At 51.3% G+C, this 44,470-nt stretch carries 41 protein-coding genes, 1 rRNA gene and 1 riboswitch; of the genes, 9 read left to right on the forward strand and 33 right to left on the reverse strand.

From position 1 onward, the window contains the following. Positions 1-1,669: PrsW family glutamic-type intramembrane protease (locus tag ACFQ03_RS21090; RefSeq protein ID WP_379290807.1), on the reverse strand; the 1,669-nt coding region annotated here is incomplete at its 3' end. 310 nt (positions 1,670-1,979) lie between these two features. Here ACFQ03_RS21090 and ACFQ03_RS21095 point away from each other — a divergent pair. The 3 genes from ACFQ03_RS21095 to ACFQ03_RS21105 all read left to right on the forward strand — a co-directional run bounded on the left by ACFQ03_RS21095 (position 1,980) and on the right by ACFQ03_RS21105 (position 4,430). After that, positions 1,980-2,951 carry a helix-turn-helix transcriptional regulator gene (locus ACFQ03_RS21095; RefSeq protein WP_379290809.1) on the forward strand — a complete coding sequence of 324 codons (972 nt, stop codon included), beginning with the start codon at positions 1,980-1,982 and terminating at the stop codon, positions 2,949-2,951. Positions 2,952-3,133: 182 nt separating this feature from the next. After that, positions 3,134-3,397 (forward strand): zinc ribbon domain-containing protein, encoded by a 264-nt coding sequence (locus tag ACFQ03_RS21100; protein WP_144939450.1) that lies wholly within the window; start codon positions 3,134-3,136, stop codon positions 3,395-3,397. Positions 3,398-3,656: 259 nt separating this feature from the next. Beyond that, complete coding sequence (locus tag ACFQ03_RS21105; RefSeq protein ID WP_379290812.1) at positions 3,657-4,430, forward strand: IclR family transcriptional regulator; 774 nt, start codon at positions 3,657-3,659, stop codon at positions 4,428-4,430. A 117-nt stretch (positions 4,431-4,547) separates the two neighbouring features. On the opposite strand, the gene ACFQ03_RS21110 is transcribed toward ACFQ03_RS21105, so the two are convergent. The 3 genes from ACFQ03_RS21110 to ACFQ03_RS21120 form a co-directional block, all read right to left on the reverse strand. Continuing rightward, positions 4,548-5,345: a creatininase family protein gene (locus ACFQ03_RS21110; protein ID WP_379290814.1), complete on the reverse strand. Its 798-nt coding sequence runs from the start codon at positions 5,343-5,345 to the stop codon at positions 4,548-4,550. 184 nt (positions 5,346-5,529) lie between these two features. After that, a complete protein-coding gene (locus ACFQ03_RS21115; RefSeq protein WP_379290851.1) occupies positions 5,530-6,273 on the reverse strand; it encodes an SDR family NAD(P)-dependent oxidoreductase in 744 nt (247 codons plus the stop codon). A gap of 85 nt (positions 6,274-6,358) precedes the next feature. Beyond that, the gene (locus tag ACFQ03_RS21120; RefSeq protein ID WP_379290816.1) at positions 6,359-7,471 is read right to left on the reverse strand and encodes a hypothetical protein; all 1,113 of its coding nucleotides are present in this window, start codon (positions 7,469-7,471) and stop codon (positions 6,359-6,361) included. A gap of 334 nt (positions 7,472-7,805) precedes the next feature. Between ACFQ03_RS21120 and ACFQ03_RS21125 the strand changes: the two genes are divergently transcribed. From ACFQ03_RS21125 to ACFQ03_RS21135, 3 genes are all read left to right on the forward strand, one after another. Continuing rightward, positions 7,806-8,387, forward strand: a complete 582-nt coding sequence (locus tag ACFQ03_RS21125; protein WP_144939485.1) for a TetR/AcrR family transcriptional regulator — start codon at positions 7,806-7,808, stop codon at positions 8,385-8,387. A 72-nt stretch (positions 8,388-8,459) separates the two neighbouring features. After that, a complete protein-coding gene (locus ACFQ03_RS21130) occupies positions 8,460-8,807 on the forward strand; it encodes a DMT family transporter (RefSeq protein ID WP_144939448.1) in 348 nt (115 codons plus the stop codon). Further along, on the forward strand, positions 8,807-9,121 hold the full coding sequence (locus tag ACFQ03_RS21135) for a DMT family transporter (protein WP_144939446.1): 315 nt from the start codon (positions 8,807-8,809) through the stop codon (positions 9,119-9,121). The genes ACFQ03_RS21130 and ACFQ03_RS21135 overlap by 1 nt, the downstream gene beginning before the upstream one ends. A gap of 59 nt (positions 9,122-9,180) precedes the next feature. Here the strand turns inward: ACFQ03_RS21135 and ACFQ03_RS21140 are convergent, their stop codons facing one another. Further along, positions 9,181-9,402, reverse strand: a complete 222-nt coding sequence (locus tag ACFQ03_RS21140; RefSeq protein ID WP_379290819.1) for a DUF1128 domain-containing protein — start codon at positions 9,400-9,402, stop codon at positions 9,181-9,183. Between the two features lie 160 nt (positions 9,403-9,562). On the opposite strand from ACFQ03_RS21140, the gene ACFQ03_RS21145 reads away from it, so the two are divergent. Then, complete coding sequence (locus ACFQ03_RS21145) at positions 9,563-9,970, forward strand: secondary thiamine-phosphate synthase enzyme YjbQ (RefSeq protein WP_144939442.1); 408 nt, start codon at positions 9,563-9,565, stop codon at positions 9,968-9,970. Positions 9,971-10,094: 124 nt separating this feature from the next. Here ACFQ03_RS21145 and ACFQ03_RS21150 read toward each other — a convergent pair whose 3' ends face one another. The 3 genes from ACFQ03_RS21150 to ACFQ03_RS21160 all read right to left on the reverse strand — a co-directional run bounded on the left by ACFQ03_RS21150 (position 10,095) and on the right by ACFQ03_RS21160 (position 13,438). Next, positions 10,095-10,457, reverse strand: a complete 363-nt coding sequence (locus ACFQ03_RS21150) for a DUF4383 domain-containing protein (RefSeq protein WP_260982155.1) — start codon at positions 10,455-10,457, stop codon at positions 10,095-10,097. Between the two features lie 781 nt (positions 10,458-11,238). Then, positions 11,239-11,880 carry a YigZ family protein gene (locus ACFQ03_RS21155; RefSeq protein ID WP_379290822.1) on the reverse strand — a complete coding sequence of 214 codons (642 nt, stop codon included), beginning with the start codon at positions 11,878-11,880 and terminating at the stop codon, positions 11,239-11,241. 202 nt (positions 11,881-12,082) lie between these two features. Further along, entirely contained in the window at positions 12,083-13,438 is a 1,356-nt protein-coding gene (locus ACFQ03_RS21160) for a glucose-6-phosphate isomerase (protein ID WP_379290824.1), read from the reverse strand. Between the two features lie 249 nt (positions 13,439-13,687). Here ACFQ03_RS21160 and ACFQ03_RS21165 point away from each other — a divergent pair, with 249 nt between their 5' ends. Then, a complete protein-coding gene (locus ACFQ03_RS21165) occupies positions 13,688-14,581 on the forward strand; it encodes an NAD(P)-dependent oxidoreductase (protein ID WP_379290826.1) in 894 nt (297 codons plus the stop codon). A 78-nt stretch (positions 14,582-14,659) separates the two neighbouring features. Here the strand turns inward: ACFQ03_RS21165 and tkt are convergent, their stop codons facing one another. The 8 genes from tkt to ACFQ03_RS21205 form a co-directional block, all read right to left on the reverse strand. Then, positions 14,660-16,666: a transketolase gene (gene tkt / locus ACFQ03_RS21170; RefSeq protein WP_379290828.1), complete on the reverse strand. Its 2,007-nt coding sequence runs from the start codon at positions 16,664-16,666 to the stop codon at positions 14,660-14,662. Positions 16,667-17,177: 511 nt separating this feature from the next. Further along, positions 17,178-17,945 carry a glycerophosphodiester phosphodiesterase family protein gene (locus tag ACFQ03_RS21175; RefSeq protein WP_379290830.1) on the reverse strand — a complete coding sequence of 256 codons (768 nt, stop codon included), beginning with the start codon at positions 17,943-17,945 and terminating at the stop codon, positions 17,178-17,180. Positions 17,946-17,984: 39 nt separating this feature from the next. Then, a complete protein-coding gene (locus ACFQ03_RS21180) occupies positions 17,985-19,295 on the reverse strand; it encodes an ABC transporter substrate-binding protein (RefSeq protein ID WP_379290832.1) in 1,311 nt (436 codons plus the stop codon). A gap of 26 nt (positions 19,296-19,321) precedes the next feature. Further along, positions 19,322-20,152 carry a carbohydrate ABC transporter permease gene (locus ACFQ03_RS21185; protein ID WP_144939426.1) on the reverse strand — a complete coding sequence of 277 codons (831 nt, stop codon included), beginning with the start codon at positions 20,150-20,152 and terminating at the stop codon, positions 19,322-19,324. A gap of 33 nt (positions 20,153-20,185) precedes the next feature. After that, entirely contained in the window at positions 20,186-21,064 is an 879-nt protein-coding gene (locus ACFQ03_RS21190) for a carbohydrate ABC transporter permease (protein ID WP_144939424.1), read from the reverse strand. Further along, complete coding sequence (locus ACFQ03_RS21195) at positions 21,057-22,109, reverse strand: ABC transporter ATP-binding protein (RefSeq protein ID WP_144939422.1); 1,053 nt, start codon at positions 22,107-22,109, stop codon at positions 21,057-21,059. Before ACFQ03_RS21195 ends, ACFQ03_RS21190 begins: the two co-directional genes overlap by 8 nt. 937 nt (positions 22,110-23,046) lie before the next feature. Then, the gene (gene purU / locus ACFQ03_RS21200) at positions 23,047-23,952 is read right to left on the reverse strand and encodes a formyltetrahydrofolate deformylase (protein WP_144939420.1); all 906 of its coding nucleotides are present in this window, start codon (positions 23,950-23,952) and stop codon (positions 23,047-23,049) included. A gap of 83 nt (positions 23,953-24,035) precedes the next feature. Next, positions 24,036-25,166: a deoxyribonuclease IV gene (locus ACFQ03_RS21205; RefSeq protein WP_379290836.1), complete on the reverse strand. Its 1,131-nt coding sequence runs from the start codon at positions 25,164-25,166 to the stop codon at positions 24,036-24,038. 146 nt (positions 25,167-25,312) lie between these two features. Here ACFQ03_RS21205 and ACFQ03_RS21210 point away from each other — a divergent pair, with 146 nt between their 5' ends. Continuing rightward, positions 25,313-25,738, forward strand: a complete 426-nt coding sequence (locus tag ACFQ03_RS21210) for a DUF2621 family protein (protein WP_144939416.1) — start codon at positions 25,313-25,315, stop codon at positions 25,736-25,738. Between the two features lie 237 nt (positions 25,739-25,975). On the opposite strand, the gene ACFQ03_RS21215 is transcribed toward ACFQ03_RS21210, so the two are convergent. From ACFQ03_RS21215 to rrf, 17 genes are all read right to left on the reverse strand, one after another. After that, the gene (locus ACFQ03_RS21215) at positions 25,976-26,443 is read right to left on the reverse strand and encodes a hypothetical protein (protein ID WP_144939414.1); all 468 of its coding nucleotides are present in this window, start codon (positions 26,441-26,443) and stop codon (positions 25,976-25,978) included. Beyond that, entirely contained in the window at positions 26,430-26,804 is a 375-nt protein-coding gene (locus ACFQ03_RS21220; protein ID WP_144939412.1) for a hypothetical protein, read from the reverse strand. Before ACFQ03_RS21220 ends, ACFQ03_RS21215 begins: the two co-directional genes overlap by 14 nt. 1,473 nt (positions 26,805-28,277) lie before the next feature. Further along, complete coding sequence (gene purD / locus ACFQ03_RS21225; protein WP_144941388.1) at positions 28,278-29,537, reverse strand: phosphoribosylamine--glycine ligase; 1,260 nt, start codon at positions 29,535-29,537, stop codon at positions 28,278-28,280. Between the two features lie 68 nt (positions 29,538-29,605). Continuing rightward, positions 29,606-31,147, reverse strand: coding sequence for a bifunctional phosphoribosylaminoimidazolecarboxamide formyltransferase/IMP cyclohydrolase (gene purH / locus ACFQ03_RS21230; RefSeq protein WP_144941386.1), 1,542 nt, complete (start codon positions 31,145-31,147; stop codon positions 29,606-29,608). A 495-nt stretch (positions 31,148-31,642) separates the two neighbouring features. Continuing rightward, the gene (gene purN / locus ACFQ03_RS21235) at positions 31,643-32,257 is read right to left on the reverse strand and encodes a phosphoribosylglycinamide formyltransferase (RefSeq protein ID WP_150960624.1); all 615 of its coding nucleotides are present in this window, start codon (positions 32,255-32,257) and stop codon (positions 31,643-31,645) included. Continuing rightward, entirely contained in the window at positions 32,254-33,294 is a 1,041-nt protein-coding gene (gene purM, locus ACFQ03_RS21240; RefSeq protein WP_144941392.1) for a phosphoribosylformylglycinamidine cyclo-ligase, read from the reverse strand. The genes purN and purM overlap by 4 nt, the downstream gene beginning before the upstream one ends. A gap of 279 nt (positions 33,295-33,573) precedes the next feature. Then, positions 33,574-35,043, reverse strand: a complete 1,470-nt coding sequence (gene purF, locus ACFQ03_RS21245; protein ID WP_144941382.1) for an amidophosphoribosyltransferase — start codon at positions 35,041-35,043, stop codon at positions 33,574-33,576. Continuing rightward, a complete protein-coding gene (gene purL, locus ACFQ03_RS21250; protein WP_144941380.1) occupies positions 35,025-37,271 on the reverse strand; it encodes a phosphoribosylformylglycinamidine synthase subunit PurL in 2,247 nt (748 codons plus the stop codon). The genes purF and purL overlap by 19 nt, the downstream gene beginning before the upstream one ends. Beyond that, positions 37,249-37,941, reverse strand: coding sequence for a phosphoribosylformylglycinamidine synthase subunit PurQ (gene purQ, locus ACFQ03_RS21255; RefSeq protein ID WP_379290840.1), 693 nt, complete (start codon positions 37,939-37,941; stop codon positions 37,249-37,251). Before purQ ends, purL begins: the two co-directional genes overlap by 23 nt. Positions 37,942-37,998: 57 nt before the next feature. Continuing rightward, the gene (gene purS, locus ACFQ03_RS21260; protein WP_144941376.1) at positions 37,999-38,241 is read right to left on the reverse strand and encodes a phosphoribosylformylglycinamidine synthase subunit PurS; all 243 of its coding nucleotides are present in this window, start codon (positions 38,239-38,241) and stop codon (positions 37,999-38,001) included. A gap of 46 nt (positions 38,242-38,287) precedes the next feature. Further along, complete coding sequence (locus ACFQ03_RS21265) at positions 38,288-39,172, reverse strand: phosphoribosylaminoimidazolesuccinocarboxamide synthase (RefSeq protein WP_144941374.1); 885 nt, start codon at positions 39,170-39,172, stop codon at positions 38,288-38,290. Positions 39,173-39,238: 66 nt separating this feature from the next. After that, the gene (gene purB, locus ACFQ03_RS21270; RefSeq protein ID WP_144941372.1) at positions 39,239-40,534 is read right to left on the reverse strand and encodes an adenylosuccinate lyase; all 1,296 of its coding nucleotides are present in this window, start codon (positions 40,532-40,534) and stop codon (positions 39,239-39,241) included. A 40-nt stretch (positions 40,535-40,574) separates the two neighbouring features. After that, positions 40,575-41,765 (reverse strand): 5-(carboxyamino)imidazole ribonucleotide synthase, encoded by a 1,191-nt coding sequence (gene purK, locus ACFQ03_RS21275; RefSeq protein WP_379290843.1) that lies wholly within the window; start codon positions 41,763-41,765, stop codon positions 40,575-40,577. After that, on the reverse strand, positions 41,762-42,247 hold the full coding sequence (gene purE, locus ACFQ03_RS21280) for a 5-(carboxyamino)imidazole ribonucleotide mutase (RefSeq protein ID WP_379290845.1): 486 nt from the start codon (positions 42,245-42,247) through the stop codon (positions 41,762-41,764). Before purE ends, purK begins: the two co-directional genes overlap by 4 nt. Before the next feature lie 343 nt (positions 42,248-42,590). Continuing rightward, positions 42,591-42,692: riboswitch (purine riboswitch) on the reverse strand. A 127-nt stretch (positions 42,693-42,819) separates the two neighbouring features. Beyond that, positions 42,820-43,287 carry a hypothetical protein gene (locus tag ACFQ03_RS21285; protein WP_379290847.1) on the reverse strand — a complete coding sequence of 156 codons (468 nt, stop codon included), beginning with the start codon at positions 43,285-43,287 and terminating at the stop codon, positions 42,820-42,822. A gap of 74 nt (positions 43,288-43,361) precedes the next feature. Beyond that, on the reverse strand, positions 43,362-44,264 hold the full coding sequence (locus ACFQ03_RS21290; RefSeq protein WP_379290849.1) for a metallophosphoesterase: 903 nt from the start codon (positions 44,262-44,264) through the stop codon (positions 43,362-43,364). A gap of 128 nt (positions 44,265-44,392) precedes the next feature. Then, positions 44,393-44,470 (reverse strand): 5S ribosomal RNA (rrf, locus tag ACFQ03_RS25910); the annotation flags it as partial.

Genomic DNA, 44,470 nt, shown 5'->3' on the forward strand with positions numbered 1-44,470 from the left:
GCGTATCGTGGCTGCGACCGGCGCCGGGGCCTTGATGGCCGGCATTCGGCGCAAGTGGGTCCTTCGCTTTCTTACCCGCCCCGGTATTCATGACATTGTCGGCGAATCTCTGCAATCGCGCTTGTAGCCATGGGCCAAGCCGGCCAATCGGGATCCGGTTTATAACAAGCTCAGTCCCCAGGGCTATGGCAACGGAAGGTGAGAGCATCCGCTTCGGGTCGCGAATATTCGCCGCTATCTCCTGCCCGCTTCCCGCAACACTGCTAACGGTCAGTGCCATTCCTACCGCAGGCCAGAACTCGACGAAAAGCAGTGCAGTCGCGAAAGCGATCAGCACCACCGCCCCTTGCTCATACCATTCGAGCCGGTCCCACCATCTCTGGAGGTCATCGAACAGACAAGCGAAGCAAGCGTTCTCCGAGCCTGTCGCCCCGAGCGCAGCATCTTTCAAAAACAGAAGGATCGCAAGCAGCCCCGAAGCGACGATTAACGGTTTGTAAAACTTGTATACCGTCTTCCGCAACGACGGCAGAAGCTCTTTCGCTTCGGACCTTCCATACAGCAGGGTAAACCCGAGCTCCTTCCTCTCCCTGTAAAAATGCATCAATACCCCTGCTCTGCCTCTCTCGGTAAAGAGCGCCTTGCCCATTCTCCAAAGCTCGGATAGAGGGTTCAGCACCTTTTCACCCGCCAATAGCGGAAGCTGCTTGACCATCTTGTTCAGCATCCAGTAGTCAAGAATAATGGCGGCCGCCAGCATTAACAGAAACAAAGGTTTAGTCGAAAACCCGCTGCCCAGCAAGCCATGAAACTTCCGCAGCCATTCCGGCATGCCGTATTGGCCGTTGAACATGGCATGGTCCAACGTTCCCCATGCAAAGAAAAACACCGGAATAAAGTGACTATAATGCCCGATTCGTTGAAAAAATCTTACCGCAAACCCGATGGATAACGCAATCATAGACGTATGTACAGCATGACTGACCGTCATGTTCAAGGGGAAATAACTTTCTTTCAAATAACCTGGAAACAAATCGAACAAATTCCAGTGAAGCGTCTGCCCTCCCAGCCACGAATAACCGTATTCAAAAAGGCCCCCTGTCGTCAGCCTGCGGGTTGCTTCCTCCATAAACTGAAATCCCGCCCCCGAAGCCGCCCCAATCAGGGCATAATCACTTAAGCTTAGTGATGAAGCCCGCCGTGACAGAAACAGATAGACCGCCAAGGGAATTAGCTTGAATAACTCCTCGGCAATAGGGGTGAGGATAGCCTGGCTCCAAAATTGCATGGTGGTCACTCCCCCGAGCCAGTCAGTCAGCTCCGTTACAACCAGAGCCGTAAAGGGAGTAACGAAATAAGCTCCGCTCAGGAAAAAAATCATATATTTTTTCCAAGAGATGGTTTTCCCCCGACACAATACCCAGAATTGAATCACGACATAGAACGACCATAAGAACTGAACGGCCATCTTACGGGAATCCGGGAACAAAATCAGGCTCAACACCAGAACGGCGAGCGCCATCCAGCAATAAAGGACGTAGACCTTCCCCAGAACGGGATACTTCTCCATCAGCTTTTGGCCCCATCCGTAGACGGCTTCCAAAGCCGCCCTAATCCCCAGGCGCGCCTTCCTCCACCAGCTCAAAGTGCTTAACGCATCATTCGCCATAAATGCATCTCCCCCATTCTGCTTTTTTTCTTCCAACCGATATGGACAGATATATGTATGTGTTAGTTCAACCGGAAACCGGCTAATTAATCATGCACCGAGGATAGCCCATAGGATAGCACCCCCGCTGTTTAATGTCTTCCTACATTCGCCGCAATTTTCAGCGGCATCTGCTTCGTACTTTTATAAGGAGATAGTCCGTTTGTCCCGGCCCACTTGCTCCGCCTTGCGGCTCCCTTTACAGGGACGACTTTGCTATACTATGGATACTTGCAATCACCGGGAGAACAGCCCGACGGGAGGGTTATCCATGAGATTAGACCGGCTTCTGGCCATTACGATGATTCTTATGAATCGCAAGAAAATTCCGGCCAAGGAATTGGCTCAAATGTTCGAGGTATCCCCGAGAACGATTTATCGGGATATCGAGGCCATTAATCTGGCAGGCATACCTATCGTCAGTTACCCCGGCCTTAATGGCGGAATAGGTATTGTGGAAAGCTTTAAGCTGGATAAGAACGTCTGGACACAGGACGAGTTGGCCTCCATCACGGTTGCTCTACAAAGCGTTTCTTCTTCGTATAGAGACGACCAAGCCGCCCGGGCACTGGAGAAAATCAAAACGATGATTCGCGATAACGAATTCGAAAGCTTTGAATCGAAAACCTCCCATTTGTTTATCGATTACAGCCCTTGGGACAAAGATCCGGGATATAAAGAAAGAACCTCTGCTCTCCAGGAGGCCGCCCTTACCTCCAAAGTCATCCGATTTACTTACCGAAGCGCAAACGGAGAAGTCTCCCGACGGGAAGCGGAGCCGCATACTCTTGTTTTCAAGGGGCAGAAATGGTATCTGTACGCCTATTGCCGCACCAGAGATAATTTCCGCCTCTTCAAAGTTATACGGATGAAAGACATAGAGGTTCTCACCGAAACATTTCGACGCCGGAACATCCAGCCCGATCAGCTGCCCTGGGAGAAGGAATGGCACGACCCCGCCAATAAAATCCGGCTTATTCTAAAGTTCCAGCCTGAGCTTAGAGGCTTGGCCGAGGAATGGTTCGATCCGTGGTCGCTCCAAGAGACTGAAGAAGGGGCTTTCGTCGTGGAAGCCGACTATCCCGAGAGTGACTGGCTGTACGGCTTCATCCTCGGCTTCGGGGACAAAGTGGAGGTGATCGCCCCGGACAAGATTCGCCGGCGAATCCGGGAAACAGCCGCAGGCATAGTGAGTGTATATGAGCATTCCAACATATCATCCAGGACGATCTCCAAACGTTGACATAACGTTGTCATCATTGCCGGTTAAACTGGAGCTATAGGATCGGTTGCAATAATTGGAGTCCGTCTTTAGTCCGATTCTTGAACGCACGGAACTTCGGGGCTCTTTCCCGGGAGCAGAGCCCCTTGGACCGGCATGAAATCCTGTTTTAAACCTAACAACGTTATAAGGAGGAATTAAGAATGAAAGCCAGTTACTGCCAAAGCTGCGGAATGCCCATGGAGGAACAACAAAGGGCCAGGGAAATGGACGGGACCGTCAATGAAGAATTCTGTCTCTATTGCTATGAGAACGGAGAGTTCAAGCAACCGGAACTAACGATGGAGCAAATGATCGAAATCTGCGTCCCTTATATGAAAGAAACCGGCATGCCGGAGCAGCAGGCACGCGCCATTCTGCAGGAGCAATTGCCCACCCTGTCGAGATGGAAAGCCGCCGGGGCGTAGGACGCTGGGAAGCTGCAGAAATGGCATCTAAGGCTTTTTTTCGTCATCCTGACGGCTGTACATCTTATATCGGCACAAAGCAAGGCCGCATCCTATCGATTTGGGGTGCGGCCTCATTCTATGTCATCCGAACAGACAAGTATAATGAAAGCTTCGTATATAGAAGAACCATCGGATATCGACATTCGCTTCGGAATACAGTAAAATCTAAACAGTTTCATATTTATGAATTATTTTCGAAGAAAAGGTGTTATCCAATATGAGTTCGCAAACGCCCAAGGTCAAATCTGCGGATCGAGTGCTCGATATATTTGAACTTTTTACAGGCGATAAGGAAACCTATAATCTCACGGAAATATCCAAATCTCTGAACATGCCGCCAAGCAGCACCTATTTGATCCTGCAAAATATGCTGAGCAGGGGCTATCTGGAGACCGACCGTTCCGGTAAACAATTCCGAATCGGCTATAAGCTCTTCACGATTCGTTCCGGCTATATGCGCAATTCCAGCTTAACTGGCGAATTCAGCCAAATCGCGGACAAAATTATCGACGATCTGAATGAGACAACAAGCTTGGCCATTAGAGCGGGCAATAATCTTCTTTACATCGGGGAAAAGGTGAGCAAGCACGCCCTTCGCTTCACCCCGAGTATCGGAACCCACCTGCCTCTGCATGCAACAGCTTCAGGGAAAGTGCTTCTAGCGGATCTGTCGATGGAAGAGCTTCGCGAGCTTTATCCGAATGATGAACTGGAGAAAGTAACCGACAAGACGATCTCCACTTTCTCCGATCTGCTCAAGGAACTCGAGAAAGTCCGCCAGCAAGGCTTCGGCTACAACATGGGAGAAACCGTTGACGGTGTGCACTGCGTCGCCGGCGCCGTGCGTGATGCGGATGGCCGCACCGTTGCATCCGTCAGCATATCGGTCCCCGTTGTCCGTATTACAGGGGAAATATGGGGGGGAGTGCACGATTGGATTAAACGTTCCTGTGAAGAATTGAGTAACAAAGTATATTGTCAGCTTAGATGAATAAATCCCCGATTATCCGCAGACTGCACATAATCGGGGCAATTTTTGCTGCGTGTAGAAGCCGCCAGGAGTCTGCGGCTATCTATTATAAATTCCGGCTGTTTCATCGAACAGATTCTATGAAGGCTTTATGCTTTGCTCTCCCTGTTCCATCGAACGATAAGTCTTGATCAGCCAATCCGCTACGCCGGCGCAAATCGCGTTTATATAGCGAAGCCCCCGTTCTGCGGTTGCCAGATGCGGGGTATCGGTATAGCCATCCATTCCGGTTAGCTCTTGATGCCGGCCGATGAACGTACCCGGCGGTCCGGAATGAATCCATGCGCGTGGCGAATGATCGGCCGAAACGGCCTCATGGATCGAATCAACCAATTGCTCCCGCAAGGCCAGAACAATAGCGGTTTCGAAACCGCCGGCATGTCCCGGAACCATACCGACCTCTTTGGCATTCTCCGCTTCCAGTGCCTCACGCGAGACATTCCAATAGGAGGCTGAAGCCGTCCAGATCGGATGCTTCACGGCCAGATCGTTTGCCGTCTGATGCATAATTTGCTCATTGCCCCCGTGAGCATTCAGAAACGCAATTTTGCGGAAGCCCCCGCGTACGAGGCTTTCCCCTATGTCGCGAAGCATGTGCAAATAAGTAGCGGATGAGAAAGACAACGTTCCGCCGAAACGCAGATGATGATCTGAACAGCCGATAGATAGCAGCGGACAGAGCAGCAGCGGCACTTCCCGGGCGGCAGATGCCACTGCCTGAATGGCCACATATTCGCCAATCAGACAGTCCGTGGATACAGGCAGATGCGGGCCGTGCTGCTCCGTCGCGGCCAGCGCTACGACAGCCATGTATCCTTCCCGGGCCATCCTATTTATTTCTTCCCTCGTATGCTCCTGATAAAGAAATGACTTCACAATCCATCCCCTGCCTTCCATTTATTTCTCCATGCAGCCGGGCGTTTTTATCATTTTTCATCGTCCCCTTGGATCTGGTTTCCATCCCTTTGTACGTAATGGCCCTACGCTCATTCGCTAAACAGCAACGTTCCAAAGCATCCGACCATCGTACTTAAACGAACGGGCAAACCATGCTCGGCATTCAATGAAAACCTCCGTCTACTTGATAGAGCGAACCGGTCACGTAGGAAGAAGCGTCCGACAACAGGAAGGCGGCCACTTCATTGATCTCCTCCGCTTCCGCTGAACGGCCGAGCCATGTGCAACGCCGGATGGCCGCCTTCTCCTGTTCAGATTCCAGAGCCAATAATTCCTTGGAACGGAAATTTCCGGGCATGATCACGTTGGCTCGAATGCCGTATTGTGCGTAGTCTGCCGCGATTACCCGCGTTAACTGGTTAACGCCTGCCTTGGCCGCCCCGTAAGCGGTACAGCCCTGCGAAACGACCTGCCCCAAGATCGAGGACGTGTTGACAATCGAGCCCCCTCCGGATCGAATAAGCAGAGGCAGAGCATATTTATTCAGCAGGAACGTGCTCGTGAGCGTGCCTCTTATGCCGTATTCCCACTCCTCCAGGGACATTTCGAGAATCGGCTTCCAGCCATTAGAATAGACGTTGTGATAAGTGCCGTCCAGCCTCCCGAAGCGGCGCTCAACATCCTCGACAAGCGCCCTTACTTCCGATTCGTCGCACATGTCCGCCTGCCTATACACCAAACGGTGTTCGCCGTATTGCTCCAACCACCGTTCTTTTTCGGAAAATTGATCCGGGGGCAGGCAGTCGCAGCCATATACGAACGCCCCCCGTTCCAGGAACATTGCAACCGCCGAACGTCCCAGCATGCCTAAGCATCCGGTAATGAGCACGACTTTATTCTGCAGCATGTTCAATGAAATCACCTTCTTCTATATGAAATTTAGCATCAAGCTATCGCTGTATCTTCGGACATGACTGCACTGCAACCAGACATTATAATCGGTATGTAATGCCGAGGCACGGGGTTTCCAGCTTCCTGCCTTCAAATAAAGAGTCCATCGCGAAACTGATCATTCCGGTCGTGAGAAGGATGCGCTCCGGAGGAAACGGCTCTTTGCCACTTATGATGAAATTTTCGATCATCCGGGTCAGTCTTTCAAAATGTGCGAAAGGCCTCTCCAAATCACTGTCGCACAGCGCCGCCGTCACCCGGCCCTGCCCGTTGCGGAACGCAAAGCTCCACTGCTCGACGAGCCGCTTGAACTGAATAATATAGCCTTTAGTGCCGTCCATATAGTCTACAATGAACAAGGCCGGCTCAGGCTCCAATTCTCTTGGATGCGCATCGGGCACTCCGGGAATCGCTTTCAATGCTTGCAGAAGAAGGTCCTCCGGCCATTCTCCCCGATCCATCGCGCTCCACGTTTCATCGCCGGAGCCGCCAAGCAGCCGAATCGACCGGACGCCGGTTTCCCCTCCCTCTCTTCGTTCGGCCAGAGACTGCATCACCTCCATCGCATGGATGCCATAAGCTTCAAGTCCGCCCGAACTGATAACGAGAATTTCCCGCAAAGACCGCAGGTTCTGTTCATTGAACGTTGGAATGTGGTCGCAATGAGGAATCGACGAGCCTCCCATAAACGGAATCTTCCGCGCTTTCAGCTGGCTGAACATCCATACGGCGTCATTATAGTTATAGGCGAGATGCTTATCGGAAAAAATCGGCACCGCCAGACCGAGATAATCCAGCGTAACAAGCGTCTCCTCAAGAAAACGCCGCCGCGGATACATCATTTGCCCCCGTTCGTTCATCGGATAATCCCCGTGTTCCCCGATAATGACCACCCCATCGATCGGTTCCTGGCAATGTCCCGCACGGACGGCCTCCGCGATCGTCGGATAAATCGGGATTCCGCAGCGGGCTGCGACCTCTCTGCTCATATCGTTCACCGGCACCTGGTCCGTATATAGAGAAACGACTTCAACACTCGGCTGGTAGCCCATATCACCAAGCAGCCGTCCGACGATTACCTCGGCATGAGAATTATGCCGGTATTCCGTGACGATTGCCGCTATTTTCTTCGGTCTGTTGGTGCTGGCGTTCACCTTCGCCCCCCCTTAATCGGTAAAAAATGTTAATATCGATAAGTGAATTCTATCTTCGATATCGATTATAGTCAATAATTTTTCACAAATGTGCAAGTCTTTCTTATACGAGAATAATTAAGTCGATTAATGGCGGATCATGCGTGGAGCACTCTTCTAAATTATGAATTTTGTTGTATGCTCGAAACTGTCATCAGAACGGATCGATCTGCAAAAAGGTACTTTAATTATATTCCGTTAGTCATTAATGAACTTTATATTTTTTCGTATTGACAATCGGGCGGAGCTGTGAGAGAATTCAACCTAACGACCGGTAGGAAGGGAGAGGTTGGCTGTGACTTCGGAACGGATTAAAGAAGCGGCTCTCACTCATTTTGCGAAGGACGGTTACGAAGGGGCGTCGCTAACCAGCATTGCCGCAGATGTGGGGATCAAGAAACCTTCCATTTATGCACATTACAAAGGGAAGGACGATCTTTTTTTAAGCGTCATTGAGGATGTGGCACGCGATGAATTTTTGTTTGTCGTGAATTTTATCGAGTCCTCGGCTGAGGCATCCTTGGGAGATCGGCTGTATTCGCTGCTTGTCCAATATCAGGAGCGATTCGAGCATAACGATAAGTCCCGGTTTTGGCTGAGAACGATCTTCTTCCCCCCCACTCATCTGTATGAGGAAGTAATGGTGTATGTCTACACTTATTTAGATAATCTGGAAGGATTAATGATCCCTATATTTGAAAAAGCTATCCTCGACAGAAACATCCAACCGGTCGGAGCCGAACGGGCCGCTGTCGCTTTCATCGGATTGATGGATAGCGTCCTTGTGGAAATGCTGTATGGCGGCCGCGAAAGATTTGCCAAACGGCTGAATGCTTCCTGGTTTATCTATTGGAAGGCCCTGAATCCCGGGCAGTGACGGTTTAAAGATTTACATTTTTCGTTACCGCCGGATCTGCTGCAACATCACATCATAAGGAGGGAACGGTCCATGAATCGAAATTGGGCTTATGTGCTTATCGCCGGGCTATTCGAAGTCGGCTGGGTAGTCGGTCTTAAGCACGCCAACACTTGGCTGGAATGGGCCGGTACAGCTATAGCTATTATTGTCAGTTTTGGATTATTAATTCTGGCAAGCAAGAGATTGCCCGTCGGAACGGTTTATGCCGTATTTACCGGACTGGGGACTTCAGGAACGGTGTTAATGGAATTTCTCGTATTCGGGGAACCGTTCAAATGGGCGAAAGTTCTGCTCATTCTGCTGTTGTTAACGGGCATTATCGGATTGAAATTAATTACTAAAGAAACGGATGATGCTGAAGAGGGGGCGAAAGTCTGATGAGTTGGCTGTTTCTCATTCTGGCCGGAAGCTTCGAGGTTGTTGGGGTCACCGGAATTAACAAGGTGAATCGCAACCGCAACTGGCAATCGTTTCTTTATTTGATCGGGGGCTTTACTCTCAGCTTCCTGTTCTTGTCGCTCGCGATGAACAGCATTCCCATGGGCACCGCTTATGCGGTCTGGACCGGAATTGGCACGGTAGGCAGCGCCTTGGTCGGAATGTTTATATACGGAGAGTCCAAGAGCGTTCTGCGCATCGTGTTTATCGCAATGGTTCTATCCGCAGCGATCGGGCTGAAGCTGATTTCTTAATAATAAAATCGCAAGGCTCCCTCCAATCGGAAGGGAGCCTTTGGTTTGGTTTCGATGGATCAGTTTTCCTTGCGCAGCTTCCCCAATTCCATAACAATGGCATCCATCTCGCTGACGCTGAAATTGTTCTTGCTCATCACCAGATCATGAATATCGACCAAATCTTCATATTTATTGTAGTCAAAATGGCTGGCCTTAATAGCCGAGCCCGTGGCCACCCTAAGCTTCGATTTAATCGCTTCCAGCATTTGTTCGACCTCGCTGGCTACTTTGTCGCTCATATTCCGCAGTCATCCTTTCCCTTTCGGTATGGTTTCATTGTACCACGCCCAAGCTTAAAAATCGCTACTGAAGTCATTTTTCCAAACCGGGAGATCGTTAATGGCCCGTCATGTTCTGGTATACTGAAAATAAAATTGCCGCGAGGAGGACTTTTCCACGATGATTCATTCCTTTACCATTCAATCCAGACAACGTGACGAGATGCTGGAGATTACAGACCGCATTGAACGCCTGATTCGCGATTCCGGTATTCGGCAAGGGCTTGCCGTCGTTTATTGTCCGCATACGACAGCCGGCATTACCATTAACGAAAATGCGGACCCGGATGTCAAGCATGATGTGCTGCTTCGCCTGGACGAGGTTTATCCCTGGAACCATCCCGGGTATCGTCATATAGAAGGGAATACGGCATCCCATCTTAAGGCTATGACGGTCGGTTCTTCCCAAACCGTCATTATCGACCAGGGAAAACTGCTTCTCGGGCGGTGGCAGGGGATTTATTTTTGCGATTTTGACGGCCCCCGAAGCCGCACCTGCTATGTCAAATTAATGCCGGACCAGGGATAACGCTAGGGCTCCTGGCGAAAAGGCGGCAAATCTGACGCGAAACAATAGAACCCCGCTCTCCGGTTAAGGGAAGGAAAGCGGGGTCACTGCTGTACTGCTGCTGATTTCTGCAAGCACCATGCCGTTAGATCGCTTTTTTCATGCCGGATTTCGGCTCGGCGAGAACAAATCCGACGTAGGTGCCTGCCGCACCGACGAGGAGATGGTAAATGCTTTCGGCCATCTGCAGGTCCATCACTCCAAACAGACTGGGAGAGAAAACTCCCAAAGAGCCGATGATCAAATAAACGATTCCGACAATTTTGGCGTACAGAGCGGCATGGGATTCCTTCTTCGCCGCCCACAGCCCCCAAGCTCCGATCAGGAGATGAATCGCATTATGTACTGCATCGAAGTGGATAAAATTCAGCAATTCTTTGATGAAAAATCCGAAAATCCCCAACAGCAAGAAGACGATCCCGGACCATTTGGCGAATCCTCTTATCACCGACAACTCCTCCTTTGGATTGGTATTTGGCTATCGGTACAAACCTCGACACAGTACAGTTTATGAACAGGCCCGGCCTAAAAATGACTATATCTGCTAAAAATATGGACAAAAAACGGCAAGAAGCCGATTGAATCCGTTGGCAGAAAGCGTCAAACAGCGTTACAAAATGACCAGCAGAAACGCAGATCTTTTGAAGGAATATAGGCGAAATCCGCAAATGACAAGCAATAGTGCAGGTAAGATTGTTAGTGATTTGGCGATGGAGCGGCTAATTTTCTTATGGAAGAGTAAACCTAACTATTTGCGCATCTTATCTTCCTTGTGATAGATTTACCGGATTCGCCAAAGCACCCGCCCATCACGAACATGGACGTGTTGCAAAAGACGAACAAAAGTACATTAAAATCCGGCCTTTATCTCCAAAAAGGGCAAAAGACGCTCAATTGTGCAGGTCTTTTTGGACAAAATGGCGCAATTTCACAAAATCCGCTTCAAAGACGTGCAGTTTTGCTTTAGATTCAGACGTATCGCGGCTTTTTCGTAAAAAGACCTGCAGTTTTGCTCTAGTTTCAGGCACGGACGCAGCCTTTCGCGAAAAGACCTGCAGTTGCAAAGCCTGCAGTTTCGCTTTAGATTCAGGCGAGACGTGGCCTTTCGCGAAAAGACCTGCAGTTTCGCTTTAGATTCAGGCATCGCACGGATCTTTCACATAAAGACCTGCCCTGATTTACACTATCCGGCGCCAGAGTTCCGCTATCGGTTATCGGGCATCATCCGGTTAATCAGGCAGTTCATCATATTCGCGGTATAATGCTTCCCCTTTGCTAATCGCAGCCTGACCTTGGGTCAGATCCGTCATCCAGTCTACGAAAGAATCCGTCTGCTCCAGAAGGGGAAGGCACAGAAGAGAAACCTTATCGGTAAAATTCGATTCCCCGCGGACAATGCCTTTCATGTGAAGTTCGTTCTCCACTTTCCCCAGCCAATGATAGTCTATCTCCACATACACTTCCTGGTGCAGCACTTTATATACCGGTCCGCCGGCCTCGATCGCCGCCACCGCTCCGTCCGTGTATGCGCGGATCAGTCCCCCGGCCCCCAGCATGATTCCGCCGAAGTAGCGGGTCACCACGATGGCGACATTTTTCAGCCCCTGATTTTTGATCACTTCAAGAATAGGCTTTCCGGCCGTTCCGCTAGGCTCCCCATCATCGGATTGCTTCTGATATTCGTCCCGCTCTCCGACTACATATGCCCAGCAATTATGCGTGGCCGACCAATGCTCCTTACGGATGGCCTCTACGAATTGCAGAGCCTCCTCCTCGCTTTGCACCGGTTTGGCGTGGCCGATAAAGCGCGATTTTTTGATCACAATTTCCTTAGCGCCATATTGTTTAACGGTCTTGTATTGAGCAAGCATCAGCCCTGATCCCTCCGTTTCCTCAACTCTTCCTCCGAAAGCTAACGGTATCCCGGCTCCGAGGATTCCTCCCCTGTCCCCGCGCCTTTCTCATAGATCATATAGACAAAAGAGCGACCCATCCCCTGAGTGGAATGAATCGCCCTTCAAGGTCTCCCTATTGGCGAAACCTGTTAAACACCGGATGACTGGGAACCTTTAATTAGCCGTTCAAACGGGCCTCCAGCTCCGCTTTCTCTTTCTCATAGCCCGGTTTGCCGAGCAGAGCGAACATGTTCTTCTTGTAAGCCTCCACGCCCGGCTGGTCGAACGGATTGACGCCGAGCAGGTAGCCGCTGATTCCGCAAGCCTTCTCGAAGAAGTACACCATGTAGCCGAACGTATATGGCGACATATCCGGCAGCGTGACAATCAGATTGGGAACTTGTCCATCGGTATGAGCAAGCATCGTTCCTTCGAAGGCCTTCTTGTTGACGAAATCCATCGTCTTTCCGCTTAGGAAGTTCAGGCCGTCCAGATCGTCCTTGTCTGTGCCGATCACGATCTCTTCCGGTACTTTAGCCACTTGAATGACAGTTTCAAACAAATTGCGCGTCCCTTCCTGTACGAATTGTCCCATCGAATGCAGGTCGGTCGAGAAGTCGACGGAGGCCGGGTAAATTCCTTTGTAATCCTTACCCTCACTCTCGCCGAACAATTGCTTCCACCATTCGGAAACAAAGTGGAGGGACGGCTCGTAATTGACGAGCAGCTCGATGCCTTTACCTTTGCGGGCCAATATGTTGCGAACGGCAGCGTACTGGTAGCTTTCATTCTCGCTCAAGTCCGGATTGGAGTAAGCCTCCCGGGCATCGGCAGCGCCTTGCATCATGGCATCGATGTCGATTCCGGCTACCGCAATCGGCAGCAAGCCTACGGCAGTCAGTACGGAGTAACGGCCGCCTACATCGTCGGGAATGACGAACGATTCATAGCCTTCCTCGTCCGCCAGCTTCTTCAATGCGCCGCGGGCCTTGTCCGTTGTGGCATAGATCCGCTTGCGGGCTTCTTCCTTGCCGTATTTCTTCTCCAACAGCTCGCGGAAAATCCGGAAGGCTATAGCCGGCTCCGTCGTCGTTCCGGATTTGGAAATGACGTTGACGGAAATGTCCTTGCCTTCGAGAAGCTGGAGAAGATGAGTGACATAGGTGGAGCTGATGTTGTTGCCTACGAAGTAAACCTCTGGTGTCTTCCGCTTATCCTTCGGCAGCAGATTATAGAAGGAGTGAGACAGCATCTCGATCGCCGCACGCGCACCGAGATAGGAGCCCCCGATTCCGATAACGACGAGCGCATCGGAGTCCGATTGGATTTGCTTGGCCGCTTTATGTATGCGAGCATATTCTTCTTTATCATAATTAACGGGAAGGTCGATCCAGCCCAAATAATCCGAGCCGGCACCGGTTCCCTGATGCAGTTGGTCATGGGCCAAACGAACGGATGCCGCTATATTATCCAACTCATGTCTGCCGAAGAAAGGCAGTGCTTTGCTGTAGTCAAAATGAAGTTTCGAACTCATGGTTATCCTCCTTGTAGTTAGCTCTAAAGCGGATGTATTCATATGCTAAGAATACTGGCTGATGCAAGGAAATGCAAGTTGACGGGCGACGAGGCTATCGGTAAGCTATCCCACATGCATACTGACCTCCGAAAGCCTGCCTGTCAGATACAGTATCTTAAATATCGCTGCAATCCTGCTCTTATAGTTTTCGCAAGACGCCTCTAATGCTAAAATAAAGGCAAATATGCGGAAGAGGTGAACCGGATCATGAAATCAATCGGATTTATCGGCCTGGGAACCATGGGATTTCCTATGGCCTCGAATTTATTGAAGCAAGGCTATCCCCTTACTGTATATAATCGCACGCCTTCCAAAGCGGAGAAGCTGCTGGAAGCGGGGGCCAAGTGGGCCGCCACACCTGCCGAAGCCGCTCGCTCGGCCGATGTTCTCTTCACCAATGTAAGCAACGATCAAGTCCTGTTGAAATTGACCTTCGATGAGGAAGGAATTATGCAGGGCGCCCATCCCGGTCTGACCGTGATTGACTGCAGCACCGTTGCCCCGGAAACAAGCCGCCGGATAGAAGCGGAAATGTCTGCGCGCGGGGGCGATTTCCTCGATGCGCCGGTAACCGGCAGCAAGCCGGCCGCAATCGATGGAACTTTGGTATTTATGGTAGGCGGGAAGGAAGAGGTGTTCCGGGAGCATGCCGATCTGTTCGAAACCTTGGGCAGCAAGGCTGTATACATGGGGCCATCCGGTTCCGGCTCTTATACGAAGCTTGCCCACAATACCATCGTCGGCATCAATGCGCTGGCATTGGCTGAAGGAATGGCACTGGCCGCCAAAGCCAATCTGGACCCCGAGAAATTCCTCGGCATCGTCACGTCGGGCGCTGCCAACAGCAGACAAGCCGAGCTGAAAGGGACGAAGATTATAGACCGCAATTTCGACGTACAGTTCTCCCTGCAGCTCATGCTTAAGGATCTGCTGCTGGCCGCCGATCAAACCTCCAAATTTCAACTGCCCCTTCCCCTGCTCCATTCCGCCTCTACGTTATACCAGATGGCCCTGAGCAAAGGACTGGGCGATCAAGACTTGTGCTCGGTCATTCAATGCTATGAGGAATGGATAGGCCGCAGGATCGAAAAAGACAGGTAGAGGAGACAGCCGCTCCTCCCGAAACTTTCCTTCACATATGGATTAACAGGCAGCCGGTTTAACGGCTGCCTGTTCGGTTTATTTCAATAAAGCTTTAACTTTAGCCGCTACGTTGTCAGGCGTAAAGCCGTATTCCTTCATAATGATGCCGGCTGGAGCCGAAGCGCCGAATTGGTCGATGCATAGCGTATCTCCCTGGTCGCCAATATACTTGTGCCAGCCAAGGGAAGAAGCCATCTCGACAGCTAGGCGGGCTTTGACATCCGGGAGCAGGACGGAATCTTTATACTCCTGGGATTGCTTCTCGAAGAGCTCCCAGCTTGGCATGCTTACGACGCGCACGCCGATTCCTTGTTCGGCCAACTGCTTGCGGGCTTCCATAGCCAGGCTGACCTCCGAACCGGTAGCCAGCAGGATCGCCTGAGGATTGCCGTCCGGTGCATCCGCCAATACGTAAGCTCCTTTGGACAAATGGTCCTTGGCCAGTTCCGCAGTTCCTTCCAGGTTAGGCACTCCTTGACGGGTAAGAACAAGAGCCACCGGGCCTTCTTGGTTCGCAACCGCATAACGCCAAGCCTGGCTTGTTTCGTTGGCATCCGCCGGACGAAGCACAGTGATTCCCGGCATACAGCGAAGTGCGGCAAGCTGTTCGATAGGCTCATGGGTAGGCCCGTCTTCCCCTACTCCGATACTGTCGTGGGTGAACACGTAGATAACCGGAAGCTTCATCAGTGCAGCCAGACGAATGGCCGGGCGCAAATAATCCGAGAAGACGAAGAACGTTCCGCCGTAAGGCCGGACTCCGCCATGAAGCGCCATTCCGTTAACGGCCGCCCCCATTCCGAACTCGCGAACGCCGTAATAAATATTGCGGCCGCCGTTGTCTGCGGCAGTCATGTTCCCGCTGCATGCGATATGCGTAAATGTCGAACTCTCCAGATCCGCAGAGCCTCCGATCAGCGCAGGCACGTTCTTGGCGATAGCATTCAAGGCGTTCTCCGAAGCTTTGCGGGTGGCAATAGCCTTGTCTTCAGGGGAATACACCGGCAGATCGGCATCCCAGCCTTCCGGCAATTCTCCCTTAACCGCCTGCTCGAATTGAGCCGCCAGCTCCGGATAAGCTTTCTTGTATTCCGCTACCAGCTCGTTCCAAGCTTCTTCCTTCTTGATTCCTTGCTGCTTCATCTCCTCGAAGTGGGCCCGCACTACATCCGGGACGAAGAAATCCTCTTCCTCATGCCATTCATAGACCTTCTTGGTCAACTGCACTTCGTCCTTGCCCAAGAAAGTACCGTGAGCGGCCGAAGTACCGCCTTTGTTAGGACTTCCGAAGCCAATGACCGTCTTCACTTCAATAAGGGTCGGACGATAGTCTGCACGCGCTGCCGCGATCGCCTCATGAATTTCCTCCAGGTTATTGCCGTCCTCAACTCTGAGCACCTGCCAGCCATACCCTTCGAAACGCTGCAGCACATTCTCGGAGAAGGACAGATTCAATTCTCCATCGAGAGAAATATTGTTGGAATCGTACAGAACAATCAATTTGCCCAATTGCAGATGTCCGGCCAACGAAGCGGCTTCGCTGCTGATGCCCTCCATCAAATCCCCGTCTCCGCAAATGACGTAAGTATAATGATCCACAATGCTAAAGTTATCCCGGTTATAGACAGCCGCCATATGCTCCTCAGCCATCGCCATTCCGACTGCCATGGCGATTCCCTGTCCCAGAGGGCCGGTCGTAGCCTCTACTCCGGGAGTATGTCCGTATTCCGGATGCCCCGGAGTCTTGCTTCCCCATTGACGGAAATTCTTCAGATCGTCAATGGACAGATCGTATCCGAACAGATGCAAGAGGCTATATAGCAGCATGGAGCCATGTCCCGCAGACAGCACGAACCGGTCACGGTTGAACCATTCCGGATTGGCGGGATTGTGATTCATAAATTTCGACCACAGCTTGTAAGCCATAGGTGCAGCCCCCATGGGCATACCAGGGTGGCCGGATTGAGCCTTCTCCACCGCATCGATGGAGAGTGTACGAATCGTATTAATCGCTAGTTGTTCCAATTGACTCTTAGTCGTCATAAGTAATCCCCCTACATTGTTATTGCCAGCACTGTCTCCACGACCACCTGTCATCGCCAGTCCGGGTAGGACTGCGGGATTGACTATCACGTAATCGCTGGAAACAGGCTCTTCCCATTCCTTGCTAGTTACAATGACTTTCTTTCCGACAGCGGCTAATCTCTTGAATAAGGTTTCAGAGCCTTACCGCCGTTCAGAGGTGTCGGTTTAATTTTCTCTCTTATCTGTTATCTCCGGTTGATCCGGTTTTCATCGACAATCAGGGATGGCCGATGATCGATTGTCCATTCCCCTTATTGTACCATTCCCTCTTCAACTGTGCCATATTAGCCGAGTAAAATTATCCCTAACTTTCGGCAGGATGCTGTCAGGAAGCGGGTATAACCAAGCGCTTGGAAGGTGACTAGACTAAGTAAATATCATGCTCCGTTATACGGGAAAATCGGCCGGGCATCTTGCCAGGACCGGCCGATTAAAAACGGTATGAGCGCTGAGTATGGTTTTGCTCGCTTTACTGATGAGTTCCCATCTGGCTGCGTATGCGCAGAGCCGGCAGCGGATCGTTGCAGGTCATTAGAGTGGCTCCACAGCCCAATGCGTAATACACTTGCTTGTCGTCGTCAGGACAGTAACACCAGGCCAGCAGGCCCATGGCTTGGAACTCCTCCACTGTCTTCGGGGATAACAGCTCCATACTGATCCCTACCGCCCACATTTTACTGAAGGTTCCGCCCGGCCCCGGGCGGAAATTGAACATCAGTTGTTCCGGGAAGCCCTGCGTTCTCAATTGATAAGTGTCATAGATGTGGGCGATCACATCGGCATCGAAGCAGGTGAATACGCAGCGGGGAAGATACCCGTATTCTTCAAGCATGGCGATTGCCCGGTCAGCCGCCTCTTTAGCGTTGGGACCGCGTTTGATTTCAACGTTCAAGAGGGTCTGCGGATATGCCTGAAGCAGCTCGCACAGCTCTTGCAGAGTCGGAATTTTCAACCCTTCAAATTCGTCTCCGAACCAGCTTCCCGCATCCAGCTCCTTAAGCTCAGCCAGGGAAAAGTCGCTTACCCTCCCGGTGCCGTTCGTCGTCCGGTCGACCGTTTCGTCATGGATCACGACAATTTCCTGATCCCTGGTCAACCGCAGGTCGAACTCCAGCATATCCACTCCTAATCGGATCGCCTGCTCGAAGGCAAGAAGCGTGTTTTCCGGATAAGCCGATTTGTATCCCCGATGCCCAGACACAACGACGGAATTATGATTTTCAACACTTTCTATCATGTATAGTTCCTCTCTTCTCCATTCGGAACGGGATCCGTGCTAGTTGCCGAGAATCCGTTCCGTCTCTTTTTTAAAGGTTGCAAGCGTAGATTCTATATCTTTATTGTCGTACATGATCGCCTGTATGGCGGAGAAAAACTCCTGCTCGACCTGCGGCCAGGCTACGTCTTTATTCGTGTCAATGGCATGCTCAAGCTGTTCGAAGGCCACTTTGCGGTTCGGATTTTCCGCCCAGAGATCCTTGATCTGCTGAGACTCTACCATAGACTTGGTGAAGGGCAGATAGCCGGAATCCAGAATAAACTGCAGGGAACCCTGAGGGTCGGTCATCAGCCAGTGGATGAACTCCCATGCGGCGTCTTTATTTTTGGAAGAGGACAGCATCGCAATGTTAGCCCCGCCCGTAGGAGTCGCATACACTTCGTCCTTCGGCAGGAAGGCCGTCACATAATCGAACTTCGCATTGCTCGAGAAGGTGCCGATCACACCGGTGGACTGGAACATCATCCCGACCTTGCCGTTGACGAACATCTGATTGACGATGTTGCCGGAATCCTGGGCCGGAGGATAATAAAGGGCGCCTGCATTCTGCAGCTCTTTAAGAAACTTGAATACTTTGACCCCTTCCGCTTCAAATCCGGTGGATGTATTGTCATCGTTGAAGAATTTGCCCTTGGCCTGAGTAATCATCGCCATAGGATACCATGTGTCATAAGGCATCGTCAGGCCGTAACGTTCATTCTCACCGCCTCCTTTAATCACCAGGGCTTCAGCGACCGTTTTCAGCTCCTCCCAGGTGCCGGGCACCTCCAGTCCAAGTTCGTCGAGCATCGTTTTGTTCACATGCAGAATCGGGGTGGATCGGTTTAACGGCAGGGAAACGAGCTGATCGTTAAAGACGGAGTGCCCCATCAAACCGGCGACAAAATCATCCTGGCTCATGCCGGACTTCTCCAGGTACGGCTTCAAGTCTTCCAGCACATCGGAGTCCGCGAACATCTGAACGTAAGCGCGCTCCAGCATGCTGATATCCGGGCCGGTCTTGGCGGCGACGGACTGCTGAAGCTTGGTTACCGTCTCCACATAAGAGCCTTGGTACGTGCCGACCACTTCAATCTTGTCCTGGGATTGGTTGAAGCGGTCGATGGCCGCACTTATGTACTCGCCATTTTTCCCTCCCAGGGAATGCCAGAACTGAACGGTGGTCTTACCCCCGGGAGATTCCGTCTTCGCTTCCGGACTGGGCCCGGATCCTCCATTGTTTTCCCCTGCGGAACCCCCGCCGCAGCCGGCCAGCATAACGGATGACATTGCAGCGGTCAATAAAATAGCGGATAATTTCTTCTTCATTAGAAAATCCCCCTCTTCTCGATTTCTTACTTAATCCCGGAATAAGCAAAGGCCCGGACGATTTGTTTGGAAGCGAACAGATAGACGATCAAGATCGGGACCACCAGCACCACGTTACCGGCCATAATAATATGCCAGTTGCTTATTCCCTCCGTCTCTCTAAGCATGGAGATTCCTATCGTCAGAGGACGGACAGCCGAGGAATCCGTCATCACCAGCGGCCAGAAGTAATCGTTCCAATGGCTGACGAAGCTGAATAGCGCGATAGTGGCCAATGCGGGAATCGACATCGGTATCATAATTTTCCAAATGATTTTAAACTCGCTGGCATTGTCCAGCCTGGCGGACTCGATAAGCTCCTGCGGAATCTGCATGAAATACTGGCGCAGCAGGAAAATGCCGAAAGCATTGGACATAAACGGAATGATTTGCGGCCATAACGTATTGATGATCCCCCAGTCGGCCAGCATCAGATACACGGGGATAAAGGTGACCTGCCCCGGAATCATGAACGCCAGAAGAACGAGCCCGAACAGAAGCTTCTTGCTCTTGAACTCATATTTGGCGAAAGCATAGGCGGCAGGAATCATTACGATGAATTGAATAACGATAATCGAGAACGTGATAACGACCGAGTTTTTAAAGTAAGTAAGGAACGGACCGGCGCTCATCGCATCAGCAAAGTTCTTCCACTGAGGCCAAGCCGGAATCCAGGTGGGCGGAAACGCCATTGTCTCCTCAAACGTCTGCAACGAAGTTGAAATCATCCAAAGAAACGGAAACACAAATATGATCAAAACGATCGCTTTCAATACAAAATTGAGTACTCGCCGGATCAGATGGAGATCAAAGGTCATTGTTCACGCACCTCCTTGTTTGGCATCTTGATCTCATTGATAATGCACCCTCTTGGCCAGCAGCCGGAAATAGACAAAGGTTAGAATCGAAATGAGCACCATCAGGATCACTCCGGTTGCGGAAGCGTATCCGATATTGGTTGTTCTAAATTTATAAATGTAATAGACCAGCGTTGTCGTAGCGTTGTTGGGACCGCCGCCGGTCATGATTCTTACGGTGTCGAATACTTTGAAGGAACCGATTGTCATAATGATCAAAATAAAAAACAGCTGCGGTGATATCAAAGGCAAAGTAATTTTGTAAAAAACTTTATATCTGCTGGCATTGTCCAGCGCGGCCGCCTCATAAATGCTCGGAGAAATACTCTGGAGAGCCGCCAAAATGATTAAGGTGAAGTAACCGATATTGTGCCATACGGAAACGATCATGATGGAGATCATTGCTGTTCCCGAGCTCTGCAGCCATTGGGAAGGCGGGAGACCGACCGCTTTTAAAATAAAGTTAAGCAAGCCGTGACTGGGCTCCATCATCCACATCCAGACCAGGGCAATGGAGACGATGGAAATAATGTGCGGAGTAAAGATCCCGGCTTGCACCAGAGCGTTGAAACGGGTCTTCTTGTTCAGCCATACGGCTATCAGCAGAGACAGAATCATGGTGAAGAAGACGACTCCCAAGGTATAGACGAAAGTATTCCCGACGGATATATAGAAGTCTTCACGGCCCATGATTTGTTTGAAATTATCCAAACCGACGAACACGCTTTTATCTTTGTTGAGCAGATTATATTTATAGAAGCTTAAGTAGATTAAATAAACGACCGGGTACAGAACGAACAGGAATATGCCTGCCATGGCGGGTAGAATCAACAAATACGGGCGGAGCGTCTCCCAGAGTTTGCGTTTATCCATGGCTTAACCCTCTCAGCGCTCTCATATAATCGGTGTAGCGGACATGATCATCATGAATCCGTTTTTCGTCTGCTCCGAATAAATAAATTTTGGAAGCATCCACTCCCAGATGAATTTTCTGGTCAACGGTGAACAGGTCCTCGGTGCATTTCACCATATAGGAATGTTCCTCCGCCCTGACTTGATAGATCGTTTCCGAACCCAGCATTTCCCTCGTTGCAATAACCCCGTTAATGGAAAAATGAAAGTCCCCGGGCTGCTCGGACAATACCGCACTTTCCGGACGAAAGGCGAACTTGACCCCATCGATGCCCAGATCGCCTACATTCATTGGGGGTGAGCCGATAAACTGGGCGACGAATAAATTGCTGGGCTCGCGGTAGATAACATCCGGCGGCGCCTCTTGCTGAATTTCCCCCTGATTCATCAGAACGATAGTGTCCGCCATGGACATAGCCTCCACCTGATCGTGGGTAACGAAGACGAAGGTGGAACCCAGCTTCTTATGCATCTCGATCAGCTCCAGACGCATCTGCACCCGCAGCTTGGCATCCAGATTGGAGAGTGGTTCATCCATCAGGAACACGGAAGGCTTCTTGACCATGGCGCGGGCTAGAGCTACGCGCTGGCGCTGCCCGCCTGATAAGGTGGACGGCTTGCGGTCAAGATAATTCTGCAATCCGACCGTCGCGCTGATGCTCTCCACCAAGCGCGTCCTTTCTTCCTTGCCGACTTTATTATTTTTTAAACCAAACTCGATATTTTCCCGTACGGACATCGTCGGATAGATCGCATAGTTTTGAAATACCATCGCCACCCCTCGCTTGCCGGGGGCTATGCTGGTGACATCCTTGCCGTCGATGAGCACTTTTCCGGATGTCTGGGGGTCAAGTCCGGCAATCATTCTAAGCAGAGTCGTTTTCCCGCAGCCTGACGGGCCGACCAGGACAGTGAATTTCCCGTCTTCGATTGTTAAATTCAGATTGTCGATGATGACATGCTTATCAAACGATTTCGTAACCTGCACAAATTCAATAGATGCCAAGAGCCATCTTCCTTTCCAAATCAACCTCTCTTAGTACTTCTCTGTTCGTTCTTATCCGTTAACCTACTGCCGGCTTCAACCCGCTCCTAACAATAACCATTCAAATTTAATGCATCACTGCATTGACAGCGCTTTCCACAAAACCATGCAACGATCTATCCATCACCTCCTCCAAAAAGTCTGCGTATATCTCCTTAACGATTACGATCAAATATAAAAAGACAACGAGAGAGTTTGGTAAATCTAAAAGTGCATATACGCTCATTTATACGCAGAAAGTCGTTTTAAATCATTCATGCTATAAAAATCTTTCGAAAAACCTTGCTGCTACTGAGCATGATTGTAACATCACCGGTTATCTCTTCTATATTTCTCCAAGGGAAAAGCCAGTGGTTACCAAATTCTCAGTCCGATTTAAGCTTTATAGAACATTTACAAGCAAATTATTACTTAAATATGGCTACATACGGTTCATTTTTGCTTGTTTTGTTCATAAGTTAACGCAGAAAATGATTTATGTCAATAAGAAATTGATATTCCTTCCGTTAAAAATCTGTAAACCGAGTGATATTACGGGTTTTCATAATCATTTTCAAAAGAAATACAGCGCTTTCAGTAAATGCTCAAAAAAACATTAATGCAGTAGCTCGCTTATCATTTTCTGTTGATTTTAAATAATTGCTATGATTTGGCAGCGGTCACCCTTTCGTAATTTACCTTTTACTTTTAAATAGTCATGTTTTATTTTAATATATTATCGTTTATTGTCAATAATTATCGATTGGTGTTTCGGTTTATGAGGGGAAATGCCGGTTTTCGAAAGTAAAAGAAGAAGCTATTCCTCAAGTGTTCCTTCCCTATTTGCGGGTACAAAAAAAGAACAGAGCCCCCGGTTTCCCAAGGCCTTCTGTTCTTCTCATTTGATATTTACAAAATATTAATTAAAGACTACCGTCTTGTTCTGATGAACCAAAATCCGATCCTCGACGTGCCATGAAACGGCCCGCGCCAGCACGATCCTCTCAATGTGGCGGCCTATGCGCTTCAAACTTTCCACATCATCCCGATGGCTTACCCGTTGGACATCCTGCTCGATAATAGGACCTCCGTCCAATTCCTCGGTTACATAATGTGCGGTAGCTCCAATAATTTTGACCCCCCGTTCATAAGCCTGGGCATAAGGCTTTCCTCCGACGAAAGCCGGGAGGAAGGAATGGTGGATATTGATTACTCTATTCGGATATTGCTCAATGAACACTGGAGACAAAATCTGCATGTAGCGCGCCAGAACGATCGTATCCGCTTGATCGCCGATCACCTCGAGCTGCTTTCGTTCCGCTTCCGGTTTGGTATCCGCGGTGACCGGAATATGATGATACGGGATGTCGAACGATTCGACCAATTCCCTCATATCCGGGTGATTGCTGATCACCATCGCTATTTCCGCATCCAGATCCCCGGCCTGCCATTGCCACAGCAGCTCCAGAAGACAATGGTCTTCCTTGGAGACGAAGATGGCCAATCTCTTCTTCCTGCTTGCGCAATGAATGCTCCAGTTCATCTGGAACTTCTCGGCCACGACCTCCTGGAAATCCACTTCCAGAGGCTCAAGTCTGCGCTCCAGATCGTTCAAGTCAAATTCAATGCGGATGAAAAACATGCCGCCTGCAGGGTCCATCGTATATTGATCCGACTGAACGATATTGGCGCCATGCTCATGCAAAAAACGGGAAACCGCAGCGACGATTCCCGGCTGATCCGGACAGGAAATCAGCATTCTCGCACGATTCTCATTCTGTTGGGTTAATTTCTTACGCTGCGCGTTAGTGACTACTCGATTCATCTTCTATCCTCCACATTCTTGTTGCACTGTTCCTTAGCTAACGGGAATGAATAGATTCAATTCCCGTCAGAATACAAGCTTATTCAAGCCAGCTGCAATACGCTCTTGGCGGCAAACCAGCCCGTCAGCCGATGATTGATCTGCTCCTCATTCAGCTCGGGGAACAGATTTTCGGCGACTACCATATCGTATAAACGCTCCATGGGCTCTCTTTTATCCTCTTTTTTCGCTTTGGCATCATTCTTCAGAAGATCCCATACTCCCAACACATATTTGCGGGAGTCCAGGTCTTGCTTGGTGAAGAAATGGTTGAGCCTGTCCACATCCTCAAGATACTCCGATCCCAGGCGTTCTTCCGCATTTCCGCGAAGAATGGCAATCTCGGCCTCATACATCGGCCGCTCTCCTTGATCCGTCTTGCCCCCGATCCAAGGAGTTTCGAGAATCATCGGCAGATGCTTCAGCTTCTCATGATTGACAACCGAGCTGATCGTTTCGAACCCAAGGTATCCCGATCCGACAGGAGCATGGCGGTCCTTGCCCGCTCCCCGCGGATTCTTGCTGTCGTTCAGATGGACGACGGCTAGCCTGTCCAATCCGATCACCCGATCGAACTCCTTCAGCACTCCGTCCAAATCATTGACTATATCATATCCGGCATCATGAATATGGCAGGTGTCCAGACAGATCGTCAATTGATCATTGTCCTCCACTTTATCGATAATGGCCGCCAGCTCCTCGAACGAACGACCGACTTCCGTACCCTTGCCGGCCATCGTCTCCAGAGCTATTTTAACCTTCGTATCTTTAACCCCTTTAAGAACCTCGTTAAGCCCTTCGGCAATTCTAGCAATTCCGTATTCGGCATCTTTATCGGTATAGGCTCCGGGATGGAGCACTATATTACGAACGCCCAAATAGTGAGTCCTCTTAATCTCCTCCTGGAGAAACCGGACCGCCAGCTCATAAGTGCTCTCCTTGTAGGAGCCCAAATTGATAATATAGGGTGCATGAACGACAATTTCCGGGATGCCGTGCTGTTTCATCACTTCCAAGCCTTCGGAAACATACATTTCCTCAATTGGCTTTCTTCTCGTATTCTGAGGTGCCCCGGTGTAAATCATAAACGAGCTGGACCCGTATGATACGGCTTCTTCCGCCGCACACAAAAGCCCTTTAGGCGAACAGGAAACGTGTGAACCTATTTTTAACATCGGCCTCTCCCTCACTCATTATAAAAATGAATCCTTCCTGCTATTTTACTAATAAACTCGAAATAAATCCAGAAATGCGGTATAATTTCCTTATAATCACTAACTAATCCAAGAACGAACAAGGCTGTATAACGAGGTGAAGATGTGTGCTCTTCCAATGGACACTTATTATTTGGGGATTTGCTCTCCTTGCGTTCATGAGCGTCGGCGGTTTTTTTATGTTCCGCAAATTTATGAAGGTGCTGCCCAAGAACGACGGAATGTCTAAACTGGACTGGCAGAATCATTATGTTGAGGCCTCCCGCCATCTATGGACGGAAGAGAGCAAGGCTTTTCTGGATAAGCTCGTCCAACCGGTGCCAAGCCCATTCAGAGACATAGCCAGACACTCCATTGCCGCGAAGATCGGGCAGGTCGCGCTGGAAAGCGGAGCGAATGAAGTCACCCGCGAGCATTGTATAGAAGGATATATTCTCGCTACGCCAAGAAGGGATTACAAAGCGCTTGTTACCTTCCTGGAGAAGCAGAACATCGATTATACCCCCTTCCGCCATTTGCTGCACGGCAAATGATCGCGAAGGTGATTCCAAAAATAAATATAGGGCCGGAACTCTTGATGGTTCCCGGCCCTTGTTTTTTAGTTAGTTCTGCTGGTGGGGAATAGAAGACTACCCGCTAAAGAAAATGCACCCCCGTTTCAATAACACGAAGGTCCCGTAGCTGCGCTTGCTATAAATGAATCCGCCGATCGAAACCTCTATCATTTGCGAACGTCTTCCAATCGGAAGGCTCAATGAACGATGCCGCTTTTACAAGGAACTCGGGATGACCCGGATCTCTTGGTATAGAGCGGGAAGCTTGAGATAGCTGCGATTGAATGTAAATATACGCCGAATCCGATAGGTAAGCAGGACGACCGCCGTGGTCGCTTCATGCAGGGAATAGCGGAGCTCCGGACATTGAATCAGAAATTGCTTCGCCTCCTTCTCAATCTGCGGGTTGCCCGAGATAAGCAGCAATCTTCCGGATTGAACGGAACGGTCAATGATATCAAGAAAATATTCGGCATGGGAATACCCGTAGTTATCACGCAGCCATTCGTGCAGATCAAAGATATTTTGGCTGGTCGTTACGAAGGGGCGATCCATGTCCTCCATATCCATAATGAAAGATCTCGCTTTCCCATAGTGGGGATGGTCCGGATTCATATATGCCGCCAGGGCGCTCTCATCCAAAAAAACAGATTTCTGGTAATCCCAGTTTTCACTGTCTCTCATCTTCTTCCTCCTCCATTCCCGATCCATGCACAGCCGCGACTCCAAGTCCGAAATCCGTACGGCGAGTCATACCATCCAAGCATAATAATGGATTTCTCCGTTTCTGTTCCTCGGTCACATGGATGTTCCCCCCGCCCTGACTCTCGTTCAGCAGGTTATGGATCGCCCGGTTGATCAAAGCCTGCACAGTTGTCCGCTCCCGCGCAGCTTTGTTCTTCAAACGCTCGAAATCCTGCGGATCAAGCTCAATGGAGGCATCTTCCTCCTGACCATCCGACCCCGGCTTGTCCGCTACCAGATGGGATGCCGACCGTTTTACTTTGTCCAGTTGGTTCTCCACGTATTTTTTAAATTTATCCATTATTTCAATTCCTTTGCGTGTTTAATTTTTTTGCGAATGCCGCATTATGAATCTTCGAAAAGTCAAATAATCAGTTTCAACCGTGCGGAAATCGGAAACCCTACTTGTCGGAGTCTCTCTCTCACTTCACCTGCTAGTAGGGCATTAAAAAAACTTGATAAGTTCCTAGACTTCTGGATTAAAACCTGCAAAAGTGCATCTTTTTCGGTGTGTTTACGCTCCCTTGAAACAAAGCCTGCGAAAGTGCATCTTTTTTCCGGTCGAAGTAACGATTTAGAAGGCTTTCGTAAAAATTCATGTATTATCGCAGGCTTTTCTTTCCATTATCAAAATTCGCTTCAAAATTGATGTATTATCGCAGGAATTTGGCAATTTCCCCGCTCCTCGGCGCCTCAATTCATCCGTCCGAAAAAAATCAGGGATGGCTTATCGATCCCGATTCGTTGGACTAACGCTTATGCCGGCTGTATACAGACGCAACCCACTTCCTACTACACCTTTCGCACATAAAGCCTGTTTTGGGACCGGAGAAGCGACAAAATACGAAACAAAGCGACCTATATCAGCAAAACGTTCACAGTATTTGTCATTTTTTGTAAAACCCAATCTGTCACCATTAACCTCTTGCCCTCTAAAGTGCGCCACGTACCTTTTCTGTTAGTCTCATCAGCCCTTTCGATGGTCGGACGCACTCTTTTGGCTCTCCTCTGCCACCCCTTGATAGTTGAACGAACTCTTTCGGTTCTACTCCACCACCCTCTCGACGACGAACGCCATTTCCCTCTAGCCCTCTAAAGTGCGCCGCCTACCTTTTCATTTAGCCTCATCAGCCCTCTCGATGGTCTCACGCACTCTTTTGGCTCTCCTCTGCCACCCCTCCAGCCTCTACTGCCCTCTTGACTAACGAGCCCCTTGGCTCCGCATCCGTATTCGTACAAAAGAATCCACTATATACTCTGGCTTTAAGTCCGAATAAGAAAAATAAACAAAGGGGAACCTTAATCAATAACCAATATTAGAGGAAGCTGAAACTTTGGAATCCGGGTAAACTAAGCGATGTGCAGTCAGGGAAAGGGAAAGACGGGGCTTGCTAAAGACTCACTTTAGCCTCATTCATCAATAAAAAGGCGGAATGTTATGAATGTTATCTTGGATTTTTTAAGTCAGCGCTGGTTTTCACTCATTCTATTTGCGGGAGTTGCTTACGCGATCTATTGGGTTTGCACACATCGCGATGAACTGATGATCTATCATGAACTTTTGAGAAAAGGCCGTGGGGACCGTTCTTAGCTTGTTGCTCCGGTCCTACTGTATCAAGCAGCACCGTACGCCCAGGAAGAAGGATTCCTTGTTGGCATGGCATCCCTCGGTATCCCCCGACCAAAGCATCGAAACGCTATTCCTGCATAGGAAAAAGCCGTCCGGTTCTCTTTACGAGAAACCCGAACGGCTTCATTAGGGTTGGTATTCAAATTATACCAAGGCTTTCTTCGCTATGTCGGTTCGATAATGCTTCCCTTGGAAACGTATCCTGTCCGCATCCGCATAGGCCTTCTCCCTGGCTTCCGCAATGTCTTTGCCAAGGCCGACGACTCCAAGCACCCGGCCTCCGTTCGTGACGAATTCACCATTCTGCAGCGCCGTACCGGCATGGAATACAAGGGAATCGCCAACTTCATCCAGCCCTTCAATCGGCAGCCCTTTCGGATAGGAGCCGGGATAGCCTTCGGATGCCAGAATGACGCAAACCGCCGCTTCCTCGCTCCAACGAATTTCAATATCTCCCAAGCGGCCTTCGAGGCTGGCCAGAATGATGTCCATCAGATCGGTCTGCAGCCTCGGCAGCACGACCTGTGTCTCCGGATCTCCGAAGCGGGCGTTGAATTCAATCGTTTTCGGGCCTTCTTCGGTAATCATCAGTCCCGCATACAGGACGCCCCGGAACGGCCGTCCTTCCTTGACCATAGCTTCAGCCGTCGGCTGCACGATCGTTTCCCATGCTTCTTCCACGATGGCGGAAGAGATATGCGGAACCGGCGAATACGTTCCCATCCCGCCCGTGTTAGGCCCCTGATCTCCGTCAAAGACGGGCTTGTGGTCTTGGGAAGGTACCATACGTCGCACCACCGTGCCATCCACAAAGGCGAGCAGCGACATTTCCTGTCCTTGCAGAAACTCTTCAATAACGACTTGATTGCCGGATTTACCGAACACCTGCCCGACCATCATATCGTAAAGCGCCTTTTCCGCTTCCTCCAGCGCATGGGCAACGACTACTCCCTTACCGGCGGCCAATCCGTCCGCTTTAATGACAATCGGCAGCTTCTGCAAACGCAAATAAGCCAATGCCTGTTCATAATCATCGAACGATTCGTAGGCCGCTGTAGGAATGTTGTATTTTTTGAGCAGTCGCTTGGTAAATACTTTACTGCCTTCAATTTCCGCGGCATTCTTGCGGGGGCCGTACGCCCGGATATTGGCTGCTTCCAAATAGTCGACCAATCCATCCGATAACGGATCGTCCGGTGCCACGAAGACCAGGTCGATATTTTCCTTCAGAGCGAATTCGGAGATCGCGGCGAAATCATTCTCCTGTATCGGCACACATTCGGCCAGCAGGGAAATTCCTCCGTTACCCGGCGCACAATAGAGCTTGCTTACTTTCGGGCTTCGTTTCAACGCCCATATAATCGCATGTTCACGGCCTCCGCGGCCGATAACCATTACCCGCATCGGGAGGGCACCTCCATTCATCTATAGAACGCCGCAATTCGGCTTCCGATCCGAATCCATTGCGTGCATTAATGCTTGAAATGTCTGACTCCGGTCATGATCATCGCGATGCCGTTCTCATTGGCGACGCGGATGGACTCCTCGTCCCGGATGGAGCCTCCCGGCTGAATAACGGCGGTAATTCCTGCCTTGGCGGCAAGCTCCAGCGTATCTCCCATCGGGAAGAAGGCATCGGATGCCAGAACCGCTCCTCTAGCTTTGTCTCCCGCCTGCTCGATCGCGATTTTGGCCGCTCCCACCCGGTTCATCTGCCCGGCGCCTACGCCTACGGTCATATTATCGGCCGCCAGCAGAATCGCATTGGATTTCACATGCTTAACGACTTTCCACGCAAACAGCAGCTGCTTCAATTCCTCGTCCGTAGGCTTCCTCTCCGAAACGACCTTCAAATCGTCTTCGCCGATACGGTGCCGGTCAGCTTCCTGAATAAGCATGCCGCCCTCGATTGTCGTTATGTTGAAGGTTTCTTTGCCATCCTTCCGGATCTCGCCAAGCTTCAACAAACGGAGATTCTTCTTCTGTTGCAAAATCTCCCGGGCTTCCGGGGTAAACTCCGGAGCAATAATGATTTCCAGGAAAATTTCGTGCATCTGCCGGGCAGTGGCCTCATCAATGGCCCGATTAGCGGCGATAATGCCCCCGAAAATCGAAACCGGATCGGCTTCGAAAGCTTTTTGATAAGCATGGAGGATCGTCTCTCCGATGCCTACTCCGCAAGGATTCATATGTTTAACCGCCACAACGGCAGGCTCCTCGAATTCCTGAATGATCTGCAGGGCCGCATTCGCATCGTTAATATTGTTATAAGATAATTCTTTGCCGTGCAGCTTCTCCGCTGTCGTAATATTGCCGCCCAGCGCCAACGGCTCCCGATAAAAAGCAGCCTTCTGGTGAGGGTTCTCCCCGTAACGCAGCTCCTGTATTTTCTCGTAGGTGACGGTATATTTTTCCGGGAATACCTCGCCGGTCTGCCCAGACAGATAATTCGAAATAAGCGAATCGTAAGCGGCCGTATGGCGGAAAACTTTGGCTGCAAGCCGTTTACGCGTTTCCAGAGTCGTATCGCCGGAGGAACGGATTTCCTCAAGCACCTGGGAGTAATCCTGAGCATCCACCACCACCGTCACGAAAGCATGATTTTTTGCCGCAGAACGGAGCATGGTCGGTCCGCCGATATCGATATTTTCAATCGCTTCCGCATACGTTACATCCGGCTTGGCGATTGTCGCCGCGAACGGGTACAGATTGACGACGACAAGATCGATATAATCGAGTCCCAGCTCTTTCATTTGCGCCTGGTGCTCCTCATTGTCGCGCACGGCCAACAGCCCGCTGTGTACCGCCGGATGAAGAGTCTTAACCCGTCCATCCATAATTTCGGGGAAGCCGGTCACTTCCGATATGCCGATGACAGGCACTCCCTGTTCTTTAAGAAGCTTTTGGGTGCCGCCGGTCGAAATGATTTGTACTCCCTGCTTGGCTAGCTCGGTGGCGAATTCTACAATTCCCGTTTTATCCGAGACACTGATCAGTGCCCTTCGAATGGCCATCGGATCATCCTCCTTGTTTTGTATTAACGTTACAATGCAAACTCTGCCTAAAAAACTTTCGGCGAATCCCGACTCACTTGTGCCCGTTTCGTCTTAAAGACATGCAGAAGTGCAGGTCTTTTTGCGAACATTCGGTAAATCCCGGGAAAGACGCGCAAATCTGCAGGTCATTCGCCGCCAAAAGCGAAAAATCAGCCAAATCGCTAAATTTACCTGCACTTTTGCTTTTGATTTGCTATTTTTGGCTATAATCCTTTCAAAGACCTGCATTTTTGCTGGTCCTTGATACCGTTGTATCGGTGGTTCAAGCGAAAGCCGTAACTAAATACCGGTTGGCCCCCTATACGACGGCCCGAAGACTTCCACACTTTTACACTAAAAAGGCCGGGCATCAAACGATATAGCGAATATAAAGATACCTATCACTACAAATCTAACCATCAATCACGTTTCCACCGGTATCCGTAAAAATGCCTCGGCCTGGCCGGACACTTTTTACATTATAACCCGTACCCTACGTCCGTCCAACCGCACCCGGTCTTCGCGAACCCACTGAATGACTTCCGGATAGAGCTCATGCTCGATCTTATGAATTCGTTCCGTCAGCGATTCCGCCGATTCCCCTTCCCCGATGGCTAACGCCCGCTGGGCGATGATAGGGCCGGTATCCATTCCTCCGTCCACATAATGTACGGTTACTCCGGTCACTTTCGCACCATGCTCCAGCGCCTGCTCCACCGCATTCAAACCGGGGAAAGAAGGAAGCAGAGAAGGATGGATATTAATCATCCGTCCGTAATAAGGAGTCACGAGCGTCTCGGTAATCAGCCTCATGTAACCGGCCAGCACGACGAGATCGATATCGTGCTCCTTTAACCTCTTGACAATCTCTCGCTCATATTCCTCTCTGGAAGAGAACTCCCGGGGACGAAAAACGAAGGACGGGATGCCCGCCCTATCCGCTCTATCAACCACCGCCGCCTGCGGTTTATCGCATACTAGAAGGCCGAGCTCCACATCAAGCCGTCCCGCCTTCACCGCATCCGTAATTGCTTGGAAATTTGATCCGCTTCCGGAGGCAAACACTGCTATCCTGAAAGGCTTGCTCATACTTCTACTCCCGTGAAGACGACCCGCCGGTTCCCGGGGATCACTTCCCCTATTTTGCGAAGCGGTTCGCCGTTCTGCTCCGCGATTTTCATCGCTTCCTCCGCCTGATCCGGAGCTACGATCAGCATCATGCCGATTCCCATGTTAAATGTAGTGAACATGTCTCGGTAGCTGATCTCTCCCTCTCTCTGCATCATGCCGAATATCGGAGGAATCGACCAAGAACCGTAGTCGATCCGAACGTCCGTCCCTTCCGGCAGCACCCGCGGGATATTCTCGATGAATCCGCCACCGGTTACATGGACCATCCCTTTGACTTCGATTCGCTCAAGCAGGGACAGCACCGGTTTCACATAGATTTTGGTCGGCTCGAGAAGAACGTCTCCCAAGCGGCCTCCCAATTCATCGAACGATTGCTCCAGCTTATAGCCTTTGGTCTCCAACAGGAGCTTGCGGACCAGGGAAAAGCCGTTGCTGTGAACTCCGCTAGATGCCATCCCCAGCACAACATCGCCCGGTGCAATTCGGGAGCCGTCAATCAGCTTCGCCTTGTCCACGACGCCAACAACAAAGCCGGCGATATCATATTCTCCATCCGCGTACATTCCCGGCATCTCCGCTGTTTCCCCGCCGATCAGGGCACAGCCCGATTGTACGCAGCCTTCGGCAATCCCCTGAACGACTGCTTCAATTTTCTCGGGAACAATCCGGCCGCTGGCCAAATAGTCGAGGAAGAACAGAGGCTCCGCTCCCTGCACTACTATATCGTTAACGCACATGGCGACCGCATCGATGCCGATCGTATCATGCTTATCCATTGCAAAAGCGATTTTCAGCTTCGTTCCGACCCCGTCCGTTCCCGAGACGAGCACCGGCTCTTCGTACTTATCCTTATTCAAGCCGAACAGCGCTCCGAAGCCTCCCAGATCGGTCAGCACCTCGGGCCGGAACGTCCGGCGCACATGCTTCTTCATCCGCTCCACAGCCTCATTGCCTGCGGCAATATCAACGCCCGCCTGTTTATACGCCTCTGACATCGTCTCCACTCCTGTACCAAATGTATTCGTTACTGCAGACTGCCAAAGCTCTTCCAGTTCGAAGCTTCTTGCAGCAAGACACGACTTGCCTTCGCTTACGCTGCACGCTTCTCTCGATCTGCTTGCCTTCGCTTGCTTAGCTTGCCTCTCTCGATCCGCTTGCCTTCGCTTACTCTGCACGCCTCTCTCGATCTGCTTGCCTCTACTTGCTCAGCTTGCCTCTGCCCGCTCACCTGCCTCAAAGAGGCTCAGCAGCCCTTCCTTCACCGGACTATCCGGTTAACAGCCGCAGCTTCCGTCCTCGTCGTTCACTTCCGTAGGATAATCGGCGTCGAAGCAGCCGGTGCACATCCCGCGGTTATGTTCTCCCTGCGGGCGACCGATCGCTTCCAGTAAACCATCCTTGCTTAGAAAATGAAGCGAATCCGCATTAATCGCCTGGCGGATTTCCTCCACCGATTTACTGGCCGCGATCAAATTATTGCGGCTGGGAGTATCGATCCCATAGAAGCAAGGATTCATATAAGGCGGAGAGGTAATCCTCACATGCACCTCTTTGGCCCCGGCTTCCCGCAGCATATTGACGATCCGCAAGCTGGTTGTGCCCCGAACGATGGAGTCGTCGATCATAACCACCCTCTTGCCTTCGACCACCTTGCGGACTGCGCTCAGCTTCATCTTCACGCCGCGCTCGCGAAGCTCTTGGCTTGGCTGAATGAAGGTCCGGCCCGTATAGCGGTTCTTGATTAAGCCAAGTTCATACGGGATGCCGGTCTGTTCGGCATAGCCAATAGCGGCAGATATGCTGGAATCAGGTACGCCGGTGACTACATCCGCATCCACGAACGCTTCCATCGCCAGCTTCTGTCCCATCCGCTTGCGGGCGGAATGCAGATTGATATTGTCCAAATCACTGTCCGGACGGGAGAAATAAATATATTCCATCGCACAGATGGCCCGTCTCTGCATGGGAGCGAACCGATCTTCCCTCATCCCGTCCTGATTAACGATCAACAGCTCGCCGGGAGCTATGTCCCGCAGGTATGTCGCTCCAACGGTCTCGAAGGCGCAGGTTTCCGAAGCGAATACATAAGCGTCCCCGAGCTTGCCGATCACAAGAGGGCGAAGACCGTGCGGATCCTGGGCAACGAATAATTGATCGTTCACCAGAATGAGAAAAGCAAAGCCGCCGACAAGCCGGCGCAGCGCCTCCTTGACCGCTTCAACGATATCCTCCTGCTGAGACCTCGCGATCAGGTGGATAACTACCTCCGTATCGCTTGTGGTCTGGAAGATGGAGCCCTGCTCCTCCAGCTCTCTGCGGATTTCGGCTGCATTGACCAGATTGCCGTTCGTCGCGATCGCCATATCCCCGCCGCGGTATTTGAAGACGAGCGGCTGTGCATTTTGCAGTTGGCTTTCGCCGGAGGTCGAATAACGGACATGGCCGATCGCCGTCGAGCCCTTAAGAGAGATCAGACGATCGTTGTCGAACACTTCCTTGACGAGCCCCATGTCCCGATGGTAATAAAATTCCTTGCCATCGGTCGTGCAGATCCCGGCGCTTTCCTCGCCGCGATGCTGGAGCGCATGCAAGCCGAAAAAGGAAAGTGCGGAAGCCTCGGGGTGACCGTACACCCCGAAAACCCCGCATTCTTCCTTCAGCTTGTCGAACGTGGCCGCATCCATTCCTTCATTGTAGTAGTCTCCGTCCCAATAACGGGAACGATTCAGGCTTTCATGAGGCATGGGATCGCATCCTTCCAAACCTTCTCCAGCTCTTCCACCGAAGAACGGAGAACCGGCTTGCCGTTGATGTCTACAGCAAGGTCCGTTCCGCCGACTGCTCCTATCGCTTCACAAGACACCCCTGCTTCCGCAAAGAGGCGCTTCAGTTCATCCGCCTTGTCGGGCGAGGTGCTGATAAGAATGCGGGACTGACTCTCACTGAACAGAGCGATGTCGTTGCGAAGCTCGCTGCTCCAGGAAATTTGCGCTCCGATATTTCCGCTGATGCACGATTCGGCCAGGGCTACGGCCAATCCGCCTTCCGACAAGTCGTGAGCCGAAGCGACCAGACCTTCGCGGATCGCCTTCAGCACCGCTAGCTGCAGCTTCTTCTCCACCGCGAGGTCAAGCTGAGGCGGTCTTCCTTCTGTTTTGCCGTGAAGAACATATTGGAATTCGCTTCCCCCGAGCTCCGCTTTCGTCTCACCGAGAAGCAGGACAACGTCTCCCTCATTCTTGAAGCCCTGTGTCGTAATATGATCCACGTCCTGCACCAGACCGACCATTCCGATGACCGGGGTCGGGTAGATGGCGCCCTTCGTATTTTCGTTATAAAGGCTGACATTGCCTCCGATGACCGGGGCATTCAGCTCACGGCAAGCTTCGGCCATGCCGTCCACCGCTTTTTCCAACTGCCAGAAAATTTCCGGCTTCTCCGGACTTCCAAAGTTGAGGTTGTCCGTAACCGCCAACGGTTCGGCCCCCGAGCAAACGACGTTGCGGGCCGCCTCGCTGACCGCAATTCGGCCCCCGGTTTCGGGATCCAGATAAACATAGCGGCTGTTGCAATCCGTAGTCATCGCCAACGCCTTGCGCGTACCCGGCACCGTCACGACCGCCGCGTCCGAACCCGGACGAACCGCCGTACTTGTACGCACCATGTAATCATATTGGTTGTATACCCATTCCTTGCTGGCTACCGTCGGAGAAGCAAGCACCTGCTTAAGGGCCCCCTCCAAATCCGTTACCTCCGGATAGGAAGCCGCGTCGAAGCTCTGCTGCCGCGCATAATACTCGGGCTCCCGGGAAGGCTTATGATAAACCGGGCATTCGTCCACCAGCGCCTTGACCGGCATATCGCCCACTACTTCACCGTGATGGATCAGCCGCAGACGGCCGTCGTCGGTCACTTTCCCTACCTTGGAACAAATAAGGCCCCAGCGTTCAAAAATCGCCTTAGCCTGCTCCTCATGCTCAGGCTTCACGACAAACAGCATCCGCTCCTGCGATTCCGACAGCATCATCTCGTAGGGAGTCATTCCTTCCTCCCGCTGAGGCACTTCATCCAGATACAGCTCCATACCGTTGCCCGCCTTGCTGGCCATCTCCGCACTGGAGCAGGTCAATCCTGCAGCCCCCATATCCTGAATGCCGACGACGATACCCGAATTGATCAGCTCGAGACAAGCTTCCATCACCAGCTTCTCCATGAACGGATCGCCTACTTGAACGGCCGTCCGCTTCGCTTCCGACTCCTCGGTAATTTCTTCAGAGGCGAAGGTCGCTCCATGAATTCCGTCCCGTCCGGTGGCCGGACCGACATAGAACACGGGGTTACCGACTCCTTGAGCAACGCCCCTCTGAATCTTGTCGTGATCGATCAGACCGACGCACATGGCGTTAACCAACGGATTTCCTTCGTAGCTTTCATCGAACATCACTTCTCCGCCTACGGTCGGAATCCCGATGCAGTTCCCGTACCCGGCAATCCCCGATACGACATTCTCGAACAAATATTTCACCCGCGCATTGTCGAGCTTGCCGAAACGAAGGGAATTGAGCAATGCGACGGGACGAGCACCCATAGAGAAAATGTCGCGGATAATTCCGCCCACTCCGGTGGCCGCTCCTTGATACGGCTCTACGGCCGAGGGATGATTATGACTCTCTATTTTGAAAACAACCGCCTGATTGTCGCCGATATCAACAATTCCCGCTCCTTCTCCCGGCCCCATCAAGACACGCGGACCGGTAACCGGGAACCTTCTCAGAACGGGCTTGGAGTTTTTATAGGAGCAGTGCTCGGACCACATAACGCTGAATACGCCAATCTCCACATAATTCGGCTTGCGTCCGAGGAACCCGCAGATTAAGCCGTATTCTTCATCCGTCACGCCCATTTGCTTATAAATTTGCTGCTCTGCAATTTGTTCGGCGTTCGGTTCTTTAGCCGATAGCTGCTGCGCCATTTTTCCCCCTCCATCTGTTCAAAATCGAAGTAAACATCCGTTTGCCGTCCTCAGAGCCCAAAAGCTCGTTAACCGCTCTCTCCGGATGCGGCATCATACCGACAATACGTCCGTCCTTGCTGCAGATTCCGGCAATATTGTCTACGGAGCCATTGGGATTTTCGCCCGCGTACCGGAAAACAATCTGGTTATTCTCCTGAAGCTCCTTCAACGTATCTGCATCGCAATAGTAGTTTCCTTCACCGTGAGCGATCGGAATATTGATTTGTTCGCCTTCCTTGTATTCGCTTGTAAACGGAGTATTCGCATTGACGACCTCCAGAGTGACCGGGTGACAGCGGAATTTAAGCGTCCGGTTGCGCAGCAGCGCTCCGGGAAGAAGACCTGCTTCCGTAAGGATTTGAAATCCGTTGCATATTCCGATAATATATTTGCCTTCCTGGGCCGCCTGAACGAGCGCGCTCATGACCGGCGCAAACCGGGCGATCGCCCCGCAGCGGAGATAATCCCCGTAGGAGAAGCCGCCAGGCACAATAATGCAGTCATATTGGCTTAAATCTGTTTCTGTATGCCAAACATACGAGACCGGCTGCCCGATCGTTTCTTCTACCGCCTTGTAACAATCGATGTCGCAATTCGATCCCGGGAATACGAGAACCGCAAAGTTCATTTTTTACCCTCCTCAAAGAGAATGTGATCGTTGTTGAATGTCTTATCGCCGTTTCAACTAAGCCAACTCGAAGCGGTAGTCTTCCACTACCGTATTGGCCAGCAGCTTCTCGCACATTTCCTTCAAACGGGCTTCGGCTTCCTCGCGGTTATCGGTATCCAGCTCCAGCTCCAAATACTTGCCGATTCTGACCTTGCCCACTTCCGCAAAACCCATGGAATGCAGTGCGCCTTGAACGGCATTGCCCTGAGGGTCCAGCACGCTTTGCTTGATCGTTACATAAACGGTAGCCTTAATCATCTTCATTGTTCCTCCTAAACCAAGATAATGGTTATAATAAATAAATTCAGGAAACCAGTCTTCTATAAATCTCCCGATACCGCTCCGATGTCGCTCGGACGACTTCCTCCGGAAGCTCCTCCGGCTCGCTGTTCCTGTCCCAGCCGGAGCCCGCCAGATAGGTGCGGACCGGCTCCTTGTCCATGCTGTCAATCTCTATGTCGAGCGCATAGTTCTCCCGGGCCCAGAAGCGGGATGAATCGGGGGTAACCGCTTCATCGATCAGCAGGATTCGGCCGTCTATCAGACCGAATTCAAATTTCGTATCCGCAAGAATGACGCCCTTGCTTCCACAGTAATCATGCGCGAATTGGTACAGCCGGAGACTGGCGGCCATCAGTTGCTCCGTCAGCCGCTCGCCGACCAGCTCCTTCATTCGCTCTATGCTAATATCCTCGTCATGCCCAACGTCATTCTTGGCGGCCGGAGTGAAGATCGGCTCGGCCAAACGTTCATTTTTTCGCAGGCCGGCAGGCAGCTTGTGACCGTTGATTTCACCTGTTTCCTTATACTTCCTCCAGCCTCCGCCGGTAATATAACCGCGGACGACACATTCAATATCGATTCTCTCGGCCTTGCGTGTTACCATGATCCGGTTCCGCAGCAGGTCGGGCTGTTGGATGAACGGACTCAGCCGGTCTGCATCGGCATGAATCATATGATTGGGAATAATCGATTCCGTCTTCCCGAACCAAAACTTGCTCAGTTGGTTGAGCACCTCGCCCTTGGATGGAACCGCCGGCTTAAGCACATAGTCAAAAGCCGAGATACGGTCAGTAACCGCAATCAGGTAGTGCTCCCCGAGATCATACAGCTCGCGCACCTTGCCTTTGTACACCAGCGGGGCTTGAATGTAATCTACTGCCGTCGCAATCGCATTCGGGTTGTTCAATGGCTTCCCCTCCAATCGGGCCTGCCCTGCACAGGTCCTTGCTGTCTTAACTCGTTCCGCTTGCGATCAAATGAATCCTAACCGTTTAAATACCGTATCCACATGCTTCAGATGCCAGCCGGGATCAAAGCAGTCCGCCAGTTCCTCCGGACTCAGCAGAGCGCTAATCGAGCTGTCCCCGCTCAATATATCGTGGAAGGAACGCTGTTCCTCCCAGGCCTGCATTGCTTTGGGCTGGACTGTATCATATGCCTGCTCGCGGCTAAGGCCTTTGTCAATCAGCTTCGTCATGACTCTTCCGGAGAAAGGAACCCCGTAGGTCGACTGCATATTGCGCTTCATATTTTCCGGGAAGACGGTCAGGTTCTGTACGATGTTGGAGAACCGGTTCAGCATATAGTTCAGCAGAATGGTCGCGTCCGGCAGTATAATTCTCTCTACGGAAGAGTGGGAAATGTCCCGTTCATGCCATAAGGTCACATTCTCGTAAGCAGATATCATATGCCCGCGAATCACCCTGGCCAGTCCGGACATATTCTCGCAGCCGATCGGGTTGCGCTTGTGCGGCATCGCGGAAGACCCTTTCTGCCCCTTGGCAAAAGGCTCCTCCACCTCGCGGAACTCGCTCTTCTGCAGAGCCCGGATCTCCGTGGCAAACTTATCGATCGATGTAGCAATGAGAGCGAGAGTCGCCATATATTCGGCATGGCGGTCTCTCTGGAGCGTCTGCGTGGAGATGGGAGCCGGTTTCGTGCCGAGCTTCTCGCAGACGTATTGTTCAATGAAAGGATCGATGTTGGCGTATGTTCCGACCGCCCCGGAAATTTTGCCGTATTGAACACCGTCGGCCGCCATCCGGAATCGCTCCAGATTGCGCTTCATCTCCTCGTGCCAGAGCGCCATTTTCAGGCCGAAGGTGGTCGGCTCGGCATGAACCCCATGGGTTCTTCCCATCATGACCGTATCTTTGTGGGCAATCGCTTTGTCCTTCAGAATGTCCAGGAAGCGAAGGATATCCTGCTCCAAAATCCGATTAGCCTGCAGCAGCAGATATCCAAGTGCCGTATCCACCACATCGGTCGAGGTCAGCCCGTAATGAACCCATTTGCGCTCCGGGCCAAGTGATTCGGATACGGCCCGGGTGAAGGCAATGACATCGTGCCGGGTTTCCTGTTCGATCTCATAGATGCGGTCGAGCGAGAAGCCGGCCTTGGCTCTGATCTGCCGGACATCCTCACGCGGAATAATCCCGAGCTCGGACCAGGCTTCACAGGATAAAATCTCGACTTCCAGCCAGGCCTTGAATTTATTCTCTTCTGTCCAAATGGCTGCCATCTCAGGTCGTGAATATCTTTCAATCATAAGGAACCTCCGCTAATGTAGAATTGAGCTTCAAGCTGTTTTACCGGCTCCATATCCCGGTTCGTTCGATCCAATCGAACGCATCCCGGATATCTTCGACGAGCAAATTAACATGCCCCATCTTCCGCTTCGTCTTCGCTTCTTTCTTGCCGTAGAGGTGGATCTTGGGACTAACCCGCGAATCCTCTTCCGTCTGCTTGCCCGCCCATTCCAGCAGCGGCTCGACATGCTCCCCCAGTATGTTGACCATTACGACCGGGGTCAGGAGCCTGGTGGAGCCGAGCGGCAAGTTGCAGACCGCGCGGATATGCTGCTCGAACTGGGAAGTCGCACAGGCTTCCATCGTATAGTGGCCCGAATTATGCGGTCGCGGCGCCAGTTCGTTGACGAACAGCTCCCCTTCCGGTGTCAGGAACATCTCCACCGCAATAAGGCCTATGACGTTTAACGATTCGGCGATTTGCACCGCCATCTTCTCGGCGCGCTGCAGGACATCCCGGGATATCCGGGCCGGCACGATAGACAGATGAAGGATATTGTCCTGGTGCACATTCTCCGCTACCGGAAAAGCCCGGACCTCGCCCCGCGGGTTCCTTGCCGCAATAACCGACAGCTCGCGTTCAAAACGGATGAACTTCTCCAGAACTAGCTCCGTTCCCGTCCGGCTCAATTCGGCATAAGCCTCGTCAGCCTGACTCTCTTCGCGGATCACCCACTGCCCCTTGCCGTCATAGCCCCCGGTCGCCGTCTTGAGTACGCAAGGTGTCCCGAATCTTCCAACCGCTTCACGCAGATGGGCGGCACTTGAGATTTCCTCATAAGGGGCCACCGGCACTCCGGCAGCTTCAATGGCTCTCTTCTCCCTCAGACGGTGCTGAGTCGTAAAGAGCAGTGCGCTTCCTTGCGGAACCCGAGAGGCCGATTCGAGCATCGCCGCTACACCCGCATCGACATTCTCGAATTCATAGGTAATGACATCGGACAGCGCAGCAAGCTCGCGGGCGGCTTCGGCATCGTCATAGGCGGCCGTGATTTGGCGATCCGCCACTTGCCCGCAAGGGCTGTCTTCCGTCGGATCCAACGTCACAAACCGGTAACCCATATGGCGACCGGCTAAAGCAAGCATCCGGCCCAACTGTCCTCCCCCCAGCACACCGATGGTGCTTCCCGGAAGGATAGGCTGCATGCTGTTCTCTATCTTATGGACATGTCTTGGCGTTTGTCCGTTCATAACAAGTCACTGCTTTCTGTCACCGCTTGACGGATGCTTTCGCGGCGTTGGATGATTTTGCGCTGGATGGCAGGATCATGTGCCCCCAGCATCTGTGCGGCCAACAAGCCCGCATTCGTAGCTCCTGCCTTGCCGATCGCTACCGTGGCCACGGGAATTCCGCCGGGCATCTGTACGATCGACAGAAGCGAATCAAGCCCGTTAAGCGCAGCGGACTGAACGGGGACGCCAATGACCGGAAGCGGCGTCTTGGACGCTACCATTCCAGGCAGATGAGCGGCCCCCCCTGCACCGGCAATAATGACCTTAAGTCCGCGTTCCACTGCGGTTTCCGCATATTGAAACATCAGGTCCGGGGTCCGGTGGGCGGATACTACTTTCTTCTCATAAGGAATTTCCAGTTCATCCAATATATCGCATGCATGCTTCATCGTTTCCCAATCCGACTGACTTCCCATTATGATCCCGACAACAGCCGACACATGCATCCCTCTTTCCTCAATATTTATCGTTCCCAAGTCAGGGCTGCAAAATAAAACAACCCCAAAAAGTTCATTCCATGTGGATTCCGACTCCTGCAAAAATGAAGGAAAATATTCGGTTGCGGCAAAAAAAGTCCGCTAGATAGGCTATCAATCTGACGGACAAACGAGTTCGGACCCTTAAGAACACTTCCAGCCAAACGCTGTCCGCTCTTTAAATTCTCTCATCTTGCGCTTGCTATACAAATCCGGGAAGGAAGGCATTCCAATGAGTCTGCGCTCCCGACTTACTCGTCCTCCAGACATGACAGCACGCATCAAGACAGCGCTGGGCGCTGTTCTAATGGGATAATTCCAAACTCGTAGTCCAAAAATTTACGGTTCTTGGGTAGAGACTTACAGGCCGTATTCCTGTGATTATACGAGTCTAGCTATATTCTATTGGTCTAACAAGCTAATTACAGCTTTCCCCTTCATTCTAACAGCCTCCTACGAGCCCTGTCAACAAAAAGACGAACATTATAATGTTCGTCTTTTGGAAAGTTCGTTTTTTAGTTGAAAACCCCTGGTTCTCATTCGGATTTTAACGGATTTTCGAAAGCATTACCCAATTTAAGCTGATCTATTAACCGAATGAAGGTCCAGCCTGCCAGCAGCAAAAGAAGGAGATGCAGCCAAAACATGCTTGTCCCCGGCGGCATCGTGTCCGTCAAAGCAAACAGTCCCCATAACAGAAGCGGAGGAAATTGAGCGGCCATGCAAATAGAAATGAGTGCCAGTTGAAGAACAAGGACCCACTTGTGCAAATTGGAGCCGAGACTCCATTGAATAATAAACAAAAGCAGCATCGACATGCTAATTCCTACAGCCCACCGGGCCCATAAGGAAACCAGCTTCCCTTCCGAGCCTTGCTCCGTTCCGAGGAAGCCGAACGAGGCCGTAACGGCTTCGGGCATCCACGGCATATACATTAATCCGACAACGGCGTAGAGAATCGCTGACAAACAGACAAGAAAGACCGGGTTATTCAATCTTTTCATCGAATCCCCCCTCCTGCTTTTTCTTTTTGTCGGAGCTTGGTTATTTTCATTATTCTTTCCGTTCCGCTTGGCTTTCATTCGCCTGCCGAGCTTCTGTGCAGTTCAAACAGGGTTAGCTCCGGTCTGCAGCAAAAACGAACCGGATGCAAACTGACGCCGATCCCTCTGTTTGCGTACAAAAAGAACTTTCCTTCTTTGAGCTTGTACAGCCCATCTACATACTTCTTGGCTCCGAGCGGGGTAACAATAGGCCCGATCCATGGCAGCCTCACCTGACCGCCATGGCTGTGTCCGGACAACTGCAGATCTACCGGATAGCGCGAGGCCGTGTCTGCGAAATCGGGAGCATGGGATAACAGCAGTGTAAACACGGAAGGATCGGCTCTATTCAATGCTTTAGCCAAATCGGGCCTTCCTTTGACAAAATCATCCACTCCCGCAACAATTATACTTTCCCGGTCCTTTGTTATTTTGAACGCATTGTTCTTAAGCAGTTGAAATCCGGAAGCCTTCCATAACTTCGATACCTGTACCGCACTGTCGATGTAGTCATGGTTGCCCAACACGGCAAACTTGCCATAAGCCGCCTTGACGCCGGATAAGGCTTCGATAACGTCTTTCTCCGAAAATATTGCGGAATCATACAAATCGCCAGTAAAACATACCAAATCGGGGTTGAGATTATTTATCCTCTCCACTAACTGTATCAGAGCATCAGGGGAATAATAAGGGCCCAGATGAACATCGCTGAATTGAAGAAGCCTCATCCCGGACATGGCCTCAGGAAGCCGGTCCAAGGTCAACGGCACCTTATTCGTCTGGACCCAGCGTGGTTCTGCGTATCTCGCATAACCGTAAGCCGGTATTGGCAAAATCAACATTCCGGCAAACAGCCTTCCGCCAGTTTTTAAAAATGTTCGCCGGGTCATCCGGGATTCCGGGGCCATTTCCGCATTTTTGTTATCCAGCTTGTTCATCTTTATCCTCCTTTTCCTTAATATAGACGAAAAGGCGGCGGAAGAAGTTGCCGATCGGTTACAAATGGGCCAATAGACAAAAAAAGAGTACCCACCGGATATAATATCCAGTGAGTACTCCTTGGTCCGCTTGGCAACGCCCTACTCTCCCAGGACCCTTCGGTCCAAGTACCATCGGCGCTGGAGGGCTTAACGGTCGTGTTCGG

This window comes from Paenibacillus residui (genome assembly GCF_042677205.1).
Lineage (GTDB): Bacteria > Bacillota > Bacilli > Paenibacillales > NBRC-103111 > Paenibacillus_L > Paenibacillus_L residui.

Coding starts and splice junctions, on each gene's coding strand:
- ACFQ03_RS21095 (WP_379290809.1), top strand. CDS start 1,980: ATGAGATTAGACCGGCTTCTGGCCATTACGATGATTCTTATGAATCGC.
- ACFQ03_RS21100 (WP_144939450.1), top strand. CDS start 3,134: ATGAAAGCCAGTTACTGCCAAAGCTGCGGAATGCCCATGGAGGAACAA.
- ACFQ03_RS21105 (WP_379290812.1), top strand. CDS start 3,657: ATGAGTTCGCAAACGCCCAAGGTCAAATCTGCGGATCGAGTGCTCGAT.
- ACFQ03_RS21115 (WP_379290851.1), bottom strand. CDS start 6,273: ATGCTGCAGAATAAAGTCGTGCTCATTACCGGATGCTTAGGCATGCTG.
- ACFQ03_RS21130 (WP_144939448.1), top strand. CDS start 8,460: ATGAATCGAAATTGGGCTTATGTGCTTATCGCCGGGCTATTCGAAGTC.
- ACFQ03_RS21135 (WP_144939446.1), top strand. CDS start 8,807: ATGAGTTGGCTGTTTCTCATTCTGGCCGGAAGCTTCGAGGTTGTTGGG.
- ACFQ03_RS21140 (WP_379290819.1), bottom strand. CDS start 9,402: ATGAGCGACAAAGTAGCCAGCGAGGTCGAACAAATGCTGGAAGCGATT.
- ACFQ03_RS21145 (WP_144939442.1), top strand. CDS start 9,563: ATGATTCATTCCTTTACCATTCAATCCAGACAACGTGACGAGATGCTG.
- ACFQ03_RS21155 (WP_379290822.1), bottom strand. CDS start 11,880: ATGCTTGCTCAATACAAGACCGTTAAACAATATGGCGCTAAGGAAATT.
- ACFQ03_RS21160 (WP_379290824.1), bottom strand. CDS start 13,438: ATGAGTTCGAAACTTCATTTTGACTACAGCAAAGCACTGCCTTTCTTC.
- ACFQ03_RS21165 (WP_379290826.1), top strand. CDS start 13,688: ATGAAATCAATCGGATTTATCGGCCTGGGAACCATGGGATTTCCTATG.
- tkt (WP_379290828.1), bottom strand. CDS start 16,666: ATGACGACTAAGAGTCAATTGGAACAACTAGCGATTAATACGATTCGT.
- ACFQ03_RS21175 (WP_379290830.1), bottom strand. CDS start 17,945: ATGATAGAAAGTGTTGAAAATCATAATTCCGTCGTTGTGTCTGGGCAT.
- ACFQ03_RS21180 (WP_379290832.1), bottom strand. CDS start 19,295: ATGAAGAAGAAATTATCCGCTATTTTATTGACCGCTGCAATGTCATCC.
- ACFQ03_RS21185 (WP_144939426.1), bottom strand. CDS start 20,152: ATGACCTTTGATCTCCATCTGATCCGGCGAGTACTCAATTTTGTATTG.
- ACFQ03_RS21190 (WP_144939424.1), bottom strand. CDS start 21,064: ATGGATAAACGCAAACTCTGGGAGACGCTCCGCCCGTATTTGTTGATT.
- purU (WP_144939420.1), bottom strand. CDS start 23,952: ATGAATCGAGTAGTCACTAACGCGCAGCGTAAGAAATTAACCCAACAG.
- ACFQ03_RS21205 (WP_379290836.1), bottom strand. CDS start 25,166: ATGTTAAAAATAGGTTCACACGTTTCCTGTTCGCCTAAAGGGCTTTTG.
- ACFQ03_RS21215 (WP_144939414.1), bottom strand. CDS start 26,443: ATGAGAGACAGTGAAAACTGGGATTACCAGAAATCTGTTTTTTTGGAT.
- ACFQ03_RS21220 (WP_144939412.1), bottom strand. CDS start 26,804: ATGGATAAATTTAAAAAATACGTGGAGAACCAACTGGACAAAGTAAAA.
- purD (WP_144941388.1), bottom strand. CDS start 29,537: ATGCGGGTAATGGTTATCGGCCGCGGAGGCCGTGAACATGCGATTATA.
- purH (WP_144941386.1), bottom strand. CDS start 31,147: ATGGCCATTCGAAGGGCACTGATCAGTGTCTCGGATAAAACGGGAATT.
- purN (WP_150960624.1), bottom strand. CDS start 32,257: ATGAGCAAGCCTTTCAGGATAGCAGTGTTTGCCTCCGGAAGCGGATCA.
- purM (WP_144941392.1), bottom strand. CDS start 33,294: ATGTCAGAGGCGTATAAACAGGCGGGCGTTGATATTGCCGCAGGCAAT.
- purF (WP_144941382.1), bottom strand. CDS start 35,043: ATGCCTCATGAAAGCCTGAATCGTTCCCGTTATTGGGACGGAGACTAC.
- purL (WP_144941380.1), bottom strand. CDS start 37,271: ATGGCGCAGCAGCTATCGGCTAAAGAACCGAACGCCGAACAAATTGCA.
- purQ (WP_379290840.1), bottom strand. CDS start 37,941: ATGAACTTTGCGGTTCTCGTATTCCCGGGATCGAATTGCGACATCGAT.
- purS (WP_144941376.1), bottom strand. CDS start 38,241: ATGATTAAGGCTACCGTTTATGTAACGATCAAGCAAAGCGTGCTGGAC.
- purB (WP_144941372.1), bottom strand. CDS start 40,534: ATGATTGAAAGATATTCACGACCTGAGATGGCAGCCATTTGGACAGAA.
- purK (WP_379290843.1), bottom strand. CDS start 41,765: ATGAACGGACAAACGCCAAGACATGTCCATAAGATAGAGAACAGCATG.
- ACFQ03_RS21285 (WP_379290847.1), bottom strand. CDS start 43,287: ATGAAAAGATTGAATAACCCGGTCTTTCTTGTCTGTTTGTCAGCGATT.
- ACFQ03_RS21290 (WP_379290849.1), bottom strand. CDS start 44,264: ATGAACAAGCTGGATAACAAAAATGCGGAAATGGCCCCGGAATCCCGG.